The organism is Coleofasciculus sp. H7-2, from assembly GCF_042747725.1.
Taxonomy (GTDB): Bacteria; Cyanobacteriota; Cyanobacteriia; order Cyanobacteriales; family FACHB-T130; genus FACHB-T130.
In genome coordinates, this window is record NZ_JBHZGO010000098.1 from 1 (window position 1) to 57,671 (window position 57,671).

Sequence of the window (57,671 nt, forward strand, 5' to 3'; positions counted from 1 at the left end):
CATCCGCTTCGCCGGCGAGATCGCCCAGGGCGAATATTACAAGGCCCTGGCCACCGCGCGCGAGGTGATCGCGTTCGAGGATGCCGTCGCCGCCCCGCAGGCGGCCTGAGGATCCCAGGGTGCAGACGTCTGCCAATTCCGCCAGTTCCGCTTATCTTGATTTAGATCACCGATTTACCATTATGCAACAAATTCTATAATTTGTCAACTCCTTTGCTCCGGAAAAGTGAACCGATACAAGGTACAATGCTTCATCGAGTGACAATGAAGATAGATCGCTAATCTAGACATTTGAAATCTTTCCTGTAGAATCAAAACCAAATTTAAAAAAATGCCACCCTATTCCGTGAAATTTGGAGGATAGACCTATTAACCCCCCTCTCAGCCTGACCGATACCTACTCTCTGCCCGAAGAAGACAAGTCCGTCCTGCACATTTGGGGTAGAGCTTCCCTGCAAGGGCACGTCAAGATTAGCGGCGCAAAGAACGCGGCACTAGCAATCATGGCAGGAGCCTTGCTGTGTCCTCAAGATTGCCGAATCCGTAACGTTCCCTCGCTTGTCGATGTCAAGCGCATGGGTCAAATTCTGTCGTCCCTAGACGTGAAGCTGGAATGGAATGGCGACATTCTCGACATCAACGCTAGCCACATTGGACAATCAAAAGCGCCCTACGAGTTAGTTTCTCAGCTACGAGCCAGTTTCTTTATCGTTGGCCCGATGCTGGCGCGACTGGGTGTAGCAAGAGTGCCACTACCTGGCGGTTGTGCTATCGGTGCCAGACCCGTCGATCTTCACGTCCGAGGTTTGCGGGACATGGGGGCAGATGTACAAATCGATCATGGGATGGTAAATGCCTATGTGACTGGGGGCAATCGAAGGTTAAAGGGAGCAAAAATTTATCTGGACTATCCCAGTGTTGGTGCGACAGAGACACTGATGATGGCGGCAACCCTAGCCGAGGGAGAAACAACCCTAGAAAACGCCGCCCAAGAGCCAGAAGTCGTGGATCTGGCTAATTTTTGCAAAGCGATGGGAGCGCGGATTCGCGGTGCAGGCACCAATACAATTGTGATTTCTGGCGTCCCCAGCTTACATTCTGTGGACTACAGCATCATTCCCGACCGGATTGAGGCGGGGACATTGCTCGTTGCAGGGGCGATTACCCATTCAGAACTGAGTCTGTCCCCGATCGTTCCAGACCATCTCACGGCTGTGATTGCCAAGCTGCGGGAAATTGGGGCGACGGTACTCGAAGAAGCGCCCAACCGCCTGCGGATTATCGGAGGGCAAACACACGGGGCAACAGATATTGAAACATTGCCCTATCCTGGTTTCCCCACAGATATGCAGGCGCAGTTTATGGCTTTGCTGACCCTCAGTGAAGGGGACAGCGTGATTAGCGAAACGGTGTTTGAAAACCGATTGCGTCATGTGGCAGAGTTGAATCGCATGGGTGCAGACATTCGCGTGAAAGGCAATCATGCAATCGTGCGGGGAGTGCCAATGTTATCGGGGGCACCTGTACTGGCTACTGATTTACGTGCTTCGGCGGCGCTAGTTCTGGCAGCGCTGGCGGCAGAGGGAAAAACGACAATTCAGGGATTGCAGCATCTAGATCGGGGTTACGAAAAGCTGGAGGATAAACTGCGGAAGCTGGGAGCTAAACTACAGCGGGTGCAGGATGATGACAGTTTGCCAGTTGAAGGTTTAAAGGTTGAAGATAACAACCTGCCAGTTGAAGGTTTGAAGGTTGAAAGTTGAAGGGAGGGTAAATAGGTAACAGGTAGAGTGATGAGTGATGAGTGATGAGGTATTAACTCAAAACTCAAAACTCAAAACTCAAAACGATTACCTTTTTCCCAATTATTTATTCCTTCACAATTTCCGTCAGCGCTGGTTTTAGGGTCGAATACTGATATTCAAAACTTTGGGACAGGGTGCGTTTTGGAAGAACTTGTTGCCCTTCCAAAACGACTTGGGCACCATCTCCCAAGAGACCTTCTAAAACAAAGCCGGGAACTGGCAGCCAGGAGGGTCGATTTAAAACTTCCCCCAAAGTTTGAGCCAATTCGTTCATCCGGACTGGATTCGGAGCTGTACCGTTTAGGGCACCTTCGATTTCTGGGTGGCTGAGTGCAAATAAGATCAGATTCACCAAATCGTCTCGGTGAATCCAGGAGAACCACTGACGCCCTGTACCAATGGGGCCACCGGCAAACATTTTGAAGGGGGGAAGCATTTTGGCAAGTGCCCCTCCCATTCCTAGGACAATTCCAGTTCGCACAATTACCAGTCGCGTGCCGCTGTCTTTGACTTTTTGGGCTTCTGTTTCCCACTCTTTGCAGACAGTGCTGAGAAAATCGTTACCGGCTGAGCTGGTTTCATCAAAGGCAGCCGTTTCGCTGGTGCCGTAGTAGCCAATTGCAGAAGAATTAACCAAGACAGAGGGCTTGGGATTCGCTTGGTTAATCGCTTCTACAATTTTTTGCGTCCCTATCTTACGGCTATTTAGGATCGTCTGCTTTTGTTCTGGAGTCCAGCGCTTTTCCGCAATCGGTTCTCCCGCTAGATTCACCACAGCATCGCATCCAGCAATGGACTGTTGCCAGGAGCCTGATTCAGTGGGGGTATAAGGAATGATTTCGAGATTGGGATAGGTGTTGGCAAGAAAGACTTGCTTCGCTTTAGCGGGGTTACGGCTGAAAACCAATATTTGATTTCCTTGAGCGTGTAGTCGTTCTACCAGCCGAGAGCCGACAAATCCAGTTGCTCCTGTAATGGCTACTTTCATGCTTCTGTCGTTGCCTCGCTAGCGGGGGATTTTTTAGTGTCGTAAGCCATACCATTTACCTCAGCATAGCGATTCATAAACCGCATGAATCGCTCCCAGTGGTCTTCTCGCTGAATTTCAAATTCACAGTCCAGCCGCTGAAAGTTATCCCCTTCAGGCCCGCTGAAAACAAATTTTACAGAAGAAGGCTCAACGCTTATTTCACCTTCTTCATCCGTTAACCGCAGCGCATTAGAAAATTTATTTTTAAAGCTGTTGAATTTTTCTATGGCTTTCAGCTCTTTAAATGTCATCAATACACTACGGACTCCAGAACTGCGATTCCGTCGTAGGCTGACGTTACTGATTTCTTCAGGAATTCCTTCAAAAAATTGAATTAAGGGTGTATTAGAAGTCATGCACAAAATTAATGAAACTCATAAAGTAGTATACAAAAGTTAAACGCCTTCTGAGCGTTGACTCGGTGAGCTAGTGAGTTTAGGAGCGATCGCCTAAAATATTTTTAGCAAGTTGTAGGTGAAAGTGTACTAAGACTGACATCCAAAGTACGGAATTTCAAACCAACTTTTGCCTAACCAGATTTTGAGCAAGTAGCAATAAATTTATTAATTACATATGGTGGAGTGAGATTAAGCTGTATGAATCCCTGTCAGGGATTAAAATAAGCGGTTTTTCAAGCTATTTGCTCAATCATTGTCTTTCCTGTTTGTTTATCCTCCTAGTCTTAACCATCCAAACACATCCCCTACCGTTAACCGCAGTTCTGTTAACAAGTCTGGAACGGGTAGCACGTCGGCTGCTTCCTGCAACAATTCTGGTTGTTGTCCGGGAGGGTAGACTAGCACGGAGCGTTCCTCTGGATCGAGCAGCCAGCCTAATTTGCTACCGTGTTTGAGGCAGTGCAGGATATTTCCGGTTACTTTAGTCTGGCTTGGTTCTGGAGAGAGAATTTCAATTGTCCAATCTGGAGCAGCCTGGAATACATTAGCAACATCCCCATTCTCATCAAGGGGGATTCTATCCCAAGCAAACACCGCCACATCTGGCACGATTGCTCGTCCGCCAAAGGTACACCGTAATTCCGGAAAGGCTAAGGCAATTCGCTTAGCTTCAACTACCTCGTTAATAGCAGTGACTAGCTTTCCTTGTAACTTACTGGGCTTCCCCTGCGGCATTGGTTTTTGGATAATTTTACCGTTGATGTATTCACTGGCTGGTTTAGTTTCTGGTAATTTCAGAAACTCCTCTAGAGTCAGTGTTTTAGTAGGTGTTTGTACCATAAGCGATCGCCTTCTACCTCTGCTATCACCTTTGCGGTAATCGAAAATTTCTCTACTCGTACAGTTTCACTCCCCGAATTGACAAATCCAACAACTCTACGGGATGCATGATGGGAATTGCCTTTTCTTGAAGTTCTAAATGCTTGCTAATTTGGATCGTACAACCGGGATTCGCAGACGCAATTAATTCAGCACCTGTATTGAGAAGGTTCTCAACTTTTTGCTTACCCAATTCTCCAGCAACTTCAGGTTGCAACATATTATAAACCCCAGCACTGCCACAACACAAAGCTGCATCAATAGGTTCCCGCAGTTGGACGCCTGGAATTTGTCGTAATAATTGGCGCGGTTGCAAACTAATTTTTTGCCCATGCAATAAATGACAGGCATCTTGATAAACCAAAGTCAGTGGTTTATCAGAAAGCGGGGAAAGTTTCGCAGTTATTCCTGCTTCGTAAAGAAACTCTTGAGCGTCTTTCACTTGAGCGGCAAATTTTACGGCTTTCTCTTGATAATCAGGGTCATCTTGGAGGAGGTGTCCGTATTCTTTTAGAGTATGACCGCAACCCGCAGCATTGATGATGATGGCATCAACATTTGTACCTTCAAAACTATCAATCATTTGGCGAGCGATCGCTTTTGCTTGTTCTTCCTGTCCTTGGTGATGCGGCAATGCAGCACAACATCCCTGAGTCTTTGGAATCACGACTTCACAGCCATTGGCGGTTAATACCCGCACCGTTGCTTCATTTACCTTTGAAAAGAATAGACGTTGCACGCAGCCCAAAATAACGCCCACCCGATAGCGTTTCTCACCCTCAGCCGGAATCAACTCTGGTAGGGTGTCTACAAAGCTACTGGGAGTAATTTCTGGCAGATTTGATTCCATCGCCGCCAAGCGAGGAGAAAGGCGCTGGAGTAATCCGGTCGAACGAACTAATTTTTGCCAGCCTAATTTCTGATAGACCATCAGAGGCACCAGCAAAACTCGCAGCCGATTGGGATAAGGAAATAGCGAAAAAATAAGTTTCCGATACAACTTGTCTGGCAAACTGCGCGAATAATTACGTTCAATTTGGGGGCGCATGGCAGTAATCAACTTGTCATACTGCACGCCAGAAGGACAGGTTGTGACACAGGCAAGACATCCCAAGCAAGAGTCAAAATGTTGCACTGTGGCAGTATTCAGAGGAATCTCACCTTTATTGATAGCATCCATGAGATAAATTCTGCCTCTGGGAGAATCCATCTCTTTGCCAATCACCCGATAGCTGGGACAAGTAGAAAGACAAAAACCGCAGTGAACGCAGCTATCAATTAACTTGGGATCTGGGGGATGATCGTTATCAAATCCGTTAATTTTAATCGGGTTTGAATCATCTAAATTTGTCAAAGAATTCTCTGATGTTTGCATGGATGGGTGTAATCTTCCCTACTTTTTAGGCGGTATTTTCGGCGATGAAAGCGCTTTGTTCACATTCCACCGACAAAACGATTTGGACTTAAAATATTTTCTGGATCAAATTGCGTTTTGATTTTCTGCATTAAATCCAGGGCATTGCCGGTATAACCCCAGACATCTAGTTGCTGCTTCAAGGAGATAGGCGCTTCCAGAATCGTCAGAAACCCACCGTGAGATTCACAGAGCGATCGCATCTGTTGTAAAAACGCGATCGCTGTTTTCTCTCCAACATCACCATTGCACCGCAATAGCCCCAACCCACTCCCAGCATGAATCAGACACATCACCGATGGGACGTGGATTTGCAGATGAGTCAAAATGGTAGCGGCGGCAGTCGGTAATACTCCTATTTTGCAAGCGATCGCTGCCTCTGTGTGGGATGTCCACATTTGTTCTTGTAACTTCTGCCATAACTCAGCCTCATCGGCATCTGAATACAGGACACCCTGTAAACCCAGATGCTGCCCCACTTCCAACCATCGAGCGCCCTGTTCCTTCACACTCGGCGATATACTTTGAAAGCGAGCGATCGCCCCAATTCCCTCCCCTAACCCTAAACTAGCCACGATCTGAGTTGATAGCAAGTCAACAGCCGTGGGCGTCAAGGCTGAAGCTAGCAAAGTTTTGGTTGCTGCGGCAATTCCTTCGGCTGTGCCAGTCAGCACTACGGTTGCAGATGCCTCAGGCAGGGGATAAACCCGAAACGTAACTTGACTGACAATCCCTAGGGTTCCAAAAGAGCCGGTGAATAGCTTCATCATGTCGTAACCGGCAACATTTTTTACCACCCGACCCCCAGCTTTGGCAATTTGACCATCGGTGCGGACAAAAGAAAGACCCAGTAGCATATCCCGAACTCCGCCATAGCGTTGTCGCAAGGAGCCGCCCCAAGCTGTCGCCACAATGCCGCCAATAGTGGCGTCTTTTGGATAAGCTGGATCTAGAGCAAGAAATTGACTTTGTTGCGCTAAAATCTTTTGCAGTTCGGCAAATTTCATGCCTGCTTCCACCGTAACGGTTAAGTCGCCAACCGCATGAGCGATTAAGCGATTGAGGCGTTCGGTACTGACAACCAAATTGACCCCATCTACCAATCCGCCCCAATCCAGTTTGCTGGCGCTGCCACAGGGTAAGACGCCCCATCGTTGCTGGTAGGCACAAGCCATAACCTGAGCGAGTTCTTCCTCCGTGTGGGGATAAACAATGCAATTAAGGGTGGTTCCCGGTGCAATTGCTTGAGATATTTGTGCTTTTCGGGTGCCTTCTATCTGTTCCCACTGAACAATGCCGGAGCTGGAGAGGAGACTTTCAAGTTTTTGGGCTACGCTATTCATTGCTTAAAAAATCATCTGTGCGATCGCACTCAGGTGGACATGAACACTAGCAAAACATAAGCACGGCACGCAAGTAGCACTCAATTCTCGGCGTAACATCATTTAATTATTTAGTTACAAATTTATTTTTTTTCCATCTCAGGATAGATGTAACACTTCATACTGGTATTTAAGGGATCTATTTCTCTCTCTAGACAGGTTTAATTGAATGGTTCGACGAAAGAATATACCGACATTACAGCAAGCAGGAAGGACGGGGACAACCCGACCTTACGATAGAGAAAACTTGCTAAATCGAATTACGACGCGAATTCGCCAATCTTTAGAGCTACAAGAGATATTGGCGACAACAGCGCGGGAAATTCGTTCCTTTTTAGACATGGATCGGGTCAAAATTTACCGATTTCATCCGGATGCCAGTGGCGAAGTGATTGCCGAATCTATAAATGGCGATCGCTTACCCTCTATGATGGGGCTGCGGTTTCCAGCGGAGGACATTCCTCCCCATGCTCGTGAGTTGTTTGTCAAAGTCCGCCAGCGAGTCATTATCGATGTCGTTTCTAGGCAGAAAACTCAAGAGCAGTTAGATTGTCTATCAACCGGCAGAAATCTAGCAACTAGAGATATCCGCTATTCCCCAGTCGATCCTTGCCACGTCGAATATCTGACGACGATGGGGGTGAGGGCTTCTCTAGCCGTGCCAATCCTGCATCAAAACAGCTTGTGGGGGTTGTTGGTGTGTCACCACGTGTCCCAGCGAAAACTTAGCGAACAAGAGTTGCAAATTGTCCAGCTGCTGGTGGATCAGGTGTCAATTGCGATCGCTCAGTCCCATCTTCTCCAAACCGCACGCGAACAAGCTCAGCATGAGTCAACGATCAACCAAATCAGCAGTCTGCTCCACTCCCCATTAAAAATTTCCGAAATTCGGCAGACCGTTTTAGAAAAAACCGTTAACGCCTTACAGGGTGACGCTGGCAGATTGTATATTACAGCAGATACAACTGGTCAACCTGCTCAACTTTATACCTCTGGCAAGCAGCCAATCCTGCCTTGGATTGAAGAAACTCCCTTTTGGCAACAAATTATCTCCGGGAAACCGAGAAGCGTCAGCATCCCAGGCAGTGCTACTGCAAACCATTACAAAGACAACAATCAAGCCGTCAGTCATCAGAATCTTATCCAGGAATCTTCTGACTCCTGGTTTCTAGAGTCAGAATTTAACCCTCAAAACCATATCCTTGAATCTTCGCGCCACCGCTACGGAGCAGCTAGCGAAATATCAAATTTTAAAAGTCAAAATTTTCTCTACACCATTCCCGATTTATATCAAGAACCACAACTAAAGTATTTAGCCTCTGCTTTCAAGCCAACGACCATTCGCTCTATTTTAATCGTGCCTCTGACATATCATCAGCAATGCGTAGGGTGTCTCACCATCTTCCGCCATGAGATGAATACAGAAACCCTATGGGCAGGGCGTCAGAATTCCGACGAACGCAACGTGCGCCCCCGCCAGTCATTTGAAGCATGGCGAGAAATCACCCAAGGACAAGCTAAAGAGTGGACGCAAGAAGAACTCAAGCTGGCTCAAGCTGTGGGAACCCACCTCTACATGGCAGTAATGCAAAGGCGGGTAGAGGATACAATCCGACATCAGGCGTCTCATGACCTCTTAACTGGTTTGCCCAACCGACTGCTATTCAATGACCGGCTTTCTCTGGCACTAGCAAGCACTCATCTGAATCGCGGCGATATGCTGGCGGTGGTGTTTCTCGACCTGGATGGCTTCAAAACGATTAACGACACTCTCGGTCATGCCGTAGGCGACCTGCTGCTGCAAGGTGCGGCTCGACGCATCGCAGACTGTCTGCGAGAAAGCGACATTGTTGCTCGTTGGGGTGGGGATGAATTCACCATTATGCTGTCCCCAATCACTTGTCTGGAAGATGTTACCAAGATTGCGAAAAGAATTCTGGGTTCCCTAAACGTTCCTTTTCATTTTGACGATGTAGAGACATATCATGATAGCTCTTTACACATCAAGGCGAGTTTGGGGATTGCTTTAGCTCCTTATGATGGGGAAGATGTAGAAACGCTGTTAAAAAACGCCGATGCGGCGATGTACAGAGCCAAGCAACAAGGTCGCAATAATTACCAGCTATATACACCAGCCCTGGGGGCAAAAGCGCTAGAACGACTGAGGTTAGAAAACAGACTTTACAAAGCCTTAGAACGCGAGGAATTTCTGTTACATTACCAGCCGCAAGTAGACTTAAAAACAGGTCAAATTGTGGGCATGGAAGCGCTGATTCGGTGGCAATCTCCAGAACTAGGATTAATTCCACCTTATCAATTTATTCCCCTTGCAGAAGAAACGGGTTTGATCTGTCCGATTGGAGAATGGGTTTTGCGGACAGCTTGCATGCAAAATCGTCTTTGGCAATTACTTGGCTTGCCGCCAATCCGGGTTGCCGTGAATCTTTCAGGGCGTCAAGTTCAGCAACCCAATTTAGTAAAAGTTGTTAAGCAAGTTCTGGCTGAAACTGAGTTGGAACCTCGTTATCTGGAACTCGAAATTACTGAAAGCATTGCGATGCAGGATGTGGAATGGACAATTTCTGTGTTGCAGAAGTTGCAGGATCTGGGAATTCACATTTCAATGGATGATTTTGGGACGGGTTATTCTTCACTGAGCTATCTAAAACACTTTCCGCTCAATACGCTAAAAATCGATCGCTCATTTATTCGCGATCTGATGACGGATACTCATGATGCTGCGATTATCAAGGCAGTCATGGCACTGGGTCATGGACTCAATTTAAAAGTGATTGCTGAGGGTGTTGAAACAGTAGAACAATTGGATTTTTTGTACTCAGTTCAGTGTGATGGCTTGCAGGGTTATCTGTTTAGTCCCCCGGTTCCGGCGGAAGCGGCAACAGAGCTTGTTAAATCTAAGAGGTTAAAAAATAAAAGTTAGAAATTATCAATTTGTAGGACAGGGCGATGCTCTCAATGATTTTGGTGTACGCTAACGCGAAGAGCTGCTTATAGGATGTTTGAAAAGTTGTATTGGCATCAATACGGTTCGGTTAAAAATAATTGTAGGTTGGGTTTCGTTCCTCAACCCAACAAAACATAAGCATTTGTTGGGTAACGTTGCCTCAACCATTCCCTACGCGAACTAACGCGAAGAGCCGCGTCTAGCCGCATACGCTAACGCGATCGCGTCCCTCTTTTTTCGCTTGATACAGCGCCTCATCGGCTGCTGTAATCAGCGCTGCCGGTGAAGACGTTAAACTGGGAACCATGCTGGCGACACCCAGACTCAGCGTGACGTATGGGCTGACTGGTGAGTGGACGTGGACAATCTCTAAGCTTTTCACCATTGAACGGATCGACTCGGCGATGTAACCGGCACCCGCAGAGGGAGTGTTGGGCAAAATTAGGGCAAACTCCTCGCCTCCATAACGGGCAACTAGATCGCTTGAGCGCTTCAGCATCAAACGAATCGCACCAGCAACCTGTCGCAAACAGCTATCTCCAGCTTGATGACCGTAGGTATCGTTGTAGATTTTAAAACAGTCAATATCGCAGAAAATCAGCGAAATCGGCGCTTGTTCTCGTGCCAGCCGCCGCCACTCTTGGGCTAGATATTCGTCAAACCTGCGCCGATTCGCCACCTGAGTTAAGCCATCCAGAGAAGCGATGCACTGCAACTCCCGGTTGGCTTCCTCCAGCTGTTTGAAGAGGGAAGACTGCTGAATTGCGATCGCTAACCCGACGGACAATTGTTGCAACAACTTAATTTCATACGGCTCCCAGTGACGAGATCCAGAGCATTGATGGACGCAGAGTATCCCCCATAAATGAATTTTGGCAGATGGATTCGATAAAGGGGGACGCAAAGGGGCGGCATTTTGGGTTTTGGATTCATTCTTCCCTTCTCGGTTTCCCCCTCCCTGTTCCCGAATCAAGATTGGCACCATCAAATTTGCCTGAATTCCTGCTCCTGCCAGTAACTTCACGTAACTCGCAGGCAGATCCGCTTGGTAAATATCATCCACCGCCGACACATACCCGGTGGTTTGAAACTTTTGGATATATTCCGCCTCAAAGCAGGGGTCATACAGCGAGACATCCAGAATAGATTCACCACCGGGTGCGACAGATTCGACGACAAAGCAGGCACCGCGAGGATCGAGCCGATAAAGAGCAACTCGTTCCGCTTGCAGAAAGTTTCGCACCTCCGCAACCGCTGTGTTGAGGATTTCGTTCAAATGCAACGATTGGCGGATGCGCCCTTGTATCCTCCCTAGCAAGCGCTCCCGCTCAATAGAAGAGTGCAATGCCTCCTCCGTTCGCGTCCGTTCGGTAATGTCAAGAAAGCTCCACACCCTGCCAATGATTTGTTCGCCGAGTCGGTGCGGTGTGGAGTAGCGCTCAAAGATTTTCCCATTTTTTAATTCCAGAATGTCGTCTGCCTTGGCTTCTGGTTGCCTGGAAAGTTCCCAAACCCGTCTCAGATAGGCTTCTGGCTCTTTAAGCTGGTTTTTAAGAAAGATTAGTCGTTTGTCAGCGCGAGGTGAGCCTATCAGGTCTTCTGGAACCTGCCACATCTGAAGAAATTTCTGATTGTAAGTGACAATATCTCCTTCCAGGCTCACTGCCACGATGCCGTCCGCAGTTGATTCAAGCGTGGCGCGAAGCAGAGAAAGCGATTTCTCAACTTTCTCCTCTGCGGCTTTACGCTCTGTGATATCAACGTAAGCGATCGCAACACCATAATCTTTGAGAGGAATGGGAATAGCAGTAACGTTAATCCAGGTTATTTCATCCTGGTCGTTCACAATTCCCATTTCTCGATTTTCAATCACTTTATTTTCTTTTAATGCTCGAACGCTAGCAAATTCTTCCGGTGGCATTGGGGTGCCATCCGGTCGAACGATGCGCCATTCTTTGCTGTCACAGCTTCTTGTTTTATGTTTTTCAGTGGATAAACCGAGAATCTTTTCTGAAGCTTGATTAGCTTCAATAATATTGCCGTTTTTATCGGTAATGCAAATGCCAATTGGAAAACGTTGAAAAATAACTTTGTATTTTTCTTGACTTTCTCTTAACTCGGTTTCTGCCTGCTGGCGCTGGCTAATATTGCACGAAACGGCGATGATTTCTTGCACTGCACCCGTATCCGGATGGCGGATAGTTCGGAGCGTAGTTTTTAACCAGATGTAATAACCTTGCCGATGACGAATCCGGTAGCTAACTGTGCCGATTTCTGGAAAGTTTAGCTGGGTTGAATGTTCTCTTAAAGTAACAGTGTCATTCTGAGCAAATTGCTCCATCACTACCAAATCTTGCGGGTGGCAAAATTCAAGCACCGAGTGTCCCAGGAGTTCATCCGGCTCATATCCCAGTAAAATACTGCATACAGGTGAAACGTAAAGATAAACACCTTCCGGAGTGTGAGTGGAAATCATGTCGGTGCAGTTTTCTGCCAGCAATCGGTAACGAGCTTCCCTCTCAGGCAATTCTAAGTTTGAATAGCCGAAGAAGTTTTCCGGTTTCGGGTTATAGCGATCGCTAACGACTGGCATCAGACTGGTTGGCGTCATGATTCCTACCAGTTGACCGGATTCGTCCTGTACAATCAACAGATGGCGAATCTGATGGTGGCGAAACAGTCGGCTGATGGTTTGGATATCTTGTACTTGGGATTCGTTGAGGGTGATGAGTGGCTGGTTCATCAGTGCAGCGATCGCTACACCTTGAATGTCCCTACCTAAAGCCGTAACTTGAACTAAGTCCCGTTCTGTAAAAATTCCGATCGGGGTTTGTGTTGCTACTTGTGTTGGTTCTTCCGCCGTTACCTGCTGTTGCTCTACCACGATGACACAGCTAGCCTGTGCCCGACTCATCAATGCGATCGCCTCTGTGGCTAGCGTGTCTGGAGTCACTGTCAGAGGGTTACGATCAATTGCTTGATGGAGCGGTAAAGCGTAAGGGTCGAGCATAGAGAATATATTATTAGTTTCTTTAATAAAATTAACCATTTTTATTAATTATCTTAAATCTAAATTGAACAAAGCGCGATCCCTTTGGTGTGTAACACGGTAGGTAGTAAGCATAGGAGTAGCTCTTCAATCACCCCTGACTAGGCGGCTAAGGCTTTACAGACAGCTTTTTAAGCGATGCAACAATTGTATTTTGTAATAAAAAAACTAGCTAGCTAAAAATCCTCACCGAATAGAAGGGCGAAGTCATTAACATTCTTTATCAACTTTCTAGGCAAAAACCGGACGAGACAGCAATTTACTTCTAAAAAAAGTCTAAAATCTGCTGCCAAGGGTGCCTCTAAACAGAACCGGATTTGCTCAAAGGTTAGCGCGATCCGTCGCACTTGCCAACGCTATAGCAGTCCTAAATGATTCGTGAAGGCGAGATACCCGACTTCTCTTACGAAGTCGGGTATCTAAACCGCTGGCATCTCACAACTCAAATAGGATTGCTATATCTAATTAGAAAATAAAAACATCAAACAATAAAATTAATCCTTTAATTTGCTAAATTTGCTAATATATTGCAGTTGTTGTCTTGCTTAAAAGAACGATCTAGTCTAGAGAGAGGTATTCAGTCCTGGGCTTGGTCAATTAAACTGAAGGCGCATTGCTGAATGCCGACGGCTAAACACATATCCAAATCTAGAGAATTCAAAAATCCTAAAATGTTTGACTTTCTTAATCCAATCCTAAAGCGTCATCCAGAACGCAACAAAGCCAACGTTGAAATCTATACTTGGCAAACTTGTCCCTTTTGTATCAGAGCAAAGATGTTGCTCTGGTGGAAGGGCGTCAACTTTACCGAATATAAAATTGATGGTGATGAGGCAGCCAGAGCTAAGATGGCTGAGCGTGCCAACGGGAGTCGAAGCGTGCCGCAGATTTTCATCAATGAGCAGCACATTGGTGGAAGCGATGACCTCTATCAGCTGAATACAGACGGAAAATTAGACCCCCTACTGGCTCAACCCGCCATTTAAGGCTAAAATTAGCCAGCACAGGCGAGTTTAGTTTGTATAGCCGGTACGGGCACTAGCATGGCTATGGAAATTCCGCCACCAGGAATTGAGGACTCTGCGTACCTAGTTCACCGACAATGGATGAGTCGAGCGCTAGAACTTGCCGAGAAGGCGGGTGATGCTGGGGAAGTGCCAGTGGGAGCAGTGATTGTTAGTGCAGATGGTAACTTGATTGCAGAGGGTGAAAATCGCAAAGAGCGCGATCAAGACCCGACTGCCCACGCCGAAATTTTAGCTCTTAGAGCTGCTGGGCAAGCAATGCAGAACTGGCACCTTAACCAATGCACCCTCTACGTTACCCTAGAACCTTGCCCCATGTGCGCCGGTGCGATCGCGCTAGCACGTCTGCGGCTTCTCGTTTACGGTGTGGACGATCCAAAAACTGGCGCGATTCGTACCGTTGCCAATATTCCAGATAGTGCTGGCTCTAACCACCGCTTGCCAGTCATCAGTGGTATCTTAGAGTCTGCCTGCCGCCAACATCTGCAATCCTGGTTTGCCCAGCGGCGCTTAAAAAGTCAAAAGTAAAAAGGCAAAAGGCAAAACAAAAGAATTGCTCTTATTATGTTTACTTTTACTCTGCTAATGACAGCATGAGAACTGTCCTTCTAGTAGAAGACAGATGCCGTAATCATACATAAGCTGGAATTATGGATGCTGTGAGAAGTTTTATTCGTGATGACTCAGTTCGACCCCTCTGAACAAACGATAGAGACACCAAAACCTGTCAAGGTAGTTCCTGTTACTTCCCGTGTTTTACCTTGGCTAGCTTCCTTAGGCTATAAGCTGACGAAATATCTTGTCATACCGTTTTATTTTGGTAAAGCCGAAGTCACCGGACAAGAGAATATCCCCGCTACCGGGCCGGTGATTCTGGCTCCGACCCATCGCGCCCGCTGGGATGCGTTTGTCGTGCCTCACGCCGCTGGACGACCTGTGACGGGTCGTGACCTGCGGTTTATGGTGTCAGCGGATGAAATGAAAGGGTTGCAAGGGTGGTTCATCAGCCGCATGGGAGGGTTTCCAGTGGATACTCGAAATCCGGGAGTTGGCACTTTTCGTCATGGCGTCGAAGTTCTCCGCCAGGGAGAAGTGCTGGTCATCTTCCCAGAGGGCGGCATCTACCAGGATAAGCGCGTTCACCCCCTCAAGTCGGGTTTGGCTCGAATTGCCTTGCAAGTGGAATCCAGCCAACCAGAATTGGATGTCAAAATTGTGCCCATCAGCGTCCGTTACGGCAGCCCGGTGCCGCATTGGGGCTGCGGTATCAAAGTTCACATTGGTTCGCCGATCTCAGTAGCGAATTATTGCAGCAATACGCCAAAACAAAGTGCGAAAAAACTAACCGCCGATTTAGAAGCTGCGCTTAAACAGATAGATGGATGCGAAGTAGAAGAGGTGGATACGCTCTGTGCTGCTCCCCCCTTAGAGAAAGTATCGGGCGCTCAGTCATCGTTTTAAAATCTCTATCGCAATTCTCATTCATTCGCGAACAAAAGCTTTTAGGTAATTGGTAATGGGTAATTGGAGAGAACCCATTACTGATTACGGTTGCCGCTATTTCTATACATCAATTCGGATTGCTTGCTATAGACAATCCCATTTAAGTAGAGACGCGATATGTCGTGTCTCTACAGAGTTTCACGAATCATCTAGAGCGTCAGTCAATTACGGTATTGATCGGGACTTACGCAAAGCTTATACATATAGAGTTTTGTAGGAGCAATCCCCTGTGGTTGCCCCCACATGTGGTGATGTTGCGTAAGTCCTGTTGATAAAAGTCAACTTAAGCCCTGGCGACTGGAAGTTGCGGCTACGCCAACCCCCCTTACCCCCCTTCAAGAAGAAGAGGGGCAGAAGTTGCTTCGCATTTATAAACTAAGCCCGCCTGACGCGGACTAAAGAAAAATCATGAGTTTTGAACTGGAGAAGGCAGGTGCGAGTCTGTATAGCTGCGGTTTCAACCGCCAAGCCAATCTTAAGTGGACACCAATGGGCACGGCAGTGCAGTGCCCTACTCAGACGCCCAAGGTTAATTCCCAGCTGTTCAAAGTCCCAGTATCCATCTGGGCATAATCCACCACCCACAACTGCCAGACGCCTGCTGCGGGTTTGTTGAGGAGTTGCTTGAGTGCGGGGGTATTTTGCAGCGTGTAGGTGGCTTGCAATTGAGTTGTAGAACCCAGCGTGCGACCTTGCAACAGCACCGTAATCCCGTTAGGACTTCTCAAACTAACCTCGATATCCCCTAGAAACTCGTGTTGAATGTTGACGCTGACTTGGATATCTCGTAGGGGGCTGGCGTTAGTCGCGTTAATTGCGCTGGTAACACCTTGGGAGTTGTAGTCGGGAATGGGGACGAGGTTGTCATTGCGTCCTTGCAAAACTTGGGAGGCTTGCGATGGTTGGACGCGCTGCTGTTGGGCAGCTTGAACAGCTTTAAAAGCATTGACTTTGCCATAGCCGAACCACTGAGAGAAACCGTTCGCATCGTAACTGCCCAATCGAAAAGTCAATTGGGGGTCGGAGTCGGGGTCAACTACTTTGTCAGCGGTTTGTTGCAGAATTTGCCTGACTTCTTTTGCAGTTAAATCGGGATTGGCTGACAGAATCAGGGCAGCGACGCCTGCGACAACGGGACAAGCACTGGAGGTGCCGCCGAAGTCACTGGTGAAGTTGTTGCTGTCGTATCCAGCTGCCCCTAGTCGGTCAGTGGTAAAGATGCCCAATCCTGGCAGCAATGCTCTGACTTCGGGGGCGGTACTGACATAGCCGGTTTGTTCAAACCACATTCCTGGCGGCGCATTATTGCTGGGGGCACAGACAGAGACGTTGGTTCCCCAGTTACTGTAGGCAGATTTTTTGTTGAGGCTGGTACAAGCAGAAACCGCGATCGCATCTGGATGAACGGTGAAACCACCCAGCCACTGGGTAGGACCTTTTAACAGGTTATTAGGCCATCCCTGCTCGTTAATCGTGCCGCTGATAGGACGATTCGCATTCCCAGCAGCAAAGACGATGACACAGCCTTTACCGTCCCGTCCTTGGGTCGCGGCACGAGTTAGGGCGGCGCGTTGCCGCAGGGAGAGGGGGAAGTAGACGGCTGCTGGCCCCCAGCTACAGGAAATGACCGCAGCACCGTTGTTGATCGCCCAGTCAAATAGTTGTTCGATGGCTTCGTCATCTAGATAGCCAGTGGTGCGGAGGGGCATCAGGGCACAGCCAGGGGCGACTCCCACAATGCCGGTGCCGGTTTCTTCTGCCACTGCAACCCCAGCACAAGCGGTTCCGTGGTTTTCATTATCGTCTCCAGGTAGCGGCAAGAAGTCTTGTTCTTTGAAGTCTTTAGGGGCAACAATTTTGCCAGTTCCCTGAAAATCCGGGTGGTTGAGGTCGAAGCCATCATCTGCCACTGCGACAACGATGGAACGGATGCCTCTGGTGATATCCCAAGCTTTCTCAACCGAAATGTGAGAACCGGCTGCCATCTGAGATCCGCCAAGGTTGTTGAGATACCATTGCTTGGAATATAGGGAATCTTTGGGTCGGTAGTGCTTTTCTTGTCGCACGACGATGTTGGGTTCGGCGGTGAGTACCTCTTTTCGCCCGATTAAGCGGTTGGCAATTTTGATGGGATTTTCCTGTGCTTGCGGACTGACCTCGAAGACGAAGGTGTTGGGAATCCCGCTGACAGGTCGCAGCAATTGTAAGCCAAATAAAGATGCGATCGCTCTTTGGGTTTCCTCATCCACCAGCGGGGCAAATTGAATTGTCACCTGATCCGTTAGGTAAATTAACGTCTGCGGATTCTCTTTGAGTTTATAGACATGACTGGCAAAGGCGACATCCTCTGATTCTCGTGCCGCCTGCATGGCTTCGTCTCGCTGGGATGGGTCAACAATAAATTCTTGTAGGGGAGGGGTCATCCCGCTTCTACCGGGAATTTCCTGGTGCGCTTGGGCGGGAATTGTTAGCGCGAACTCCTCAGATGTAGCGTCGGAGGTGGCGGGGCGAACCGTGAAGCGATCGCTCACTTTCTCCAGCGCCAGTTCTTCACCCCCCCGCTGTAAAATACGACCCACACTTTCTTCTGGCACACCACCCGCAGATTGGTAATTAGTCATTGAGCAAAATACGATGTTTAATTTTTACTTTCTATTGTCTATTACCAATTTTTATTCCTATCAATTAATCGGCAATTCAACTAAAAAACAGGTTTTTTTAGATGTACTTTCAACTTTAATAGATCCTCCTAAATAAGCTACCAATTTTTGGACGAGTGCTAGTCCTAAACCAGTCCCGCCATGCTTCCACGGGTCATTACTCGGAATGCGGTAGAACTTATCAAAGATACGGGAAAGTTCATTCGTGGGAATCTCGATCCCAGAATTGCTCACTTCGATCTGAAGCTTTTCCGATTTAACATAAACAGCTACCGTAATCTTTTCTTCTGGTGGAGTATACTTACAAGCATTATTCAGCAATTCGGTGAGGATACGTGCCAAACTGAATGGATCCGAAACAAGAAGAGGCAGTTCTTCGGGAATGTTTACTTGTAATATTTGCTGGTATTTTTGAGTTCGCTGTTCAAAAGGTTCTACGATATGGGGAATCCAGTCTTGTAAGTGAATACTTGTCTTTTCTAAAGGATGCGCCCCTGCATTGAGTTGCTGTAATTGCAGTAGATCGTTAATTAGGTTCATTTCTCGGTTGCACTCATCATTCAGCAACTCGAAATAGCGATAAATTGGGTGATCTTCGACCTTTTGACTGGTTATCTCATCATACCAATCGCATTGTTTTTCCATAATAACTTCCAACATTTGAATTGCCATTTTCATGTTGGATACCGGGGTGCGTAATTCGTGAGAAACCGTACTTAAAAAATCATCTTTGAGTTGATTGAGTTTTTCTAATTCATTTACTTGAGCCAGTGAAGCTTGGTAAAGTCGGGCTTGACGAATAGCGATCGCGCATTGATTAGCGACCTGTTGTAATAAACGAATCTCTAGTTCGTTAAAAATATATCCCCGATCGTTTAATAACCACAGATCGCCCAAAACCCCTTGGTTATCAAAAATAGGACAAGCCAAGACTGAAGATTGACCGGAAATCGGCTGAATTGGGTTGGGACCTAGTTTGCAAAATTGCAGATACTTTCCTTGCAACAGTTGGGAGTAAATCGCCGGATTACTTGCCATTTGGATTTCGCTTCCCTCAGCTGAAGGCATTGAGAGCGTGTACTCATAGCAAACCGTGGAAGTAGCCCCATTGATGTCATACAATGCCGTATCGCAATACTTAACTCCCAGCACTTGTGCTAATTCTTGCACGGCTGTTTGCAAAATGTGGCTTTCATCGAGGCTGTCGCGCACTTTATCAGTAATTCGTTTGAGCATCGCTTCAAATTTGAGAGCTTGCTGCAACTGAGCGGTGCGTTCCTGTACCTGGTGTTCGAGGTTTGTGTTGAGCTGCTGCACCTGATGGTAAAGTTCAGATTGTTGAATGGCGATCGCTACCTGGGTTGCCAACGAACAGAGAAAATCTATCTCCCACTGTTGCCATTGCCGAGGTTGCGAACAGTGATGAGCAATCAACAGTCCCCATAACTCAGTGCTATCCGTGCTGAGGGCTAAAGACTGGGGGCTTCCCGGCTCCCCTTCCTCAGTCCTGAGTCCTTTCACCTCAGTCCTGTTTTGCAGGATGGGTACCACCAAATTAGCTTTGACTTGAAACTGAGACAATAAATCGATGTGACACTGTCTCAAACCGGCTGTGTAAATATCCGCCGTGGCGCTGATACGACCGTGTTTGTAAAGCTCGACATAATTTTGAGTAAAGCACGGATCTAAAAGTGTTTTCCCTAAGATCGGAGTCCAAGGCTCATCTACAGATTCCACCTCCACGACGCCACTCCAATCCGGATTGAAGCGATAAATAATCACTCGGTCGGAGGCAAGAAATTGCCGCACCTCGCTGGCTGTAGTATTGAGAATTTCTTCCAAGTTCAGAGATTGGCGGATGCGCTCTAACATCGCTCCCATTAGCCGTTGTCGCTGATTTTGCTGTCGCAATTCTTCCGCTGCTCGACTCGCCTGGAGGAGACGGCGCACCCGTTGGCGCAGCACTGCCCAGTGTACCGGCTTAGTGACATAATCGGTGGCACCTGCCTCAAACGCCTGATTGACGGATTCTCGGTCGTCAAGGCTGGTAATGATTAAAACAGGTGTGCGATCGCCTTGAGGAAGGGATTTTAACTGGCTACAGCAAGCAAAACCATCCAGAATCGGCATCAACGCATCTAGCAAAACAATGTCTGGATGCAGGCTTGTGTAGGCAGCTAAGCCTTCCTCTCCATCACTTGCCTCTGCCACCTTGTAGCCTTCGTGTTCCATCATGCCGCGCAGCTGCATCCGCGTGAATCTGTCGTCGTCAACAATCAGGACGAGGTAGGAATCTGGTTCAGTGCAAGTAATCTTCATCGCTGATTTGATTGTGCTGCCATCTGCAAAGCCGCCTTAACGGTTTCAGACTCTGTTTCGATCTGTACAACAATTTTGGATGCACCAGCAATTTCTCCAGCCCGACTCATCGCTTCGAGCTGTTTACACAAAGTAGCCAGTTGTATTGCACCAAGAGCAGCACTGCTGGCTTTTAAGGTATGAGATGCTTGCCTAAGCGCGATCGCATCTTGGTTACTCGCTGCTGTCCCGATTGCTTGCAGCAGTTTGGGAGCATCTTCTAAATAGCAATTAATCAATTGAGTCAATAAATTTGAGGCGTTACCTCCCACTGTTTTAGCAAATGATTGCAGGGTATTGGCATCAATAGGACTACTGAATGATAATGTTGCGTCACTACCCTGTCCGGACTCAGTGTGGAGTAAAGTAGTGGCTTCGCCCTCTGTTGTGTTGTCTCCCCCACTTCCCTGCACCTCTGCACCTCTGCACCTCTGCAAAGCCTGAACTAACTCTTCCTTTCGGATCGGCTTGCTGATATAGTCGTCCATGCCAGCTTCCAGACACGCTTGGCGATCGCCTTGCATGACATTAGCCGTCATAGCAATAATCCAAGGTTTTGTAGGGCAGGCATCCCCTCTACCATCGGTTGCCAACCCTTCTTGGCAGATGCCACGACTCGCCTCTAACCCATCCATTTCTGGCATCTGCACATCCATCAGCACCAGATCGTAGGATTGACGCCGCAAGGCTTCCAGCACTTCTAGACCATTGTCAACAACATCGGCTTGATATCCCAACTGTTGCAGTAAGTGCAAAGCCACCTTCTGGTTCACCCGATTGTCCTCGGCTACAAGAATTCGCAAGGGGAGAGCTTCGGCAAGGTGGGGCTGAAGCTCAGGTAAAGTAAAGGGCGGGCGCTGCACCTTGATCGGCTCTCGTGCCAACAGACCACTCAAGGTATTGTAAAGCTGAGATTGTTTAATCGGCTTATTCAGGAAGGCTGCAAATTTTACTCGCTCTAACTGTTTTTCCCCCGGTTCTTTGCCAAACGTAGTCAACATCACCACGGGTAATGCCTCAGCGTTAGGTAATGAGCGAATTTCTGTCGCTAGGCTCAAGGCATCCATCCCTAGCATTTGCCTATCTAGAATCGCCATATCAAAACGCTCACCTTGACGAAGCCAGCCTAAAGCCTGGGCACCCGATTCAGTTGCCTTCGTCATCATCCCCCAAGATTGGGCTTGCAAAATCAAAATCTGGCGGCTGGTAGCATTTTCATCCACAATTAACAGCCGTTTTCCAGCTAACTGCGGCTGGACAGCATCGAGTTCAACCAGTGGACAGCCAGGAAAAGATCGGGCGATGACGGTGAAATGAAAAGTGGAGCCGTGTCCAACTTCACTTTCAACCCACATCTGACCCCCCATCATTTCACTCAAGCGTTTGCTAATCGCCAGTCCCAACCCCGTGCCCCCATATTGACGGCTGGTAGAGGAATCAACTTGGCTAAACGACTTAAACAGGCGATTCATTCGGTCTGAAGGAATACCAATTCCGGTATCTTTGACGGAAAATTGGATTTGGTAACAGGTATTTGGTAATGAATAAGGAGGAATGGGTGATTGGTTTTCTTGCCAGTTACTGATTGCCGATTCCCGATTAACCATTACTTCTTTTGCCGTTACTGAAACCACTACTTCCCCGGCAGAAGTGAATTTAATTGCATTACTCAGCAGATTCACCAGAATTTGGCGCAGTCTGATTTCATCTCCCAGCACTATGCTGGGGGTTCCTGTCTCGATTTGGTAAGCGAGTTCTAAGCCTTTTTCATAAGCACGGGGAGCGAGTAAATCTAAGGCAGCTTCAATGCAATCTAACAAGCTTAAAGGTTGTTCTTCTAATTCCAGCTTGCCGGACTCGATTTTGGAGAAGTCGAGAATGTCGTTAATGATTGTCAGTAAGGAATCGCCACTGCTACAAATTATCTCGACAAAGTTCCGTTGCTGGAACGTTAGTTCTGTATTCAACAGTAGTCCCGCCATCCCAATGACTCCGTTCATCGGAGTCCGGATTTCATGGCTCATCATTGCCAGAAATTCACTTTTGGCTCTGGTTGCTTCCAGTGCTGCCATTCGCCGGACAACTTCAGATTGTACGGCTTTTTGAGCGGCGAGTCGCAGTTCCAATTCATCAAGGACAATGGCGGCTAAGTCTGTGAGAGTTGCCTTTTCTGCCTCGGTCACTTGACGGGGTTGATAGTCGATTACACAGATAGTTCCTAAGTTGAAACCATCGCGTGTCTGCAAGGGGGCTGCTGCGTAAAAACGAAGTCCAAATTCCCCAGCTACTAAGGAGTTTGCTAACGTGCGGGGGTCTACTTTGGCATCCAGAACGGTGTAAACTTCTTCTTGCAAAATCGCACTGGCACAGAGTCCGAGTTCGGGTCCAATTTGCTGAACTTCTAGCCCATGATGAGATTTAAACCAGATTCGGTCATGGTCAACGATGCTAATAATGGAAATCGGGACGTTGAAAAACCGGGTTGCTAGGGCTGTGATTCGGTCAAAGGCTCCATCCGGTGGTGTGTCAAGAATGTCGTAGCGGCGCACTGCGGTGAGTCGTTCGGCTTCATTGGAGGAAATCATGGTTTTATAAATAAATTATCATCAGTAATTGTCTGGCTAACATACCTGCGGGTAGACGCCATTCTCATCCTTGATTGCATTCTTGTCATTTTTCAATTTATAATTTTTATTTTTAGAATTGCTCGGAAACTGGCAACCCAGACCATGCTAATTCCTTTTTCAGAGCTTTGAGTTACTGTTGCACAAGTAGCGCGTCTGAGCCTAGGGTTCCTTGCAGGTAGAATGGGAATGTTGCACTGGTGGCGATCGCTTTAAACACAACTGCATCAAGACACCGCAGTACAACTATTTTAGCAATTCCCACGGTCGCCGTCCCTGCCCTGGCGACTAAAACAACGGGCCGTAAGGGCGGTACAGGATGGGTAAGTAACAAGGAAGCGCTTATGACAGCGATTACACCCACGGTCAAACAGTCCCAACCCTTCTATCCAAGTGCTGATGGTGCAGTGGCAGAAACTTATGCTCACCTTTACGTTCTACTGACAACGCTAGAAGTCCTGAGACAATATCTCAAGGGTCGTCAAGCAACTGTTTTGGGCAATCAGTTTCTCTACTACGCTCAGGGTTTTCCCAAGTTGCGAGTTGCCCCAGATGTGATAGTAATTTTTGATGTTGAACCGGGAGGAAGAGACAACTACAAAACTTGGGAAGAAGGTCAAGTTCCAGTTGTAATCTTTGAGATGACTTCTACAGGAACTCAAGCGCAAGATACAGGTTTCAAAAAAACCTTGTACGAGCAGTTGGAGGTTCAGGAATATTGGTTATTTGACCCCAGACGAGAGTGGATAGAAGAGCAGTTGCGGGGGTATCGACTTCAGGGAGAAAGCTATCAGCCAATTACAGATAGCCGCAGCGAACCGTTGCAGTTACGCTTGGCTGTGGAGGGGGAACTGATTGGTTTTTATCGGGAGGATACCGGAGAGAAGTTGTTAGTTCCTGATGAGTTGGTGGAGGCACTTCAGCAGGAAACGCAGGCGCGACAGCAAGCAGAGGAACGGGCGGAACAAGCTGAGGCTCTATTGGCTCGTTATCGAGAACGTTTTGGAGAATTGCCTGAGTAGACTGACTTAGTTTGAATCAGAAGCGATCGCTTTCTTGTCATCCTACTTGAATCCGAAACCAAATTTCCTAATGTCATACAGAAGCTGGGTTACAACTTATCAAAATAGCAACTCATTCTGAAATACTACCCAATGACTATTAACAAAAGCTTCTACATTTCACGAGAAGATTACCTAGAGGGAGAACGAACCAGCCCTATAAAACATGAATATAGACGAGGACAAGTCTATGCAATGGTAGGGGCGAAGAAACCTCATGTTATTATTGCTGGCAACTTAGTAACCCTGTTCAATAATCATCTGAATGATACCCCTTGCCTTGTTCTCAATTCGGATATTAAAGTCAGGATTGAATCAGCAGACTGCTATTACTATCCCGATGTTGTAGTAACTTGTGACGAGCGGGATACAGACTCTACAGAAGACTTCATCCTCTATCCGATCTTGGTGATTGAAGTATTATCTCCCTCAACAGCAGCTTTTGACAGAGGGGAGAAATTTGCTGATTATCAAACGTCGCCATCTTTACAAGAATATGTGTTAATTCATCAATCTCAGATGAGCGTCGAGTGTTTTCGCCTTTCCAATTCAGGCGATTGGGTTTCTCAAATCTATAGACAAGGTGATGAAGTTTACTTTGCAAGTATTGATTTTCGCGGCGATATTGCCTGCATCTATCGAAAAGTGCCTGGAATTCAGAATTCTGATGCGCGAATATGAAAGCGATCGCTTTCTTGTCATTTTACTTGAATCCGAAACCAAATTTCCAACTGATAAAGACCTCGTAGGGAATGGTTGAGGTACGAAACCCAACATTTGCAAAGGTTCGATGGGTAACGCTTACGCTCTACTGGAACAGAATCAGGTTGATGATTAAGGGGAGCGATCGCCCCACCGATAATCACCTCAAACCTGTACCTCACCGACAACCTATTTAAACTCCATCTCCTAGATCGTCTAGGTCATCTACAGTTAATGGTGCTTGAACACTATGGCGGACGTACAACACGTAGACTGTAGTATCTCGAATAGTAAACAACACTCGATATATGTTTTTGGCTTTCCCGTAAAGTAACTGCCGAACTTCTTCAGGAAAAATTTCGCGTTCAACTGCCAAGGCACAGCGCTGGGGCTTCTCTTGGAGTGTTGCGTTAGCGTAGCGGCTCCCCTTGGGAGCATCGCATTCATCAACCCTCGAAACCAGCGATAGGCAAATTCGGGATTACGCTCTCGATACCATTGGTAGGCTTGCTCGATCTGAGCTTCGGCAATCGGAGTAATCTCAACCTGAAATGTCATACTTTTGCTGCATTTCTTGGATGAAATCTCCGATAGGACGAGTTTGACCGCGCTCTAGTTCCTCGAAGCCTTGCTGAATGCCTGCAATCGTTTCTAACTGATCGATCAGTTGGCGCACTTTGGTGAGATCGATTTTGCCAGGATCGAGAAAGGTGATCAGAACTTGGGTGCGATCGCTCACATTCTGCGGCAGTTCGGTGAGTTCAATTTGTCCGTTCTGATAAATGCCTTGGACAGTTTTTAGCATAGGTAGTAATAGGGTTAATAGCTCTCTCAATTCTACTAATTCTCTCCTGTGATATCTGTTGCAATTGTCCGATCAATCACCTCTTTCCCTCTGCCCTCGCCGACAACCTAAAGTAGTGCGCTCATGCTTTGCTTTTCTCGCTTGCGCTATGGCAAGTCTGTAGGTAGGGTAAATTGCTACGAAACTCATCCGGCAAAGAAGATATGGTTTCTAGAAAGGTGGATCATCCCCCTCAAATGAGAAGCTGTTTGGCTTATTATCCTTTAGCAATTGCACACTCGTGATTGCTCCCAAATCTAACAGCTCCTCCCTATCCATGAATATGATATGACGACGGGCGGCAGCATCCAGATGTTCGCTCAGTAAAGCTCTAGCTTGCTTAGTAATGAAGTTAGCAGAAATGATAAAAACATGATCCAGTAGATTCTTTCGATTCGTCTCTGGATCGAATATTGGATGATCTAAAGCCATACGTACTTGAGCTAAGATACCGCTAATGTTGCTGTTAATATCTCGCCCTGCTGCATCGATTTTATCTTTTTTGACTTGGGCGCTGAAGTAGATGAAGTGTCCTGTTGGAAGTTGGTACTTCATCCACAAATCTTTGCCATACTCAAGAGCTTTATCACGATGACCAGTCGCCGTTACGCGCAGGAAGCCTAATTGACGAAAGAGTGGAACAAGAAGTTCTTCAATAAACTCGTCTTCAGAAGCTGTATCTAAGAAAGTTGCAATTTCGTTCCGTCGGCTGAGTTCTATAGGAGAAAGTGGACGTGCTTGGATTTTGGAAGTGGCTGAAGTAATACTCGTTTGAACATTTCTGACGTGACAACGTCCAGCAGCATCAAAGTATGCGTGAATACCGTCTCTACCAAGAACATGATTCAAGTCTACAAGTGCAGCATCACGGTCAAGTTTCTCCCTCTGATAGTCAACAGCATCCATAAGCTCTTGAATGACTCTAATAATTGAATCAGATGGTAGCTGTTGAACTGTTACTAAACCTTGATTCAGTTCTTTGAGTATGGTCTCTACCCAGTACTTTCTGGTATCGCCATCATGTATGTATGGTTGGTCACAGGAATGAAAGAACTGCGTAAGCTGTGAACTTGATCGATATGGGAAGTTATTCCATCTAAATCCTCCACTTCCTCCGCTACCGCCACAAATCAGTTCTGCTAAATCACTAATGGTTCTGAAAGATATTCGCATCAAGTTTTCTGTACAATTAACAATGGCAAATATTGGAGGAATTGTTCTGTCTTGCTCAACCCAACTGTCTCTCGACGGATACCTGAATGTCTGGAAATGTCAACGGCGCGTTAGCGATACTTAACAAAGTTATTGCTCCTTCACGAATGACCTGATGCTACAACATATCGACCATTTTGAGACTCTCGAAACACATTTGCTAACTTTGTAAATAAAATTAAAGCTCTAATACTCTTGAATTTCAGCACAATTGTACTTATCGGATTAGTGAGTCATTAGTTGTAGTATCTTGTTATGCTGCAACATCACCAGATACTGGCTCAAAATGCAGCACCATAATCTGATCTGGACGCAGACCAAGAGACTCATAAGTGCGTCCTGTGCGATCGCTAAATTCAACTTCAAAAGCCCTACCATCGGCAAGGATTTCAACAACTGTACCCACTTGCCCACGCCACAGATTAAACTCAGGCAAATTGGCTGTAAGAGCAACTATATCTAACAACTTGATTGTATCTGTCATATAAACCTCCAACTCTTACAACGGGTAGCAGGTTGTCAATCTTGGAATATCTGAGCCATGTTCGATTATCCAACCGCTACGAACTGTAGCGCTTCTCTCCCCCCATTCAAGCACAAAGCCAAGGGTATAACGTTGCCCGTAGTCGTCCCTTCGCCCTAGCTGTACCTCATGTGTTTTGATAACTTCCAGTAAAATCCTACGTAACTCCTCTGCATCACTAGGAGTTATGCCAAGCATGGATTCAAACAAACGTGCCTTATGTTTGCCTTGATCGTGTGTGGAATTGAGACAGTAATCACGTAACTTACGGACATCAACCACAGCACGCTCTGCATTCGGAATTATCATACAACTGACACAAACGACTCAAGCAAAAAGTCTCTCAACAGATACCTGAACATCGGGAAATGCCAATGGCGCGATCGCACCTTCACGAAGAACTTGTTGTGTAAGATAGCGACCATTTTGAGGCTCTCGAAACACAATTACTCGCTTAGCAGATACATCCAAAATCCAATACTCTTGAATTTCAGCAGATGCGTAGATAGAAGTTTTGAGGTCTAAGTCTTTTTTCAGGCTGGTCTTAGCAACCTCTATGACCCAAAAGATATCATCAGGTTCGGGATGGCGATCGCTGTATGCAGACTCTGGCAGTCGAACAATCGCAATATCCGGTTCGGGTTCGGAGTCAGGTAGTGTAATTGGGCCATTGAAACGAACATCGGCTTTCCCCTGTAGCAACTCCTCCAAGTATTTCGCGCCTCGCTTTGCCGTATTGTAATGAATCGGTGTCTCTGGACTCATTTCAACAATTTCACCTGCTAGCAACTCCACACGGCGATCGCGCAAAATTCCCGCTGCGATCATGCGGTGATAGTCATCCACAGACCATTTAGCTAGCGTCTTCATTGCTCCAATCACTCATTCTTCTTGCTTTGATTGACTCAATTCTAGAGTTTTTAGCATGAGAAGCGAACGACTTCGTCGCGCTTTGCTAACGCACCATCCCCCTCAAACTTCATTCTCCCAAAGCTGAAGCAGTACGAGAAGCGATCGCTCTATTCCATTCAATTCAGCTTTGACCGTTCAAAAACGTCTCAGGGTCAATTCCTGATGCTCGGAGTCGCTCAATCAGCGACTGTAACTGAGCTTCCGCTTGTTCAGCTCGCTGTCTCTGTTGTTCAGTTCGCTGGCGTTCCTGTTCCGCCTCAGTGAGAATCCAGTTTCCCTGAGCGTCATACCAACGCAACCACAAACGCTCAATTCCCTGATATTCACCTTGCCACAAACCCAAGCCCAACTCTAACTCAGGTATCCACACTCGTGGCTCCTGTAACTCTAACTCTTGATAATGCGCTCCCACTATCTTAAAAGCTCGTAGCCGATTGGTATAACGACTAAAAACTATATAGTAAGGAATGCGTAAAATCTGCTCGTAAACCTCCCATTTTCGTGGGGGTTTCTCATTACTCTGAGGCTCAATTGCTTGCCCATTGTCTACAACTTCCTCAGACGCAAGTGGCAGTTCCTGATGAATTTCCCCTAAGTCTTCTTTTTCTGTCCCCGGCGAGAGCAATTCCACAACCACAAAAGGATTCACGCCCTCTTGCCAAACCACATAAGAAAGGCGCATATCGACATCATCATAAAGTCGAGGCACGCCCACAACACCAAACCAATCCGGTCGCTTGTACCATTGAGCGTGACGCACATCATAGTAAAGGTTCATGTCGCTGGCACTGAAGACCCGCGAAGCCGGATAGTGGGTTGGGCAGAACGTGAGACTCAAGAATTGCGCTTGCAAGTCATGAAATTCATCGGGCAAGCCAGGTTCCTCCGAGTCTTCGCTAGGCAGATCGTACATGGTGGGCAGCGTTTCTCTGGGCGATCGCGGCGGGTCAGTTTGAGGAACGGGGTATTTGACCGGAAACATAAAGTATTAGAAAACTGGCTTTATATTAACGCTTCACACCTTTTCCTTCTGTGGTGATGTGATGCCGCGCTTGGTCAGATTTTCTTCGAGTTCCCTGATGAATTCAAAGTCCTCCTCAGGCAGAGGCTGACTTCCACCCCCTAAGAAACCCTCACCGATAGAAGACTTCTTCTTCAGGAAGGTGAACGCCCGCCGGAACTGATGCGGACTTGCCTCAATCGGCGCATCAAAGTGGCAGGGAATAATTCGCTGGAAATTCCAGCTTGCCACCTCGTCCGCCCAATCAAGGACTGCCTGAGGCGCTTGGGTGAAAATGAACGATTGCAGCATCGGTGCCACGAACGGGCGACCGCCCCCTCGCAGCGCCTCGAATGACTGCTGCCAGTGAGCCTTCCATTTGAACGGAAACCAACCGAAATACGCCTTCCTTGACCGCTCCGGCGCTTTCAGGGCATCGCGCAATGCCTGCCACTGTCCGCTCATTTCCAAGGCGCTGGGACGGAGGTACAAAGCAAACAGCGAAATGCGCTGCCATCCCTGGCGACGATTCGCCTCACTATCTTCAACCCTCTCCAAGGCGCTGTCTCTGGCGTGGAACAGCAAGGGATACGGGTCAACTTGGACAATCTCTGGCGGAGACTCTGGCACTGAAAGTACCGAGTCTGTCAGCAGCAGAGTGCGCGATCGCTTGTGCAATAAAGCAACTTCTTCAAACGACCCTCGCCCCAAGTTGATGCTCAGCACCGCATAATTAAAGTCATTAGCAAAGGGCGCATCATTGCTATTCTCCGGAAGTATCTGGGTCCGTTTGCTAGGAAAGCCGAGCCAACTCAGCGGCAGATTTACCGGGAAACTCCACTGGTTCGCAGTCACGAAGACCTGTGCTACAGGAAAGCGTCTGGCGAACGGACCCGCGAAAACCTTATGTTCTAAGCCAGAAGCGGTTGGCAGGATGATGTACTTAACATCGCCGTATTTCACCTCCAACTCCTGAACCAGCCTGATACACTCTCTGGTCGGCGCGACAGGAGCATAGACGAGAAGACCCCCTTCAGAGAGCTTAACGACGGTCATGCGAATCGGTACGACAGTGTAAAGGATGCCCTGCATCTGGTCAAAAGTCCAGATCGTGTCCTTCACGACTTCTTTGCGGAGTGTCCGCCGCCGACTGTATGGGTAGAGTGGCACAGCCAGCCAGAAAGGCCATGACCAGTCCCCAGGTCTGATACTCAAACTATCCTGTTGCCCCTGCCCAAACGATGCCCTCAATAGGTGCGTCTGGTGCGCTTTCTTTCGTGGTTCTATCCACTCCACGACCCCTTCCCCTTATTCATGAATGCTGACGCCTGTGTTTGTCGAATTTATAACTGTTGGAGGAAAGCAAATTTTTGACTCTATAACCGAATTGTTATCTAAGCTCTAGACTCTCATGACAATTAGACTTTAAGCAAACACTAGTTTTCTACCTTATGGGATCAATACTCCCCCGATAAAGCAGACCTAACCCCCTCACAAGGGTAGGTTTTTTAGATTTGGGTAAAGGAGTGGGAGAAAGCCGATTTTTCCGTAGATGATTCATCCCCTTGTCCCCTTGTTTTTGAAAAAGGTTCACAGCAAATTACCCTGACTTTGCCACGGTGAGGACAACTACGCGGCTGTCTACATTTAGAACTTGGACTCCTGGGAATAAAGTAGTCATCGGCACCTTCCAATGGGAGTGACCGCAAATGACTAACAACTCGTTCGCTGTGGCAAGTTCAGCGCGAATTGACTGATTTCCGATGAGTTTGGCGTCTGGCTCATTGGGGCCTTCGTGCAAAATTAGGATATCTGGTAACTCCTTGAGCAGTTGGCGAATGGCTTGATGAAAATCCTTTTCTGAACGACGCCAAAGTTTAGTAGGCTTGCCGATAATACCTGAGATGCCAGCGATGCGAAATCCATCAACCAAAGCGATTTCACCATCTAAGTAGCGGATACCTCGCCCATTTTTAAATGTTTGAATTTCTTGTGGCGTGTTTCCCAAAATGTCATGGTTTCCTGCAACTCCAGCAACCCAACGAAAACGGCGACTGAAAGATTGCCAGACTTCGCGGACATCTCCTTCACCGCCACGCTTATCGCTTCGTGCGTAAAGATCGCCTGCCAAAATAATGCCTGTTGTCTGTGGCGATGGAATCTGTCCCTGGTCAGCTAAAGTTTCTAATTCTTCGGCGACACGATGACCGAGAAGGCGTCCATCTGTGGGATTGATACCCTGTAAATCGCTAGCGACGATGATAGCGTCTAAGCCAGGTGGAAGTGAGTCAACTTGTGCCGATAAAATCGGTAAAACTTGCTCAACCACACCGATATGACCTGACGCAGCGGCGGTAATAAAGGGGATTTGATGAATGGGGTGGTCGGAAATAGAAGCAATCCGCATAGGGCTTAATGGTAGCGTTTGCCTTGAAAAGACGTTGCCATCTTGACGCCAGTTCAACCGCGAAATTGCTGCTATTCCTGGCACTGAGTGATTGGAAGAAAGATTTGGTTTTGATATAAACCTACATTATTTAAACATTTTATAAAAGCAGGGCGTCTACTGGATTGCTCATGATTTTGGTTTAAAAGTGTCCGAAAAGCTAACTTTCGGTTTTGATAGAGTACTAAATCTTGGAGCTTTAAAAGTAACTTTACTGCCTCATCATAAGCTTGCGCCTGTGACTTTTCTAGCAGGCGATTGACATTTTTCCAAGCATCGGCTTCCCGTGTCCTTTCCTGTTTCTCTTCTTTTTATGCCGCTTCAAACAAATGCTTGATAGTCCGTTATGGCTGGTTTTCAGGTTGAGGTCTAGCGATTAGTTCAGATAATTTATTATTAAATTCAAAGGAAAGATTCTCTTCTCCCTAAGCAAGCCGCAGCTATACCCGCTCGATCTTCAGGTAGAGATTTGTCAATTGTTTGAAATTCGTAAAGCTGGTATTCGCTCATTGGTACTTAATAGGCTTACAGTTATTAAGGCACTTTGTTGGTCTCTACATCTTCTAATCGTGTAAGTACAGAGCAGAAGATTCAAATGCTGCTTCAGGTGTTCCGTAAAAGCTACCATGTTTAAACATGGAAAGTTCGTACTTCTCGTTACTGTAGGTATAAAACGAAAAACTCCAGGCTTCCTCATCTCCAAAGTAACGGAGCCTACACAAATGTGTTGGGATATTTTGTATTCGTTCGAGATATTCTTCCCTGGATATCGGAAAATTTGCTAGAGGAAAGTCTGGCTCTATCTGAGGATTTTGATAAGCATCTATATAACAGAACTGGCTGCGAAAGCGGATATCAAGGCGAGTATATTTGCCCGCATAGCGAGCTTCAGCATATTTGAGAATCCGCTGCTTGATGCGTTCTTGAACAGCTTTTGGAATCTTAACTCCGCCAGAGTCAGGATCTTTCACCCAAGGAGACATTAGACCTATCCTTGATTTTGTTATTGATAGTCTAAGTGTAAAATAAATTAGCTCCAGAATGGAAGAGTCCGACAGCCACTAGATCCGCTACTTGCGCCTTCTCCGTTTTGTCTGTAGCATTTTAAGATTGCCTTCCAGAGGCGATCGCGCCTAATCCCCATACTGAGGAGGCACTCTTCAGTATGGGGAGCGATCGCTGATAACAATCAACTAAGTGAATCCTATCAAAATTATGACTAATTTCCTTGAGAAAACTTACCCAAGCATTGCCAATTTTGTTTATAGCTATGGTTGGATTGAAATTGGGCAAGATGAAAACAGTAGTTCTTTTATCAAAGCCTTTAATGAAGGTGGAGATGTTTGGATAGGCGCAGATAAATATGAAAGTTTAGATAAAGCTTTACAGGATTTAGAATCCGCTCTTTGTGAGTGGTTGAAAGAGGTCGAATGAGATCGGCAATCTATGATGCCAGTTGCCGAGAGTGGTAAGCTATTCTTGCCTCCCCGAAGCTAAAATCAAACATATAGCAATCCTAAATGATTTGCACTCTCCCTGTAGAGACGCGATTAATCGCGTCTCTACCTACACTAAGGCGAATACTCGCGCACAACTTAAATAGGATTGCTATAGCCCCCAGATGTCTTATTTCTCGGAAAACGTCCAGCCACGCGCAAAGCGATCGCTCTATAGCAATCTTATTTGATTTGTGAAATATTGTTTTTTAACGAACCGCAGAGGACGCCAAGGACGCAGAGAAAAGAAATAGAGAGTTTTAGTGCTAAAAGTAGCGGATCGACCCTTGGCGGAACTCCTGGCGCGAGATGAACGGGTGAGTGCGAACCTGCGAGGAAGACTTTGCCCGTCACTGACAGCTTTTCTTGACGGAACAAGGCTACAGCTACCAAATTGAAATTCTTGACCTTTCCGCCTAAATTCGCAATGCGCGATCGCATTAGATGAAATCGCTCTAAGGATATCCGAGCTTTTGCTCAGGAAATCTCTACCCTTATTTTTTATATTATTAAAGAATATTCGGAAACTTTTTTAGAGTTTTGTCAATCTAAACAGGGCATGACTTTGGGAATTTATCAGCGGTTGGTCTTAAACGTGGTGAGTCCGACAATGTTAAGATACCCAAAGTTTGTCATCGTTCTGTTTTCAGCCCCCAAATAGGGTTATTTTATGGTATCTTCTGGAACTGCTCGTCGCCTCGGTTTTACCTGCCTTGCTGGCCTACCTTTAACAGTGTCTTTGGCTCTGCTACAACCCGTGCAGGCTCAGAACCAAATCCCTGCTCTACCAGAAGACGCCAGTCAAACACAACCAGATTTAACCGATCCCAACAATCTCCGCCCCATCTCTCAGGAGAGTGGCTTGTTGAGTATGCAAGGAGGGCAGCGTTTGCTGAGTGAGGCAGATAGTGCCGTATCTTCGCAAAACTATACTCTAGCCGCCAAGAAGCTCCAAGAGGCTCGTCAGGTTTTCAACCAGTTGTCCAATTTCTATCAACAACTGGGTTCTAGTTTTTCGGGAATTGATAATCGAGTTTACGAGAGCCAGCGACGCAAGGCTGTAGAAGCTGCTCAACTTCGAGATCGGGCAACTTATCAGCTGGCGCTGGTGCATCGAGCGCAAAATCAGCCAGATTTGGCAGTGCCTTTGTTGATTCAGATTGTTCGCAGCCAGCAGCCGACACGCGATCTCGGCAAGAAAGCTTATCAGCAGCTGCTGGAAATCGGGTTTATCGAATCTCCTGATTCCGCGCCTGCTAATTCTTCGAGCGATCGCTCCAACTCATCTTCCTCTGCACCCAAACGGTAGATTAGAATTAGCAACTTGAAGTGAAACGGGAGTTTAAATGGTTAGCCCAGATCAGGTAGAGGCGATGATCAAAGCCAAAATGCCAGATGCCCAGATTCAAGTTCAGGATCTGACTGGCGGTGGCGACCATTACCAGGTGACAGTGGTTTCGTCGCAGTTTGAAGGCAAAAGGCTTGTACAACAGCACCAACTGGTTTACGGTGCGGTGCAGCAAGCGATGGCTACAGAAGCTATTCATGCTCTAGCACTGAAAACCTATACTCCCCAAGATTGGGAGTCAGCTACGAAGCAAGGTTGAAGCTGAATAAAAATTGCGTTCTCGCGCACTGGCATTACACTAGACAACAGAGGCATTCCAAGCAGAACTATGACGCCAGAACTAAAAGAGCGGATTGACAGCTTGCTCAAAGAGCATAAAATTGTGGTCTTTATGAAGGGCAACAAGCTGATGCCCCAGTGTGGTTTTTCCAACAATGTGGTACAGATTCTGAATACTTTGGGCGTACCCTACCACACGGTTGATATTTTGGACGACTGGGAAATCCGGCAGGGAATTAAGGAATATTCTAATTGGCCTACCATTCCCCAGGTTTACGTTGATGCTCAGTTTGTTGGCGGCTCAGATATTCTGATTGAGCTGTACCAAAAGGGCGAATTGCAGGAAATGGTTGAAGTTGCTTTAGCTTCCTAAAGCTAAGGCAAGCAAACCGAAAATTCCCTCCTTGTTCTTCAACTTAAGAATCAAGGAGGGAATTTTTATGGTGTTTAAGATAACTTGGAACTAAAATTTAAAAGCTAATTCAAAAGCAGTGCAGTCTAAATCATCCTAAATAGCATGATTGACTGGACTAGAGAGTAAGGGATAGTAAGGGCGATCGCTTTTTTTTCAAATCTTTACTTATCGGCTGTATTAAGTTACAAATCCGATCAACGTTAAAGATGATTAGCACCCAGAAGCTCGCTGTTTTCTCCCCAAATCGTATACCTGTGGGCAATTTAACCACATTATCCACAGGCAACTATGGCAAGACCGATCCTGGTAGGCTCAGCTTGACCAATCCAGCCAACCCCAGCTAATAATAGTCTGATTTAGGTTGAGTCTGCGTCATGTCAAAGTTGGATGGATCGTAAATGTAACGGGTAACTTCTTCTTCTAAGCGGTGAATGAGAAAGGGTTCCAGAACGCTAGAATGACGCATAGCTGCGAGATAGCCATCTAAAAACAGCCGCAAATCATCGAAGCGATAACCCCGATTCCACATTTCGACGAGGGCGTCGGTGAGTCTTTGGTAGTAGCGGATGGTTTGAGAGTCCTGTAGCATGGTCGGAAGTATCAGGTGTGAATTAGTATAAGGGGTGAAGTTGGAAGAAGGAAACTTTCGCCGTGAGCGGTTAGCTCAGTTGAGCCTAGTTTCCTAACCAGAACTACAGCGGTTTGGAGTTGCTGTGCGGAAACCGAAAACGGGTGCATACCAGTTTGGTGATGATAGAACGGTTGGTTGTGTTCCTTGAAGATTAAGGGAATAACAGCAAAACTCATACCTCCGATGGCGGCGAGTTGCGCGATCGCTCTCACTTTAGTTTTATCGTAGAAAACCCGATCCCCAACGTCATGCATCCGTCGAGCGATTTGTGCCATCTTTTCCAGCAAGCATTGCAATTTAGTCGTTGCGTGGTTTAAACTGCCGCTGGACAAAGAAAGTCTCCTAAATAAGCAGATTCTTGAACTTTTGTCAACAAAATTTCGATTGTTTAACCGCAATTTCCAATTGCCAGGATAGATTTGCCTGTTGCCCCTTGCCGGGAATATCCAAAAAGCTATTTGTCTGTTGCCTTTTGCCTCACTCAGTGGGTTTCTGGTAGGAAAGACATCCTGCTTGGTCAAGCCGGATATACTGATTTGTTCATCGGAAGCTATTGGCATGGCATCGTTCAGCAAACTTGACTAAACGTTAACCTTGGTTAACTTTCATTTTACTCATTGCTTAGTGAAATGGCAGCTTCGGCTTCAGGCTCTCTCTAAATCGGTAATATTACTCTTAAAAGTATTAAAAATATAAAACAAAAGTTTAAATTTAAAGAGAAAATTTTTAATTTTAATTTTTAAGTTTTAATTGTGTAGCCCCGATCCCTCGTAGCCTTGGTTACAGAATCCTGACATAAGCTTTGTTAAGCTGAAGCTCACCAGCTTGAAGGGAAGCATGCCACCGTGGGATCGATTTGCATTCAGATCATCGAGGGGAACCCGCACCTGCGATCGCTACTGGGCTGGCACTTACAGCAAGCAAGCTACTGGGTGTGTCAATCCGCTGGCGTTCATCAAGGTAGAGAAACGTTTTATACTCGCCAACCCACAGTTGTCATCCTTGATTCCGACCTGCCCGATGGCGATGGAATTGAATTTTGCCGATGGCTTCATCAACACGGACAGGTACTCATCTTGATGCTGTCTGCCCGCAGTCTGGAAGCCGATATCGTCGCTGGGTTAAAAGCAGGAGCCGACGATTATTTGACCAAGCCATTTGGGATGCAAGAATTTATGGCGCGGGTTGAGGCGCTGATTCGCCGTGTCCGCGTCACAGCCGCACCCATGTCCCTAGATTATGGCGACCTAAAAATAGACTTAGTGCAACGCCGCGTCCGCTTCAAAGAAGAATTCATTGAGCTGACGCCCCAAGAGTTCAGCCTGCTTTACGTCCTGGCACAGGCTGGAGGAGTGGCGCTGAGTCGTTCCGAACTGCTGCGCCGCGCTTGGCCTGACGCCATCGATAACCCGCGCACCATTGATACCCACGTCCTCTCCCTACGCAAGAAAATTGAGACCGATCCTCGACAACCCAGCATGATTCAAACTGTCCGCAACGTGGGCTATCGGTTCAATCCAGAGATTCTTAAGGGGGCGGAACCAGCTGCCTTGACATTTGATGACGATTCCAAACCGCTCTCTGCCCATGCTACCCCTAGCATGGTAGGGGGACAGAACCGCCACCGCTAAGATCGACTTTTAAGATAGACTTTGCCGCCTGCCTCAAATCCATCGCTCTTTGGGCTTTCTCTTTGGGCGACTCGGCTACTTGGACAGGACTTACGCAAAGCTTGTACATATAGCGTTTTTTCGGGGTAGCGTTTTTTCGGGTTCAATCCCCCTGTGGTTGCCCTCAGATGTAGTGATATTTGCGTAAGTCCTGTCAAATTCAATAAAACGCTGATGGGCTGAGCTTCGATCAGCCCATCGATTCAGGCTACGGCTGAAGTTTCTCGATCAGCGCCAGTGCTTTTTTGGACTCATCAGGCTTGCCTTGCTTAGCGAAGAGTTCAGAGGCTTTCTGAAGGTCTTCAATGGCTTTCTTGTCTTCTTCTAGCTGGGCATAAGCGATTCCTCGCTGATAGAAAGCTTCTGCTTGATCGGGCTTCAGTTTGATAACTTCGGTGTAATCAGCGATCGCTCCTGCGTCATCTTCTAACTCGGTACGAGCCAGTCCTCGATTCAAGTAAGCTTCATCATCCTTGGGATCGAGTTGCAGCACTTTGCTGTAGTCAGCGATCGCTTTCTCGTAGTCCTCTAGCTCAACAAGAGCCACGGCTCGGTTGTAGTAAGCTTCCGTATCATTGGGATTCACCTCCAGCACCTTCGACAACAGATCGACGGCTGCCTTATAGTCTCCAGCGTCAAGTTTGTCTAACCCCTGTTGGAGCAGCGCCTCAGGATTCCCTTGGAGGCGGGGACTGGTAGGAGCAGGCGGTTTAATTTGGGGACTAGGAGCAGGGGATGGTTCTGACTGGGCACGAACTACAGGGGTCAATCCACCCACTCCGATAACAACTCCTAAAATTGCGATCGCTGTCTTGATGTGGTGCATAAATTTATTTAGTGACGAGTGATTGGGTATTCGACAATCAGTTCAAAAGTCTATACCCACTCTGGTTGAGAGGCAATTATTCGTTGTTCGTAGTAGCTGAACCCGATGATTCTGCTGAGGAAGGTGCGGCTCTGCGCCGCCGCGCCCGTGGAGCTTGTTGTGACTGACTGGCTGAACCGGCTTCCAGACGCCGCTGCCGCCGCGCCCGTGGGGCTTGCCGCACTGCCGGACTAGAGGCAGATTCCACGCGCCGCCGCCGTGCCCGTGGGGCTTGCTGGGACGGACTGGCAGCCGCAGATTCCCCGCGCCGCCGCCGAGAACGACGTGGCGTTTCCGAAGCGGTGGAAGCAGATGCCGATTCCAGACGCCGCCGAGAACGACGTGGCGTTTCCGAAGCGGTGGAAGCAGATGCCGATTCCAGCCGCCGCCGAGAACGACGTGGCGTTTCCGAAGCGGTGGAAGCAGATGCCGATTCCAGCCGCCGCCGCCGACTGGTACGCCGTGTTTCCGAGGCGGTAGAAGCAGATGCCGATTCCAAACGCCGCCGCCGAGAACGACGTGGGGAATCTGAGGCGCTAGTGGAAGCAGATGCCGATTCCAGACGCCGCCGCCGCCGGGGAGTCGATAACTCCGAGCTACGGTCGGAAGATGCCGATTCTGAGCGACGACGCTGGCGAGAACGGCGCTCCCGCTCCGATCCCTCTAGCTGAAAATCAACTGAAGCCCGAACCCCCTGTCGTCTACCAGAGGAAGAATCGAACTTCCAATCTCTTGCGGCTCTAACAGCAGCTTCATCGAGTTCACTGCTACCGCTGGAACGCGACAGCCGAACATTGGTGACATTTCCTTTGTCGTCAACATCAACACTGACCTGGGATGCGCCTTCGACGCCTTGCCGTCTCGCATTGCTTGGATAGTTGGGCTTGTCACATTTAACGCAACCGATTCGGCTCGATCCCGATCTCCTCGAAGGACGTTCTTCATTCCTCTCTCTTGGCTCAGTTCTCGGCTCGGTTCTTGGCTCAGTTCTTGGCTCGGTTCTTGGTTTGAAATTTTCTGGAACTATTGCTACATCCCTTCCACTTCCCGATTCTTTGCTGGTGCCAGTGCCCGTACCCGAACTACTGCTAGTGCTGCTACCCGTACCAGAGCCAGTGCCCGTACCCGAACTACTGCTGGTGCCACTGCCCCTGCCGCTTCCTTGTCCTGAGCCTTCAGTGCTACTGCTCGTACCCGAACCACTGCCTAGCAGACTTCCCGTTCCGGCAGCCACAGTAGAGCCGCCGACGGTACTGCTTTTATCAGTTTGGCTACCACTATTTCCGGCACTTTCTTGAGTTTGTCTGGAGCCGGTGATTCCTCTAACCAAATCTCTAAATCTTTCAGACGTTTGTTGCTGGAAAGAGGGACTCGCCTGTGTTGGAGCTGCTGGCTTGTCATTTTGTGGAGACGGCGCAACGGCAACCGAGCTAGGCTGGGGAATTGGCTGCGAACTACTTGCTGGATTGGGTTCCTCAGTGCGTTCCAAAGACGGCTTCTCTACTGGTTTCGGCGGCACGCTTGCCACTGGATCGGGAGTTACTCGTTTGGGCGTCTCAGCAACGGGTTCTTCACGCTTGACAGGTGTTACTGAATTGGGAGCGACTGGTTGCTCGACTCGTTTGGGCGTTTGAGCTGGTCGGAACGGGGGTAAGTTTACCACGAGCGGCTGCCGTACTGGCTGCGGTACCACTTCAGGGGGTGTGGGCGCTGGTTGTGACGCTGCGGGTGGAGAGGGAGCGATCGCTTTTGGTTCTGTGCGAGGTTGAGATGCGGGCGCAGAAGTTGTATCGGGTGTCCCGCCGCCTGAACCACCTGCTGCAACTGAGCCTGTTTCTGATGCACTGCCAGAGCTAGTTAAGACGCGAGAACCTCCGGCTGCAACTGAACTTGCTGCTGATGGAGTATTCTCTTGTTGAGTTGCCTCTTTTGGTGTATCTTCCTCTGGTTCCAAAGCTTGAAGGCTCTCAGGATCGAGAACTATCACTTCCATTGGCTCTTGTGCAACGATGTCAGATGTTTTCACCCAACGATTGCTCATAGCCAGCACTCCGATATGGAGTGCGAGGGAACCGATGAGACTATAGGCAATAAAAGACCTCAGAGCCTCTTCTTCTTTTTCTCGCTGCTGAACAGCAACACTTGACAATCCCATATATTATTGCAAGTTATTTGCACTTGTTTGGTCAAGGTAAGATGCACCGAAGTAAATGTCAAGGGGTAGAACTAGGGGAATTGGCTGTTGCTACCGTGAGCAAAACCTCTCGAAACTTAGTTTTCATAAGCTTTTCACCCTTGGTATCGGCTTTGTTAAAATTACTCAATAAAAATCATTATTCTCAAAATCGGGAAAAACTGCTTGACATAGATTCTCATTAGGTTTAATTTCTGTTGAGAACTTCTATCAGCTTTAATACTCAAGTAAGCTGGTAGGCAAAGCCTTGTTGATTGCCCTAGAGAAATTAGATGGGAATTAGTAATCTTTTTGCAGCGGGCGGCGTGGTCATGTGGCCACTCCTAGGATTTTCTATATTAGCGATCGCCCTAGTTATAGAGCGTTCAAGATTTTGGTTTCGCATTAACCGACGGCAAAGCCGGGTTGTCCGAGACGTGATGAAGCTTTATCAGCACGATCCAGAAGCTGCTGTACATCGGCTACAGCAGAATGCTGACTTACCGATTGCGCGAATCTTTTTGGCAGCATTGGAACTGGAACAACCCAATCCAGAAGAATTTCGATTAGCGCTGGAAAGTGAAGCGCAAGCAGAGTTACCTGGATTGAAACGATTCAATGTGGTGTTTGAAACGATCATCGCCCTTTCGCCGCTGCTGGGGTTGCTGGGAACGGTTTTGGGATTGATTAACTCCTTTGCCTCGCTGACGCTAGGGAGTGTAGGAGGCAGCCAGACGGTCGGTGTCACGGCAGGGATTAGTGAGGCGTTAGTTTCCACCGCCACCGGATTAATTGTGGCGATCTTTGCCCTAGTGTTTTCAAATGCCTTTCGAGGGTTCTATCAGAGACAGTCGGCACACATTCAAGAGTACGGCGGTCAGTTAGAACTGTTATACCGCCGCCGTTATGAAAAAGGAGAGCCTTCTTATGCGACTACCCGATGAGCCGGATATCCCAGTGCAGATCAACATCGTGCCGATGATCGATGTGATCTTCGCCATTCTGACCTTTTTCATCATGTCCACGCTGTTTTTGACCCGTTCAGAAGGGCTATCGGTGAATTTGCCTAAAGCAGCGACCGGACAAGCTCAAAAATCGACACCCGTTACGGTGTCAATTGACGAGGAGGGAGAAATAGCACTCAACCGCCAGCCAATTGATTTAGGGGAACTGGAAACCGGAGTGCGATCGCTGATTCCGTCCGAACAAGAAACCCTCATCGTGCTAAATGCTGATGAAAGAGTCAATCACGGTCAAGTAGTGGCGGTGATGGATCAATTGCGTAAGGTTAAAGGTGCAAAATTAGCGATCGCTACGAAGAAGTAATCATTCCATTTGATGAAAGGTTATTCGTTATCAGTCGATAGTCATTAGTTTGTTGCTACTAACTAATGACTAATCACTAATTACCTTTTAACCCCAATCTTGAGCGGCTTGGGCTTCCGCTTGGATAAAGCGATCGCGTAAATTACTCCAGTCTATCTGTGTTGCTGAGACATCCTCAAGCAACTGCCCATCCTGCAAATACAAAACCCGATTGCAAAACATTTGGGCTAAATCTAACTGGTGGTTGACCATCACCACTGTGGTTTTTCCCTCGTTGCACAGTTGCGTCAATACTTGCAGGACATAAGCAGCACGACCCGCATCTAGGGCAGAAGTCGGCTCATCAAGTAATAAAATTTTAGGTTGGATAACGAGGGCACGGGCAATTCCTACCAATTGCCGCTGTCCTTGGGACAGTTGCACTTCCGTCCGCCCTAACCAATCTTCTGGGATGTGCAGTTGCTCGATCCATTTGAGCAATTGTTGCTGAATCACCTGTTTCGGGACACCTTGCAAAACCAGAGGATAAGCTAAGGCATCTCTGACAGTCATTCCCAAAAGTTTTGGTTCTTGAGAAACCAGCATTACCTGCCGCCGCAACGGGATAACCGGAAGTTTTTGATAATCTTGATTTTCCAGATAAATTGCACCAGCAGTGGGTTCCAATAGCCGGTTCAATAGCCGCAACAGCGAAGTTTTTCCGGCACCAGAAGGGCCAATCAAACATAAGCGATCGCCCGGAAACACCTCAAACGAAATCTCCTTCAACAAATACTGCGAACCGACTGGCGCGGCTAGACTCACCCGTTCCAGTCGCAGCAAATCTTTTTGTGCTTTCGTGTCTTCGTAGTTCAAAAAATTATGTCAATCGTCCTTGTGTAGTCGCCATCCAAATTGTCCAACCATCTGTAACAAAAAGCAGCAGCGCGAACACTAACAAAATTAGATACATCCAAGGCTGAGACAAAGGACGAACATCAGTTGTATCAATTCCCGTCTTGTCTTCCACCAGTTTAACTAACCGAGCAAAGCCAACGACACGCATCGGTAGCAAATAAGCTTTTTGTTCTGACTTGCTAACAAAGTAATAAACGATTCCACCTTGCCCCGTGGTGCGAAGTTTTAAATCTTTGACTTCTGCCCAAGGTAACGCCCAACCTCTGCGGAAGAAAACCGGAACCCAGCCAGGATAAGTTACCTGGATTTTTTCATCATCCACAATCACCCGTTCGCTGAGGACAGCATATAACGGTACTAACCCCAAGGCAATTCCCAGCCACAGCAACCAAGGCGGTAGGGGTGACGCAGATGCCTGTGACAAAAACGGTAGCGCAATCGTCAGTGCCAGGTAAAGCGCCATCAACGTGATGCGAATCAGGGGGGAAATGCGAAACAGGAAACGACTGGTTGGCGCTGATTCCGGCTGTAATTCAAGATTTTGTGACACGCTTTTAACCCAAAATCTAAAATTTAAAACTGAAATTGCTTTATCCTTGCGGCGTCCAAACAGTTTGAGTGCCTTGTCCCCAAAATCCATCAAATTTGGTGACTTTGACATCTCCTAAAACCTGCGTTTGACAAGCTAAGCGCCGGTTTACCGTGGGAGAATGGGGAGGAAGCGATCGCCTGGTTTTATCTTTCCAGTTGGCTTCGGAAACGTTCCCTTCCACTGCCACTGCACAGGTGCCGCAGGTGCTAAGTCCCTGGCAGTTAATGATTTTTGCCTTGCCATTGTAGAGGTCGATGCCATTTTCTAGTAGCACTTGACGCAGATTGGCACCCGTACTGCACTCAAACGTTTTTCCTTGAGCTGTTACCTTTGGCATAATGATGTATTCAACGAGCCTCTTGAGTGATTGTTTGTCTTAACTTTATTTTTACAGTTCTTTACAGAATCATCTGTTAAATTTTCTCCCTCGGCTACAACTTCCCATGCACTCAGATCAAACAAACCGAATTTGGATTTACGACACGACGTTGCGCGACGGTGCCCAACGCGAAGGGCTATCGCTGTCACTCGAAGACAAGTTGCGAATTGCCCGAAAGCTAGATAAGTTGGGCGTTCCGTTCATTGAGGGCGGTTGGCCTGGGGCGAATCCCAAAGATGTACAATTTTTTTGGCAATTGAAGGAAGAACCGCTCTCCTCAGCAGAAATTGTCGCCTTTTGTTCTACTCGTCGTCCCCATACAACTGCGGCAGAAGATCCGATGTTGCAGCCCATTCTCGCGGCGGGAACCCGCTGGGTGACGATTTTTGGCAAATCGTGGGATTTACAAGTTACAGAGGGTCTGAAGACCAGTTTAGAAGAAAATCTGGCGATGATTGGAGATACGATTGAATATCTCCGCAGTCAGGGGCGGCGGGTAATTTACGATGCCGAACACTGGTTTGATGGCTATAAGCACAATCGGGATTATGCGCTCAAGACATTAGAAAGCGCGATCGCAGCCGGTGCAGAATGGCTCGTCTTCTGCGACACCAATGGCGGCACGCTTCCTCACGAAATTAGCCAAATTGTCCGGGATGTCGCCAGTGTAATCGGAATCAGCGCTCAGCAGTCAGAAGCCAGCAGTGAGTTCAAAACTCGAAACCCCCTGCTTCTAGGCATTCATACGCACAATGATTCTGATACAGCGGTGGCGAATGCAATAGCCGCCGTCATGGAAGGAGCCAGAATGGTACAAGGCACCATCAACGGCTACGGCGAACGCTGCGGCAATGCTAACCTTTGCTCTGTGATTCCCAATTTGCAACTCAAACTGGGATATAACTGTATTCAAGACGAACAACTGCTACATCTGACAGAAGCCAGTCGTTCAATCAGCGAAGTCGTCAATCTTGCTCCCGATGAACACGCACCGTTTGTTGGTCGTTCTGCGTTTGCTCACAAAGGCGGCATCCACGTTTCAGCGGTTGAGCGCAACCCGTTGACTTACGAACATATTCAGCCAGAACAAGTCGGCAACGAGCGTCGAATTGTGATTTCCGACCAAGCTGGATTAAGTAATATTTTGGCAAAGGCTCGCAGCTTTGGCATTGATCTAGATAAGCAAGATCCCGCCTGTCGCCAACTTCTACGCCGCCTCAAGGAACTGGAGAATGAAGGCTATCAGTTTGAAGCAGCAGAAGCGAGTTTCGATTTGCTGATGCGCGAGGCATTGGGACAACGACAGCAAATGTTTGAACTCAAGGGTTTTCAAGTCCACTGCGATATTGTCAGGAATGCTAACGCCCTCGCCACCGTGAAAGTCGCTGTCAATGGCAAAGATATTTTGGAAGCTGCGGAAGCGAATGGTCCCGTTTCGGCGCTGGATGCTGCATTACGCAAAGCTTTAGTCAATTTCTATCCAGAAATTGCTGTATTTCACTTAACCGATTACAAAGTGCGGATTCTCGATAGTGGCGCGGGGACTTCAGCCAAAACTCGCGTTCTAGTAGAATCTAGCAACGGTCATCAGCGCTGGGCAACTGTGGGTGTTTCTAGCAATATCCTAGAAGCTTCTTATCAGGCGGTCGTCGAGGGAATTGAATACGGTTTGCTGTTGCAATCTTCCGCAAGTCGGACGACAGAAGTTGCAGCTACATAAAGCAAATTCAGCAAGTGGGATGAAGGGGAGGGCGCGGCTTCAAACTTTATAGCTTCCTCCTCGCTCCATCGTTTGCACAGCTATATTAGCGTAGAGTTTATTACTACTAAAAGCTTAAATTAATCGAGTTTTTAAGTTTATGTAAAAATCTTTGCAATCATCCTTGCGGCTCCAGAAAAAAGGCATTGTAGTTTCATCAGTTGACTCATAATTATAAACTCGTACAAGGTATCCATTGCCATGTCAGTTAAATCATTAATTTAATGTAATATCCCTGGATTAAATTGGCTAAACGAATAATATACTGTTCAAGCAAAACTGATTTAGTAACCTATAAGTAATATACCTTTCAAAGGTAAAATCAAGCGATTGTTTATGTAAAGTAGTTCCAAAAACTTATAAATTTTTGCAAAGTCATCTCTACCCCGATAATCATTTCTTACTGCTATAATCAAATACTCAACTCCAACCATCATACTTGCTTGAAATATATCTTTAAGAAATTGATAATTATCAACTGCTCTACCAGCCTCAATTTCTAAAACTATTTTGCCATCTTTACTTAAGGCATCAGCATCAAAAGATATATCAACTTTATTGTTTAATCCAAACAAAACTGGAACAGGAATTTTCTGTTCTCTTGCTTTACCTGCTTCAACTAGCATCTCAACCGCTAATAGGTAGGGTCGCAATATATCCAACACTTGATTACTTGAAAGAGTATGGTTAGGTGACTTTATTTGTTCTTCTACTCGGAGAAAACATTCTACAATTGCTTGGCTTTGTTCATTTATTTTAATGGATTTAGGGAAAAATTGATATCTAATCATAATTCATGTTTCTATTGTATAGATTTGATTTTTAAGAATAATATTTAACCTTTAAAAACTTGCAAATTTTTAAAGGTTAAGAAATATATTTTAAGGCAATTAAACATAGGCTTAGCACATTTTTGATAATGGTGTTACCTACTTACCGATAAACTTATAATACTCTTGCAAGTCTCTTTGCTGCTTCTGGAAAACACGTTAATTAAGTTTAATTTGGCTTGATGGTAATCGTCTCTTAAAGTATGCAATGCTTCTTGCATACTTTAAAGCCCTTCCTTGCTGGTTGAAGATGTTTTGCTTATGACTCTATATCTACTGATATTGATAAGATTCCGATAAGTAGCAATATTTCCGAAACCAGAACGCGATCGCATCCTCCTTATAAACCTCACCCCTAAGAGATCGCTACTCAGGCTGTTCCTCATCCTCAATCAGCTCATTCAAAGCTTCAGCCAGGGTTTTGCACAAGTTTGAGCGTGGAGTCCTCTTGTACCAGGTTCTAATCCTGGTGAGGTGATGAGTATTTTGACGTGGTAAATTCTGATTCATTAACGGAAGCGATCGCTTTACTCCTGATGAGAAAGCGATCGCTTTGCGTCAAGCATCCCAAATCCCTGACAATAAAATTAAGTCAATGCGATGTAGAGGCAATTCAACCCGAATGAAAACTGCGATAACTGCCCAGCAACTAGATGCGATGATGCCTGATGCCAGTCAACTGTACAGTGATGAGCCTGAAATGGAAAGTTCTTTGCATTATATGCAACTGCTGTTGCTTGTCACTTGTCTGGAATGGCTGTGGCGTGAAAGAGAGGATTTTTTTATCGGTGCCAATCTCACCATTTATTTTAGTCGGCAACAACTGCGAAATCGTGATTTTCGCGGTCCCGATTTCTTCTTAGTCAAGCAGACCCAAAAACGTCCTCGCAATGCTTGGGTGGTGTGGGAAGAAGATGGCAAGTATCCCAATTTGATTATCGAGTTGCTATCGACTTCTACCGCCACGACAGACCGCACGTTGAAAAAAGATTTGTACCAAGACCGCTTCCGCACGCCGGAATATTTCTGGTTTTCGCCAGATACGCTGGAATTTGAAGGATGGAGGTTGCAGGGAAATCGGTATCAGGAAATTGCCCCGAACGAGACAGGCTGGCGTTGGTGTGAGGAGCTAGGCTTGTATATGGGCGTAGAACAGGGACAGCTACGCTACTTTACTCCAGAAGGCTCAAGCGTCCCGACCCCGGAGGAAGCCGCGAAACTCGCAGTAGAACGCGCTCAGCAAGCTCAAGTGCAAGCTCAACAGGCTCAAGCTCAAGCTCAGCAAGCTCAAGTGCAAGCTCAACAGGTACAAACGCAACTAGAACAAGCACAAACCCAAGCTCAACAAGCACAAACGCAACTAGAACAAACACAAACCCAAGCTCAACAGGCTCAAACGCAACTAGAACAAGAACGACAACGCGCCGAACGGTTGGCTGAACGACTGCGATCGCTAGGTATCGATCCAGAGTAAGCGATCGCGTCATAGCGCCAGATAACTTTTAAGCGATCGCTCTCACCCTATTTACCTACCTTTTGGTAGATGACGGCACAAAAACCGATAGAACTTGCGGAATCACTCGAAATCGGGCTGGCGTCTCCGTTGTTCTTTCCCCATCGGTATTAATTGGATAAGGTCTTCGAGTATATAACTCAATGTCTTTACCCTGAATGGTACGCACCCCCCTACCTGTCGCCGATTTCCCCCGCAAGGCAGCAAATACCAACGGCAGCGTTTCCCACCAATGCTTAATTTCCAAACTATGCAGATCCAGCCTTTGGTCGTCAATGGTGGCATCATCCGCAATCACTAAGCCACTGCCGTAATAGCGACCATTCCCCACCGTAATCTGCAAAGTTTTTACTTCGATAGACTGACCTTCCCAGTGGATATCAACCCAAAAGGGTCGCGCAGTCGCAATTACTTGCACTGCTGTAGCAATGTAAGCAAAAACGCCCCAATGCCGCTTCAATCTTTTGGAAACTCTGCGGTTCACTTCTGCACTCAGTCCCAGACTGGCAATATTGAAAAAATACTGCCCGTTCACCCAGCCCAAGTCAATCCGCTGAATTTGACCATTGGCAATGATTTGACAAGCCTCTGGCAGCGACTGGGGAATATTCAGGGTTCTCGCCAGATTATTGGCGGTGCCTAAAGGCAAAATTGCCAAGGGTAAGTCAGTATCTAACAATCCTTCCACTGCCGCATTGACACTGCCATCTCCACCCCCAATGATGACCAAATCGACCTGTTGGCGGTGTTTCCGAATTAGTTCAGAAAACTGCTTGGGATTTTCACTCTTTTCCTCCACCAGTTCAAAACCCAGTTGTTGCAATTGTTCAACTGCTTGCCGTCTGGCGTCTTGACCTCGTCGAGCATTCGGATTCACTAATAGCAGTGCCCGGTGACTCATTTGTATTGTTTTGAGGGAAATTCGGTCAGCGGAGAAAGAAATCACCCCAATCCTCCCAGCCTCAAGTATATGCTTCCGATTGCAGCAGGCGATACTGTCTGTCTGTGTTGCGAGGGAACTGCCAATGGCTCTCAGGGAAAGAGACGGTAGTAATTTCCGTACAAAAGCCGTCAAAACACTTGCCAGAATACCCTAATATACGCTACAAGGATAAAGGATTGCTTCCCTAGCGCATAGAATTCTACGCATTAAATATCAGAAGCGGGAAGCTTTTTTACTTTCTAGTATTTGCAAAACTGATTTCTAGACCCTATGACTCAGCAAGTAATTCACCCAATGGTGAAAATGCAGCGTCAAATGCATTCACTTGTAACATCGAATATTATCAAGCCCACTGATAAACTCTGGAAAATCGCTCTCCTCTACGGAGATGAGTGGTCTTACTGGAAAAAAGAACTGTTGGAATTTGGATTTACCATGCAAGATCCAGTCAGCGAACTGCTGGCGGTTGAAGCTTGGGAAGACGAGGATTAAAGGCAGGCGGTTAAAGCTTGAGAGAGTTCCTTTGCCGTTTGATAGCGATCGCTCGGTCGGGGTTCTGTCACTTTCTCAATCACTATCCGCAGTTGGGGTGTAATTGTCGGCATCCCTTCAACATTGAATCTGTAAGCCATCCCCCGTCGTTTATAAAACTTTTGGGGGCTTTCACCACTTAACAGAAAAATCAGGGTCGGTCCAATCGCATATAAATCCGATTGCGTCACTGGCTGACCCCGGTCTTGTTCTGGGGCGCTATAATCCGGGGCACCAATGCGTGTCCCTGGTGGCGTGCCAATTTCTTTGACTGCCCCAAAATCCAATACCACCACCTGATTGTCCCGAAAGCGCACCATCAAATTTGCCGGTTTAATGTCCCGGTGGATGAGGGGCGGGTCTTGACTATGGATATAGCCCAAGATGTCGCAGGCTTGAATCATCCACTCAATCGCCTGCTTGAGGTGTACTGGTCCCTTTAGATAGATGCGCTTTTCTAAATCCTCTCCTTGGATCAGCTCCATTGCCAGGTATTTCTTGCCACCCTCCACAAAAAAGTCATAATACTGCGGAATTCCTGAATGATGCAGCGTCTTGAGGGTGCGAGCCTCTCGTTCAAAGAGTTCTCTAGCTTTGGAATTTTGTGCCATATCGGCATTCATTTCCTTTAGCACCACTAGAGCCGCCCCGCGCGGACGTTCGGGGTCCCAGGCAAGATAAGTGGTGCCCATTCCTCCTTGTCCCAGCGTCCGCAACACCTGATACTGACGGATGTGGCGATGTATCTTTACCAGAGGTTGCCCGCAGTGGATGCAGAACAAGTTACCCAGCGGATTTCCGGCGTGAGAACAAGCTGCTTCAGAACTGGCTGCTGGCTGTGGGAGCGGACTACTGTGTGCCCTTTCTCCGGGCTTCTGAGAGAGAGTTGCTGGCTCCTCTTGGCTGCTTTGGAATTTCAGTACCGGCCCTCCTCGCGCCAGCTGGATGAGGGAATCATCCGATACCACTCCCTGGGAAACCAAGATGCCATTGACAAAGGTGCCATTCGTGCCTTGATTGACCAGCAACCATTGCACGGATGGGGTGCCTCCGTTGCTACTGGATGAGTTGCCTACTCTCCGAAGTTCCAGATGGTGCCTGGAAACCATACCATCGTTAAGAACTACGTCATTATCAGGGGCGCGACCAATCCGAATCGTGGATGCTCTTGGGAAGTTCCACTGCTGCGGAGAGGTAGACGATGGATCGAGAAGGGTCAGCGTAACCATAATAGTTTTGAGTTATTAGTTTTGAGTTTTGAGTTTTAAGTTTGAATTCAAAACTCAAAACTCAAAATTCAAAACTTTTAAAACATCTGATGTTGATCCAGGTTGGGTCGCACTTTCGCGCGGATAACCACTGCTGTGATGTTATCGTGACCGTTGTGCTGATTGGCGAGGTCAATGAGTTGCAAAAGACCCTGATCCAGGTTGGCTCTAGAACTCAACAGAGGCAAAAGGTGAGTTTGCCAGTGAGTTTCTATGAGGTCATTGTCTGATAAACCATCGGAACACAAAAGCAGTAAAGTATCTTCATTGAGTTCCAAAAATTGGATATCAGGACGGACAAAATTCTCGTCTCGCGGTCCCAAAGCTTGGGTTAGCTGGTAGGCATCGGGGCGGGAGTAGGCAACTGAAGGTTCTACCCCTCGCTGGATTTCCCGTTGACCGACTTCGTGATCGATAGTAATTTGTTCTAAACCTCGTTTACGGCTGAGACGATACAGGCGACTATCCCCGACATGAGCGATCGCTACCTTAGTATCCTCAATCAAAACCATGACGAGGGTAGTCCCCATTCGTCCAGGGCCAGAACGTTCGTGGTGTTGGTTAATATCAAAAATTGCTTTATTGGCTAAAAGCACTGCCTCCCGAATGCGGTCTTCTGTTGGTAAATGGTTTTGCCAATTGTCTTGGAAATAGCGCCTGACAGTATCCACCGCCATCACACTTGCCACTTCGCCCCCAGCGTGTCCTCCCATGCCGTCGCAGAGAATATAGATCCCCCGTGCTTGGACGGTTCGACCTAATGGAGTTTCCTGCTTTTTAACTTCCGTGTTAATGCCGAAGTTGTCCTCATTGTGTTCCCGTTGCCGCCCGATATCCGTGCAACCAGCATCGTCGAGACTGAGCAACTGCATCGGCAGGATGATCGTGGGCATATCATCGCCCTCGCTGGTGTCAGGGATGGAATCCTCTGAGGTGAGGGGTGGCTGAATCCGAGTTTTGGAGGGTTGAGAATCTTCTTGTTCTTGAGCGATCGCCTTTAGCTGCGATTGCAGGTCTAAGGGGGTTTGAATCTTCCCGCTTTGCAGATTGCCCAAGAGTTGATCCAGAGAATCTAATTGCGATCGCCCTGATAGGTCAAATAATCCTTGCCACACTTGCCCCAAATTTTGCAGTGACAGCGTTGCGTTGGCTGGCTCTCTATACAAGCGTTGCAGGCACAGTGTTTGATCCTCATCCACGCGCAGATTTGATAACTCCAGCAGACTCTGACGCATCTGCCAGGGTTCTAGCGCTACCCACAATTTTGCCATTTCATCTAGCCAGTACAAAATCTGCAACAGCGGAATTTGAGCATAATTGCTCAGGTCATTGAGCAAAGGCCACTGGGAACGGTCTTCTAGCAGCAAAACGGAAGTTCGGTCCTGCTGCCATGCATCGTGAATAGCTGGCAGGGTCGGGTACAACTTATTCTGTAAATCCAAATATGCTTGGGCAATGTTGGGAATACTTTTGGCGGCTAACGAGTTTACATTTAGAGTCTGGTCAATAAAAGTCCGGTTTTTGACCGATTGGGCCGCAGCAGACATCGTTTCTGAGTTACTCGCCGCATTTACTGCTTCAGCACCTTGTAGTTGCTCCATGATGGCTGTCAGCGGAGCTTTTTGGAACGGCTGGCAGTCTAAAACTCTCACCATCACCTCAGCGCTGTCCGCATTGCTTGGCAGAGAGTCTAGCAATTGATAACGCTGCTGGGGGTCTAAATATACAACCTGTGGTGTTACTTGGATGTCCCCACTACTGCTATTTTCACGGGTTGTCTCTGTCGAAGTCTCCGCAGCCGAACTTGAGGCGATTAATTCGTTCTCCGCCATTGGAGTCTCGACATCTGTTGATGAGACAGAAGCGGATGGTGACATGGCAGAAGCTTGAGAATCTGCTGACAAAGTGTTTTCCTCTGGTACAGAGGTTGCCTGCAACTCCTCGACCCCTGAAGCGGTCGGCAAGGGTACAGTTGCCCCGTCTGGCTCAGATGCAACGTCTGCTGGCATTGTAGCCGCGTCTGAAGCCGCAGCCGTTACCGGCTGTGTTGTTTCAGCCAGGTCGATATCTGCAACTCCCATATTCTCGCTAGAATCAGCTGTTGCTGCTTCCGACCCAAGCGTGGGAGAGGCGACTGCGGCGAGTTGCGAGTTTGAATCTTTCGAGAGAATCGCCCACCACACCGTTCCCGTCGTGGCACCACAATTGGGACAATTTACGAGATTGAATGGCACTTGAGTTGTGCATTCAGAACAAACTTTGTGGGTTAGGGAAGTTCCACATTTTTGACAAAACTTGTTGGTATTGGGATTTTCAAACTGACACTGGGGACAGACAAGCATGGCGGAACTTCCTCGATTCCCGTGTGGTATTTTGATTTAAGGGAGACAAAGTAACTGCGATCTAGTTTGCCACGTCACAATCGAAGCTTCCAACTTCGACAGGTAGAAGTCTTAAGGTCAGCGTTAGCAGACGGGGAAGCCATACGCACGTCTTGCACCCTCAATGATTCGTGCTACGTCTACACTACGCGATCGCTATCCACCGAGCGATCGCCACTCGTAACTATTTATGCGACTAGCATCAGTTTGACACAGCTTCTTTAATAGTTCTAACTCAATTGGAGTTAGATCGCGCCACTGTCCGGGTTCCAGACCCACAAGATGCAGGTGAGCTAGAGCAACTCGCACCAGCCGCAGCGTCGGAAACCCTACCGCCGCCGTCATCCGCCGCACCTGCCGGTTCCGACCCTCCGTCAAAGTCATCTCCAGCCATGCTGTCGGCACATTCTTGCGAAAGCGAATCGGTGGATTGCGAGGCGGTAGCAGTGGTTCATCGGGTAATAACTGCGCCAAAGCCTGTCGCGTCCGGTAATCTTGAATCACCACGCCTTCGCGCAAACGTCTTTGCGCCTCTTCATCCGGAATCCGTTCCACCTGCACCCAATAAGTCCGGGGATGTCCAAAGCGAGGATTGCTCAAGCGATGCTGCATTTGCCCATCATTCGTCAACAGCAGCAATCCTTCACTATCCCAATCTAATCGACCCACCGGATAAACCGAGGGAACAAGGATGTAATCTTTCAGCGTGCTGCGTTTCTGCTCAGTTGGACTGTTGTCCGTAAACTGAGTCAAGACGCCATAAGGCTTGTAAAAAATTAGATATCGCTTGTCATCAGTCATTAGTCATTAGTTTAGTTATTTGTCATTAGCTTAAACAATGAATGTGCCAACGCCGCAACTGACGCGGAACTAACAAGTAATGACTAATAACTAATAACTCATTAGTTGATTTTGACCCGGAAACGGATAAAGCCAAAATTACTACCAGCCGTATTAGAAACAGTGCCTAAATTTAGGATAACTGCCCCGTCGGGATTGGTTTGGTTAGAGCAAGCGTTCCCCGTAGGTAATGGAGCTAGCGGCGAGAAAAATGTCCCAGCATCTGTATCTGAAGTATTCGTTTTGGCAGTCACTGTTCCTGCTTGATTCACCGAAATCCCGCTACCTGACCCAAAACTATCGGCGATAAACGTTGTCCCCGATGGAATCGCATCGCAGAATCTGACGTTGTTGACTGGGGCAGTTCCATCAGATAGGAAATAGATAGTGTAGTCCACCTCATCACCGCTTGCCAAAGGCGTTTCTGATCCTAACTTACTCACGCCCACTGGCGACAGTTGAGAAAAGCCCGAAGCATCATCATTCGGGTCATTTTGGTTATTTACAAAGCTACCAAAATTAATCCCGCTAATCGGAACGCCATTTCTCGTTGCATTGGTAATTCGCTTCACCAAACGCAGACGCGGTACTCCAGAAGCAACGACACTTACCACAGTTGGGTCATCATCCCCAGTATCTCCCAGGTTGCCCTGATTAATCCCATCATCCAACTCCTGCGGCAAGTCATTAGATCCTGCAACCCCATCTGTCACAGAGTTATTGACCGTTCCACCTGTCGATGTGGCTCTAGCTTGGTTGATAATCTGCACGCCAGTCGTCGCCGTCACCGTAGCACGGAACTTGATCGTCACCTTGCCACCACCTGCACTTAGTTGACCTTTAGTGGTGGGATTGGTAAGGTTCGTGTCGGTGGTACCGTTGTAGCTAGAGTTCCCCGTAATTGTTGTCCCAGTTCCAGAAGACGTAAAGCTATAACTCCCTGGGACAAAACTCAACTTGCTGGTGTCGATGCTGTCAGTGGCCAGGAAGTTGTTGACAACAATATTGGGAGTGGTGTTGATGTAGGTGATGGTGTATTCAATTACATCACCTGTCGTGACAGTACCACTGCTATCAGTATCGGTAAACAGACGGACAGATTTGGAACCGCTGGGTGAGACAGGATTGACAAAGTTAAGAATGTTGGGGTCAGCACCGCTTTGATTGGGTTGGTTCACATTGCCGCCAGAACCAATATTACTGGGATAGCCCGGATTAGTTCCAGAACCAGGTTGCGTGGGGTTTGTAGAGTCACTGGCATCTGTGAGTATAGGATTGCCATTATCTCCGGCAAAGTTCACTCTCCCTTGGTTAGTAATCGGATTAGCCGCCCCTGGTCTGAGACGGGCGTTAAACTTGAGAGTAACGGTGGCACCAGGGGCTAGGGTTCCTGGTTGGGTGAAAGGCACAGGAGTGCCCGTACCGTTGAAGTTACTGCCAGGGAGACTAGCGGCAAGGGCAAAACCAGCGTCTACAGTAACGGTATTCCGCAGCACCAGCAACTGTGTGGGAATAACGTCGCTGATGACTAAGTCATTAATCAGACTGGATGTGGGATTGCTAACAATGATGGTGTATTGAACGTCATCACCGATGGTAAGTGTGGTTGTGCCATCGTTGTCACTCACAAAGCGGACGGATTTAGTGGCGGTAGGGACAGGGACGGGGACTAAGCCAATGGTCAATCCAGTCTTGTCGGCAGGGCCAGTATCGCCGTAGGGCGTTTGGCTAATGCTGCCTGATGGAGTATTAGCATCGGTGGGGACTCCTCCGGGTGGGAAGCCAGGGGTAGGAGAAGTGGCAGTAGCTTGGTTGAATAAGTTGCCAGTCACTCCACTGCCAACGGTAGCATCCACGGTAACGGTGATAGTGCCATTAGGTGCTAAGACGGCTCCAGCAGCTAGTAAGGTATTGGTTCCAGCACCGTTATAAGCTGGATTAACAGCGGCACTGGTGCCCGTTCCAGCAACAGTGACGGTGGGTGTTGCAGCCAGGGTCAGTCCAGTAGGTAAGGCGTCTGTAATTTGGAACTCGTTGGCGGCACCCGACCCCGTATTTGTATAGATAATTGTATAGCGGACGCGATCGCCCGGTGTCACCGAACTCGTCCCATCTGCATCTGTTGCCAGAGCAACGGATTTTGTACCAGTGACGACGGGTGGAGTGGGAATAGTCGTAGTTTTATCAACAAATTGTGGAGTCGGCGGTTCATTACCAGCTTGCTGGCGTACCTTTTGATCTATAAAAGAAACTCCACTAATTCTTGTAACATCCTGAGGAGGTGCCCCAGGATTAGGAGTTACACACAAAGTAAAAACTTTGCTTTCTCCTGGCTGCAAAATTCCCGTGTCCAAATTTCCATCGCCATCGGTATCTGGAAGAACAGTCGTACCGGCAGCATTTCGCAATTGCACCGTGTACTTCGGATCGGTGCCTGAAAGCGTTAGGTTAATAATATCAGTGGTAAAAAAGTTATTTGTAACCGTAAACGGGTGACAAACTTCGTTGCCAATTGTGGTTGCCAGTGTAGTGTTTTGCGTAATTGTGAAGTTACCTGCTTTTTGGGGAGGCTGATCGAATAGAGGCAGACGGCTTCCATTGCCATTATTCGCTTCAAGAAGACTTTGGTTATTAATATTGAAATTTGTGATTGTCAGCCCCCACCTTCCAGCATCAGCGATCGCATTTAATGAGGCGATTGTATCTCCCCCGTTGTTCAAATCGCCGCCGACACTATTCCAAATACCACCGTCTGATACAGTACCTGCCGTAGTTGCACCATTTGGGCGGATATAACTTATCCCTATATTTCCATTACTATCCAGGTCAAAGTTTCGCAAAAACAGGCTGTTAGTTCCAGGTCCAACCAGAAAAAAGAATGGAAGGTTTTGAGTGGCACCCGCGTCCTTCTGGAAAGTGCCTTGAAACTGACCAATTAGCACTTCGGAAATAGGGACAACAATAGAAAAGCCATTATCATCGTTATTCAGAGTCGCCGTGAAATTCCCAGAGATTGGGCCTGCACCCGTCACGCTCGTAACCTGGTAGATGCCAGGTGTGGTTATGGCTGGAAAGGTGACGGTTGTGCCATTGGCTGAGCCTGATGGTACTGTTTGACTGTTGATCGGTAGTGCCCCAGTCGGACCAAATAACTCAAAGCGGGTGGGGTCAGGTGTGCCACTTACTTCATCTGGTAGTGTCCCGTTACTCTCTGCGTCATTGACACTAATAACAATGCCTCCGGGACCTGCTGCGGCTATATCAGCTTCGGTAATGCTGATAAAGAAGCGGTGAACCCTATCGGTGCTGGCGCTGGTTGCGGTGGTGTACCAGTCCCCAACACCAGGACCGCGAGATCGGCCACTTGTTTGAAAGTTGAGTCCTGGTGTAGATGGCAGAGTTGTTTGAGCTTGGGCACAAGTAGAGTAACAGACTAAAGTTGCAACTAAAGTGATGCTTGGGAAGAGAAATGAAAGAGGGTCATATAAGGAAGAGAAGTTTCTTTTATCCTCTATTTTCCGTCCTTGCGCTTCCTGAGAGTGCTTGAATAACGTCTGCATAATTATAGTTTTTAAGAAGAAATTACTTGGAAATACAGAATTATTGCATTAATGGCGTAGATATCTCTATAGGTTGATGTGTGTTTAAACAGAGAAGGCAGTCGCGCGATCGCCTTCTCTGCTCCCTTTAGTTTAAATACTTGACAATCATCGCAAAAAGTGATTATTTTATTCTGCCGAACG

General features: G+C 47.5%; 51 protein-coding genes and 1 pseudogene. 18 read left to right on the top strand and 34 right to left on the bottom strand.

The genetic code is table 11. The features are described from left to right. The first annotated feature begins 353 nt into the window (after positions 1-353). Positions 354-1,763 carry a UDP-N-acetylglucosamine 1-carboxyvinyltransferase gene (gene murA, locus ACFW2W_RS19145; RefSeq protein WP_378181707.1) on the top strand — a complete coding sequence of 470 codons (1,410 nt, stop codon included), beginning with the start codon at positions 354-356 and terminating at the stop codon, positions 1,761-1,763. A 106-nt stretch (positions 1,764-1,869) separates the two neighbouring features. Here the strand turns inward: murA and ACFW2W_RS19150 are convergent, their stop codons facing one another. The 5 genes from ACFW2W_RS19150 to ACFW2W_RS19170 all read right to left on the bottom strand — a co-directional run bounded on the left by ACFW2W_RS19150 (position 1,870) and on the right by ACFW2W_RS19170 (position 6,869). Then, positions 1,870-2,793, bottom strand: a complete 924-nt coding sequence (locus ACFW2W_RS19150) for a TIGR01777 family oxidoreductase (protein ID WP_378181710.1) — start codon at positions 2,791-2,793, stop codon at positions 1,870-1,872. Beyond that, on the bottom strand, positions 2,790-3,191 hold the full coding sequence (gene psb28, locus ACFW2W_RS19155) for a photosystem II reaction center protein Psb28 (protein WP_378181713.1): 402 nt from the start codon (positions 3,189-3,191) through the stop codon (positions 2,790-2,792). The genes ACFW2W_RS19150 and psb28 overlap by 4 nt, the downstream gene beginning before the upstream one ends. A gap of 312 nt (positions 3,192-3,503) precedes the next feature. Then, positions 3,504-4,073, bottom strand: a complete 570-nt coding sequence (locus tag ACFW2W_RS19160) for a Uma2 family endonuclease (protein ID WP_378181716.1) — start codon at positions 4,071-4,073, stop codon at positions 3,504-3,506. A 52-nt stretch (positions 4,074-4,125) separates the two neighbouring features. Next, positions 4,126-5,487, bottom strand: coding sequence for a (Fe-S)-binding protein (locus ACFW2W_RS19165; RefSeq protein ID WP_378181719.1), 1,362 nt, complete (start codon positions 5,485-5,487; stop codon positions 4,126-4,128). 59 nt (positions 5,488-5,546) lie between these two features. Further along, positions 5,547-6,869 carry an FAD-binding oxidoreductase gene (locus tag ACFW2W_RS19170; protein ID WP_378181722.1) on the bottom strand — a complete coding sequence of 441 codons (1,323 nt, stop codon included), beginning with the start codon at positions 6,867-6,869 and terminating at the stop codon, positions 5,547-5,549. A gap of 208 nt (positions 6,870-7,077) precedes the next feature. Here ACFW2W_RS19170 and ACFW2W_RS19175 point away from each other — a divergent pair, with 208 nt between their 5' ends. After that, the gene (locus tag ACFW2W_RS19175; protein ID WP_378181725.1) at positions 7,078-9,849 is read left to right on the top strand and encodes an EAL domain-containing protein; all 2,772 of its coding nucleotides are present in this window, start codon (positions 7,078-7,080) and stop codon (positions 9,847-9,849) included. Between the two features lie 223 nt (positions 9,850-10,072). Here ACFW2W_RS19175 and ACFW2W_RS19180 read toward each other — a convergent pair whose 3' ends face one another. Further along, a complete protein-coding gene (locus ACFW2W_RS19180) occupies positions 10,073-12,922 on the bottom strand; it encodes a diguanylate cyclase domain-containing protein (protein ID WP_378181728.1) in 2,850 nt (949 codons plus the stop codon). 671 nt (positions 12,923-13,593) lie between these two features. On the opposite strand from ACFW2W_RS19180, the gene grxC reads away from it, so the two are divergent. The 3 genes from grxC (at position 13,594) to ACFW2W_RS19195 (ending at position 15,408) form a co-directional block, all read left to right on the top strand. After that, positions 13,594-13,908, top strand: coding sequence for a glutaredoxin 3 (gene grxC, locus ACFW2W_RS19185; RefSeq protein WP_378181731.1), 315 nt, complete (start codon positions 13,594-13,596; stop codon positions 13,906-13,908). Between the two features lie 63 nt (positions 13,909-13,971). Further along, positions 13,972-14,475 carry a tRNA adenosine(34) deaminase TadA gene (gene tadA / locus ACFW2W_RS19190; protein WP_378181948.1) on the top strand — a complete coding sequence of 168 codons (504 nt, stop codon included), beginning with the start codon at positions 13,972-13,974 and terminating at the stop codon, positions 14,473-14,475. Between the two features lie 150 nt (positions 14,476-14,625). Then, entirely contained in the window at positions 14,626-15,408 is a 783-nt protein-coding gene (locus tag ACFW2W_RS19195; RefSeq protein ID WP_378181734.1) for a lysophospholipid acyltransferase family protein, read from the top strand. Positions 15,409-15,965: 557 nt separating this feature from the next. Here ACFW2W_RS19195 and ACFW2W_RS19200 read toward each other — a convergent pair. From ACFW2W_RS19200 to ACFW2W_RS19215, 4 genes are all read right to left on the bottom strand, one after another. Next, a complete protein-coding gene (locus ACFW2W_RS19200) occupies positions 15,966-18,071 on the bottom strand; it encodes a S8 family serine peptidase (RefSeq protein ID WP_378181737.1) in 2,106 nt (701 codons plus the stop codon). A 60-nt stretch (positions 18,072-18,131) separates the two neighbouring features. Next, positions 18,132-20,429: a GAF domain-containing protein gene (locus ACFW2W_RS19205; RefSeq protein ID WP_378181740.1), complete on the bottom strand. Its 2,298-nt coding sequence runs from the start codon at positions 20,427-20,429 to the stop codon at positions 18,132-18,134. Next, positions 20,426-23,053, bottom strand: coding sequence for a response regulator (locus ACFW2W_RS19210; protein WP_378181743.1), 2,628 nt, complete (start codon positions 23,051-23,053; stop codon positions 20,426-20,428). The genes ACFW2W_RS19205 and ACFW2W_RS19210 overlap by 4 nt, the downstream gene beginning before the upstream one ends. Before the next feature lie 172 nt (positions 23,054-23,225). After that, positions 23,226-23,426: a hypothetical protein gene (locus ACFW2W_RS19215; protein WP_378181746.1), complete on the bottom strand. Its 201-nt coding sequence runs from the start codon at positions 23,424-23,426 to the stop codon at positions 23,226-23,228. Positions 23,427-23,436: 10 nt separating this feature from the next. Between ACFW2W_RS19215 and ACFW2W_RS19220 the strand changes: the two genes are divergently transcribed. Together ACFW2W_RS19220 and ACFW2W_RS19225 are read left to right on the top strand one after the other, a co-directional pair. Continuing rightward, complete coding sequence (locus ACFW2W_RS19220) at positions 23,437-24,114, top strand: Uma2 family endonuclease (RefSeq protein WP_378181749.1); 678 nt, start codon at positions 23,437-23,439, stop codon at positions 24,112-24,114. Between the two features lie 132 nt (positions 24,115-24,246). Further along, a complete protein-coding gene (locus ACFW2W_RS19225; protein WP_378181752.1) occupies positions 24,247-24,834 on the top strand; it encodes a Uma2 family endonuclease in 588 nt (195 codons plus the stop codon). Between the two features lie 214 nt (positions 24,835-25,048). Here ACFW2W_RS19225 and ACFW2W_RS19230 read toward each other — a convergent pair. From ACFW2W_RS19230 to ACFW2W_RS19275, 10 genes and pseudogenes are all read right to left on the bottom strand, one after another. Beyond that, positions 25,049-25,413, bottom strand: a pseudogene (locus ACFW2W_RS19230) (type II toxin-antitoxin system RelE/ParE family toxin). After that, positions 25,397-25,660 (bottom strand): hypothetical protein, encoded by a 264-nt coding sequence (locus ACFW2W_RS19235; protein WP_378181755.1) that lies wholly within the window; start codon positions 25,658-25,660, stop codon positions 25,397-25,399. Before ACFW2W_RS19235 ends, ACFW2W_RS19230 begins: the two are co-directional and overlap by 17 nt. A 210-nt stretch (positions 25,661-25,870) precedes the next feature. Beyond that, positions 25,871-26,872 carry a hypothetical protein gene (locus ACFW2W_RS19240; protein WP_378181758.1) on the bottom strand — a complete coding sequence of 334 codons (1,002 nt, stop codon included), beginning with the start codon at positions 26,870-26,872 and terminating at the stop codon, positions 25,871-25,873. Positions 26,873-27,164: 292 nt separating this feature from the next. Next, positions 27,165-27,395: a DUF4926 domain-containing protein gene (locus ACFW2W_RS19245; RefSeq protein ID WP_378181761.1), complete on the bottom strand. Its 231-nt coding sequence runs from the start codon at positions 27,393-27,395 to the stop codon at positions 27,165-27,167. 15 nt (positions 27,396-27,410) lie between these two features. Next, the gene (locus ACFW2W_RS19250) at positions 27,411-27,743 is read right to left on the bottom strand and encodes a DUF6883 domain-containing protein (RefSeq protein WP_378181763.1); all 333 of its coding nucleotides are present in this window, start codon (positions 27,741-27,743) and stop codon (positions 27,411-27,413) included. Positions 27,744-27,761: 18 nt separating this feature from the next. Continuing rightward, the gene (locus ACFW2W_RS19255; RefSeq protein WP_378181765.1) at positions 27,762-28,304 is read right to left on the bottom strand and encodes a Uma2 family endonuclease; all 543 of its coding nucleotides are present in this window, start codon (positions 28,302-28,304) and stop codon (positions 27,762-27,764) included. A gap of 163 nt (positions 28,305-28,467) precedes the next feature. Beyond that, positions 28,468-29,328, bottom strand: coding sequence for a Uma2 family endonuclease (locus ACFW2W_RS19260; RefSeq protein ID WP_378181768.1), 861 nt, complete (start codon positions 29,326-29,328; stop codon positions 28,468-28,470). Between the two features lie 33 nt (positions 29,329-29,361). Next, positions 29,362-30,597: a DUF4336 domain-containing protein gene (locus ACFW2W_RS19265; RefSeq protein ID WP_378181951.1), complete on the bottom strand. Its 1,236-nt coding sequence runs from the start codon at positions 30,595-30,597 to the stop codon at positions 29,362-29,364. Between the two features lie 349 nt (positions 30,598-30,946). Then, positions 30,947-31,810: a metallophosphoesterase gene (locus tag ACFW2W_RS19270; RefSeq protein ID WP_378181771.1), complete on the bottom strand. Its 864-nt coding sequence runs from the start codon at positions 31,808-31,810 to the stop codon at positions 30,947-30,949. A 545-nt stretch (positions 31,811-32,355) separates the two neighbouring features. Further along, positions 32,356-32,775: a hypothetical protein gene (locus tag ACFW2W_RS19275; RefSeq protein WP_378181773.1), complete on the bottom strand. Its 420-nt coding sequence runs from the start codon at positions 32,773-32,775 to the stop codon at positions 32,356-32,358. 232 nt (positions 32,776-33,007) lie between these two features. Between ACFW2W_RS19275 and ACFW2W_RS19280 the strand changes: the two genes are divergently transcribed. Continuing rightward, the gene (locus ACFW2W_RS19280) at positions 33,008-33,226 is read left to right on the top strand and encodes a hypothetical protein (protein ID WP_378181776.1); all 219 of its coding nucleotides are present in this window, start codon (positions 33,008-33,010) and stop codon (positions 33,224-33,226) included. Positions 33,227-33,471: 245 nt separating this feature from the next. On the opposite strand, the gene ACFW2W_RS19285 is transcribed toward ACFW2W_RS19280, so the two are convergent. Continuing rightward, positions 33,472-33,729, bottom strand: coding sequence for a hypothetical protein (locus tag ACFW2W_RS19285; RefSeq protein ID WP_378181779.1), 258 nt, complete (start codon positions 33,727-33,729; stop codon positions 33,472-33,474). A gap of 229 nt (positions 33,730-33,958) precedes the next feature. On the opposite strand from ACFW2W_RS19285, the gene ACFW2W_RS19290 reads away from it, so the two are divergent. The 3 genes from ACFW2W_RS19290 to grxD all read left to right on the top strand — a co-directional run bounded on the left by ACFW2W_RS19290 (position 33,959) and on the right by grxD (position 35,288). Next, positions 33,959-34,597 carry a hypothetical protein gene (locus ACFW2W_RS19290; protein WP_378181782.1) on the top strand — a complete coding sequence of 213 codons (639 nt, stop codon included), beginning with the start codon at positions 33,959-33,961 and terminating at the stop codon, positions 34,595-34,597. 37 nt (positions 34,598-34,634) lie between these two features. Beyond that, positions 34,635-34,895: a BolA family protein gene (locus ACFW2W_RS19295; protein WP_378181785.1), complete on the top strand. Its 261-nt coding sequence runs from the start codon at positions 34,635-34,637 to the stop codon at positions 34,893-34,895. 69 nt (positions 34,896-34,964) lie between these two features. Then, positions 34,965-35,288, top strand: a complete 324-nt coding sequence (gene grxD / locus ACFW2W_RS19300; RefSeq protein ID WP_378181788.1) for a Grx4 family monothiol glutaredoxin — start codon at positions 34,965-34,967, stop codon at positions 35,286-35,288. 382 nt (positions 35,289-35,670) lie between these two features. On the opposite strand, the gene ACFW2W_RS19305 is transcribed toward grxD, so the two are convergent. Continuing rightward, positions 35,671-35,919, bottom strand: coding sequence for a DUF6761 family protein (locus ACFW2W_RS19305; protein WP_378181791.1), 249 nt, complete (start codon positions 35,917-35,919; stop codon positions 35,671-35,673). A gap of 11 nt (positions 35,920-35,930) precedes the next feature. Continuing rightward, positions 35,931-36,293 carry a hypothetical protein gene (locus tag ACFW2W_RS19310; RefSeq protein ID WP_378181794.1) on the bottom strand — a complete coding sequence of 121 codons (363 nt, stop codon included), beginning with the start codon at positions 36,291-36,293 and terminating at the stop codon, positions 35,931-35,933. Between the two features lie 513 nt (positions 36,294-36,806). On the opposite strand from ACFW2W_RS19310, the gene ACFW2W_RS19315 reads away from it, so the two are divergent. Then, positions 36,807-37,592 carry a response regulator transcription factor gene (locus tag ACFW2W_RS19315; protein ID WP_378181797.1) on the top strand — a complete coding sequence of 262 codons (786 nt, stop codon included), beginning with the start codon at positions 36,807-36,809 and terminating at the stop codon, positions 37,590-37,592. 247 nt (positions 37,593-37,839) lie between these two features. On the opposite strand, the gene ACFW2W_RS19320 is transcribed toward ACFW2W_RS19315, so the two are convergent. Together ACFW2W_RS19320 and ACFW2W_RS19325 are read right to left on the bottom strand one after the other, a co-directional pair. Next, positions 37,840-38,457, bottom strand: a complete 618-nt coding sequence (locus ACFW2W_RS19320; protein ID WP_378181800.1) for a tetratricopeptide repeat protein — start codon at positions 38,455-38,457, stop codon at positions 37,840-37,842. A gap of 76 nt (positions 38,458-38,533) precedes the next feature. Further along, positions 38,534-40,651, bottom strand: a complete 2,118-nt coding sequence (locus tag ACFW2W_RS19325) for a TonB family protein (protein ID WP_378181802.1) — start codon at positions 40,649-40,651, stop codon at positions 38,534-38,536. A 311-nt stretch (positions 40,652-40,962) separates the two neighbouring features. On the opposite strand from ACFW2W_RS19325, the gene ACFW2W_RS19330 reads away from it, so the two are divergent. Continuing rightward, positions 40,963-41,613: a MotA/TolQ/ExbB proton channel family protein gene (locus tag ACFW2W_RS19330; protein ID WP_378181805.1), complete on the top strand. Its 651-nt coding sequence runs from the start codon at positions 40,963-40,965 to the stop codon at positions 41,611-41,613. After that, a complete protein-coding gene (locus tag ACFW2W_RS19335; RefSeq protein ID WP_378181808.1) occupies positions 41,597-41,995 on the top strand; it encodes an ExbD/TolR family protein in 399 nt (132 codons plus the stop codon). The genes ACFW2W_RS19330 and ACFW2W_RS19335 overlap by 17 nt, the downstream gene beginning before the upstream one ends. A gap of 87 nt (positions 41,996-42,082) precedes the next feature. Here ACFW2W_RS19335 and ACFW2W_RS19340 read toward each other — a convergent pair whose 3' ends face one another. The 3 genes from ACFW2W_RS19340 to ACFW2W_RS19350 all read right to left on the bottom strand — a co-directional run bounded on the left by ACFW2W_RS19340 (position 42,083) and on the right by ACFW2W_RS19350 (position 43,821). Continuing rightward, a complete protein-coding gene (locus ACFW2W_RS19340; protein WP_378181811.1) occupies positions 42,083-42,850 on the bottom strand; it encodes an ATP-binding cassette domain-containing protein in 768 nt (255 codons plus the stop codon). A gap of 4 nt (positions 42,851-42,854) precedes the next feature. Beyond that, the gene (locus ACFW2W_RS19345) at positions 42,855-43,355 is read right to left on the bottom strand and encodes a hypothetical protein (RefSeq protein WP_378181954.1); all 501 of its coding nucleotides are present in this window, start codon (positions 43,353-43,355) and stop codon (positions 42,855-42,857) included. A gap of 127 nt (positions 43,356-43,482) precedes the next feature. Beyond that, on the bottom strand, positions 43,483-43,821 hold the full coding sequence (locus ACFW2W_RS19350; protein WP_378181814.1) for a 2Fe-2S iron-sulfur cluster-binding protein: 339 nt from the start codon (positions 43,819-43,821) through the stop codon (positions 43,483-43,485). Between the two features lie 106 nt (positions 43,822-43,927). On the opposite strand from ACFW2W_RS19350, the gene cimA reads away from it, so the two are divergent. Continuing rightward, the gene (gene cimA / locus ACFW2W_RS19355; RefSeq protein ID WP_378181817.1) at positions 43,928-45,583 is read left to right on the top strand and encodes a citramalate synthase; all 1,656 of its coding nucleotides are present in this window, start codon (positions 43,928-43,930) and stop codon (positions 45,581-45,583) included. A gap of 323 nt (positions 45,584-45,906) precedes the next feature. On the opposite strand, the gene ACFW2W_RS19360 is transcribed toward cimA, so the two are convergent. Continuing rightward, entirely contained in the window at positions 45,907-46,413 is a 507-nt protein-coding gene (locus ACFW2W_RS19360) for a hypothetical protein (RefSeq protein WP_378181820.1), read from the bottom strand. A gap of 530 nt (positions 46,414-46,943) precedes the next feature. On the opposite strand from ACFW2W_RS19360, the gene ACFW2W_RS19365 reads away from it, so the two are divergent. Together ACFW2W_RS19365 and ACFW2W_RS19370 are read left to right on the top strand one after the other, a co-directional pair. Further along, positions 46,944-47,078: a hypothetical protein gene (locus tag ACFW2W_RS19365; protein WP_378181823.1), complete on the top strand. Its 135-nt coding sequence runs from the start codon at positions 46,944-46,946 to the stop codon at positions 47,076-47,078. Continuing rightward, positions 47,075-47,926 carry a Uma2 family endonuclease gene (locus tag ACFW2W_RS19370; protein WP_378181826.1) on the top strand — a complete coding sequence of 284 codons (852 nt, stop codon included), beginning with the start codon at positions 47,075-47,077 and terminating at the stop codon, positions 47,924-47,926. The genes ACFW2W_RS19365 and ACFW2W_RS19370 overlap by 4 nt, the downstream gene beginning before the upstream one ends. Before the next feature lie 55 nt (positions 47,927-47,981). Here ACFW2W_RS19370 and ACFW2W_RS19375 read toward each other — a convergent pair whose 3' ends face one another. Continuing rightward, complete coding sequence (locus ACFW2W_RS19375) at positions 47,982-48,866, bottom strand: lipid kinase (RefSeq protein WP_378181957.1); 885 nt, start codon at positions 48,864-48,866, stop codon at positions 47,982-47,984. Between the two features lie 312 nt (positions 48,867-49,178). On the opposite strand from ACFW2W_RS19375, the gene ACFW2W_RS19380 reads away from it, so the two are divergent. Further along, entirely contained in the window at positions 49,179-49,400 is a 222-nt protein-coding gene (locus ACFW2W_RS19380; RefSeq protein ID WP_190415607.1) for a DUF4327 family protein, read from the top strand. On the opposite strand, the gene ACFW2W_RS19385 is transcribed toward ACFW2W_RS19380, so the two are convergent. The 4 genes from ACFW2W_RS19385 to ACFW2W_RS19400 form a co-directional block, all read right to left on the bottom strand. Next, a complete protein-coding gene (locus ACFW2W_RS19385) occupies positions 49,397-50,668 on the bottom strand; it encodes a protein kinase (RefSeq protein ID WP_378181829.1) in 1,272 nt (423 codons plus the stop codon). The two genes, ACFW2W_RS19380 and ACFW2W_RS19385, sit on opposite strands and share 4 nt — an antisense overlap. A gap of 77 nt (positions 50,669-50,745) precedes the next feature. Beyond that, positions 50,746-53,049 carry a serine/threonine phosphatase gene (locus ACFW2W_RS19390; RefSeq protein WP_378181832.1) on the bottom strand — a complete coding sequence of 768 codons (2,304 nt, stop codon included), beginning with the start codon at positions 53,047-53,049 and terminating at the stop codon, positions 50,746-50,748. Positions 53,050-53,244: 195 nt separating this feature from the next. Then, positions 53,245-53,889, bottom strand: coding sequence for a pseudouridine synthase (locus tag ACFW2W_RS19395; protein WP_378181835.1), 645 nt, complete (start codon positions 53,887-53,889; stop codon positions 53,245-53,247). A gap of 101 nt (positions 53,890-53,990) precedes the next feature. Next, positions 53,991-57,488 carry a beta strand repeat-containing protein gene (locus tag ACFW2W_RS19400; RefSeq protein WP_378181838.1) on the bottom strand — a complete coding sequence of 1,166 codons (3,498 nt, stop codon included), beginning with the start codon at positions 57,486-57,488 and terminating at the stop codon, positions 53,991-53,993. Between the last annotated feature and the right edge of the window lie 183 nt (positions 57,489-57,671).

Bases quoted from the DNA above. Each gene is read 5' to 3' on its own strand.
- ACFW2W_RS19150 (WP_378181710.1), bottom strand. From the start codon at position 2,793: ATGAAAGTAGCCATTACAGGAGCAACTGGATTTGTCGGCTCTCGGCTG.
- psb28 (WP_378181713.1), bottom strand. From the start codon at position 3,191: ATGACTTCTAATACACCCTTAATTCAATTTTTTGAAGGAATTCCTGAA.
- ACFW2W_RS19160 (WP_378181716.1), bottom strand. From the start codon at position 4,073: ATGGTACAAACACCTACTAAAACACTGACTCTAGAGGAGTTTCTGAAA.
- ACFW2W_RS19165 (WP_378181719.1), bottom strand. From the start codon at position 5,487: ATGCAAACATCAGAGAATTCTTTGACAAATTTAGATGATTCAAACCCG.
- ACFW2W_RS19170 (WP_378181722.1), bottom strand. From the start codon at position 6,869: ATGAATAGCGTAGCCCAAAAACTTGAAAGTCTCCTCTCCAGCTCCGGC.
- ACFW2W_RS19175 (WP_378181725.1), top strand. From the start codon at position 7,078: ATGGTTCGACGAAAGAATATACCGACATTACAGCAAGCAGGAAGGACG.
- ACFW2W_RS19180 (WP_378181728.1), bottom strand. From the start codon at position 12,922: ATGGTTAATTTTATTAAAGAAACTAATAATATATTCTCTATGCTCGAC.
- grxC (WP_378181731.1), top strand. From the start codon at position 13,594: ATGTTTGACTTTCTTAATCCAATCCTAAAGCGTCATCCAGAACGCAAC.
- tadA (WP_378181948.1), top strand. From the start codon at position 13,972: ATGGAAATTCCGCCACCAGGAATTGAGGACTCTGCGTACCTAGTTCAC.
- ACFW2W_RS19195 (WP_378181734.1), top strand. From the start codon at position 14,626: ATGACTCAGTTCGACCCCTCTGAACAAACGATAGAGACACCAAAACCT.
- ACFW2W_RS19200 (WP_378181737.1), bottom strand. From the start codon at position 18,071: ATGACTAATTACCAATCTGCGGGTGGTGTGCCAGAAGAAAGTGTGGGT.
- ACFW2W_RS19205 (WP_378181740.1), bottom strand. From the start codon at position 20,429: ATGAAGATTACTTGCACTGAACCAGATTCCTACCTCGTCCTGATTGTT.
- ACFW2W_RS19210 (WP_378181743.1), bottom strand. From the start codon at position 23,053: ATGATTTCCTCCAATGAAGCCGAACGACTCACCGCAGTGCGCCGCTAC.
- ACFW2W_RS19220 (WP_378181749.1), top strand. From the start codon at position 23,437: ATGACAGCGATTACACCCACGGTCAAACAGTCCCAACCCTTCTATCCA.
- ACFW2W_RS19225 (WP_378181752.1), top strand. From the start codon at position 24,247: ATGACTATTAACAAAAGCTTCTACATTTCACGAGAAGATTACCTAGAG.
- ACFW2W_RS19235 (WP_378181755.1), bottom strand. From the start codon at position 25,660: ATGCTAAAAACTGTCCAAGGCATTTATCAGAACGGACAAATTGAACTC.
- ACFW2W_RS19240 (WP_378181758.1), bottom strand. From the start codon at position 26,872: ATGCGAATATCTTTCAGAACCATTAGTGATTTAGCAGAACTGATTTGT.
- ACFW2W_RS19245 (WP_378181761.1), bottom strand. From the start codon at position 27,395: ATGACAGATACAATCAAGTTGTTAGATATAGTTGCTCTTACAGCCAAT.
- ACFW2W_RS19250 (WP_378181763.1), bottom strand. From the start codon at position 27,743: ATGATAATTCCGAATGCAGAGCGTGCTGTGGTTGATGTCCGTAAGTTA.
- ACFW2W_RS19255 (WP_378181765.1), bottom strand. From the start codon at position 28,304: ATGAAGACGCTAGCTAAATGGTCTGTGGATGACTATCACCGCATGATC.
- ACFW2W_RS19260 (WP_378181768.1), bottom strand. From the start codon at position 29,328: ATGTTTCCGGTCAAATACCCCGTTCCTCAAACTGACCCGCCGCGATCG.
- ACFW2W_RS19275 (WP_378181773.1), bottom strand. From the start codon at position 32,775: ATGTCTCCTTGGGTGAAAGATCCTGACTCTGGCGGAGTTAAGATTCCA.
- ACFW2W_RS19280 (WP_378181776.1), top strand. From the start codon at position 33,008: ATGACTAATTTCCTTGAGAAAACTTACCCAAGCATTGCCAATTTTGTT.
- ACFW2W_RS19285 (WP_378181779.1), bottom strand. From the start codon at position 33,729: ATGCGATCGCGCATTGCGAATTTAGGCGGAAAGGTCAAGAATTTCAAT.
- ACFW2W_RS19290 (WP_378181782.1), top strand. From the start codon at position 33,959: ATGGTATCTTCTGGAACTGCTCGTCGCCTCGGTTTTACCTGCCTTGCT.
- ACFW2W_RS19295 (WP_378181785.1), top strand. From the start codon at position 34,635: ATGGTTAGCCCAGATCAGGTAGAGGCGATGATCAAAGCCAAAATGCCA.
- grxD (WP_378181788.1), top strand. From the start codon at position 34,965: ATGACGCCAGAACTAAAAGAGCGGATTGACAGCTTGCTCAAAGAGCAT.
- ACFW2W_RS19305 (WP_378181791.1), bottom strand. From the start codon at position 35,919: ATGCTACAGGACTCTCAAACCATCCGCTACTACCAAAGACTCACCGAC.
- ACFW2W_RS19320 (WP_378181800.1), bottom strand. From the start codon at position 38,457: ATGCACCACATCAAGACAGCGATCGCAATTTTAGGAGTTGTTATCGGA.
- ACFW2W_RS19325 (WP_378181802.1), bottom strand. From the start codon at position 40,651: ATGGGATTGTCAAGTGTTGCTGTTCAGCAGCGAGAAAAAGAAGAAGAG.
- ACFW2W_RS19330 (WP_378181805.1), top strand. From the start codon at position 40,963: ATGGGAATTAGTAATCTTTTTGCAGCGGGCGGCGTGGTCATGTGGCCA.
- ACFW2W_RS19335 (WP_378181808.1), top strand. From the start codon at position 41,597: ATGCGACTACCCGATGAGCCGGATATCCCAGTGCAGATCAACATCGTG.
- ACFW2W_RS19345 (WP_378181954.1), bottom strand. From the start codon at position 43,355: ATGGCGCTTTACCTGGCACTGACGATTGCGCTACCGTTTTTGTCACAG.
- ACFW2W_RS19350 (WP_378181814.1), bottom strand. From the start codon at position 43,821: ATGCCAAAGGTAACAGCTCAAGGAAAAACGTTTGAGTGCAGTACGGGT.
- cimA (WP_378181817.1), top strand. From the start codon at position 43,928: ATGCACTCAGATCAAACAAACCGAATTTGGATTTACGACACGACGTTG.
- ACFW2W_RS19360 (WP_378181820.1), bottom strand. From the start codon at position 46,413: ATGATTAGATATCAATTTTTCCCTAAATCCATTAAAATAAATGAACAA.
- ACFW2W_RS19370 (WP_378181826.1), top strand. From the start codon at position 47,075: ATGAAAACTGCGATAACTGCCCAGCAACTAGATGCGATGATGCCTGAT.
- ACFW2W_RS19375 (WP_378181957.1), bottom strand. From the start codon at position 48,866: ATGAGTCACCGGGCACTGCTATTAGTGAATCCGAATGCTCGACGAGGT.
- ACFW2W_RS19380 (WP_190415607.1), top strand. From the start codon at position 49,179: ATGACTCAGCAAGTAATTCACCCAATGGTGAAAATGCAGCGTCAAATG.
- ACFW2W_RS19385 (WP_378181829.1), bottom strand. From the start codon at position 50,668: ATGGTTACGCTGACCCTTCTCGATCCATCGTCTACCTCTCCGCAGCAG.
- ACFW2W_RS19390 (WP_378181832.1), bottom strand. From the start codon at position 53,049: ATGCTTGTCTGTCCCCAGTGTCAGTTTGAAAATCCCAATACCAACAAG.
- ACFW2W_RS19395 (WP_378181835.1), bottom strand. From the start codon at position 53,889: ATGACTGATGACAAGCGATATCTAATTTTTTACAAGCCTTATGGCGTC.
- ACFW2W_RS19400 (WP_378181838.1), bottom strand. From the start codon at position 57,488: ATGCAGACGTTATTCAAGCACTCTCAGGAAGCGCAAGGACGGAAAATA.